This window comes from Bradyrhizobium tropiciagri (assembly GCF_001189845.1).
Taxonomy (GTDB): domain Bacteria; phylum Pseudomonadota; class Alphaproteobacteria; order Rhizobiales; family Xanthobacteraceae; genus Bradyrhizobium; species Bradyrhizobium tropiciagri.
Window position 1 is genome coordinate 1 of sequence record NZ_LFLZ01000042.1, and the last position, 56086, is coordinate 56086.

At 65.4% G+C, this 56086-nt stretch carries 50 protein-coding genes and 2 pseudogenes (1 of these 52 cut by a window edge); 20 read left to right on the plus strand and 32 right to left on the minus strand.

Features of this window, described 5'->3' with window-relative positions:
* Positions 1-136: 136 nt before the first annotated feature.
* On the minus strand, positions 137-3142 hold the full coding sequence (putA, locus tag AKN84_RS27960) for a bifunctional proline dehydrogenase/L-glutamate gamma-semialdehyde dehydrogenase PutA (RefSeq protein ID WP_050423773.1): 3006 nt from the start codon (positions 3140-3142) through the stop codon (positions 137-139).
* Positions 3143-3269: 127 nt separating this feature from the next.
* Between putA and AKN84_RS27965 the strand changes: the two genes are divergently transcribed.
* From AKN84_RS27965 to AKN84_RS27975, 3 genes are all read left to right on the plus strand, one after another.
* Positions 3270-3734: an Lrp/AsnC ligand binding domain-containing protein gene (locus AKN84_RS27965; protein ID WP_050423774.1), complete on the plus strand. Its 465-nt coding sequence runs from the start codon at positions 3270-3272 to the stop codon at positions 3732-3734.
* Positions 3735-3814: 80 nt separating this feature from the next.
* The gene (locus AKN84_RS27970) at positions 3815-4462 is read left to right on the plus strand and encodes a hypothetical protein (RefSeq protein WP_050423775.1); all 648 of its coding nucleotides are present in this window, start codon (positions 3815-3817) and stop codon (positions 4460-4462) included.
* Between the two features lie 187 nt (positions 4463-4649).
* Complete coding sequence (locus AKN84_RS27975) at positions 4650-6707, plus strand: tetratricopeptide repeat protein (protein WP_050423776.1); 2058 nt, start codon at positions 4650-4652, stop codon at positions 6705-6707.
* A gap of 198 nt (positions 6708-6905) precedes the next feature.
* Here AKN84_RS27975 and AKN84_RS27980 read toward each other — a convergent pair whose 3' ends face one another.
* The 5 genes from AKN84_RS27980 to AKN84_RS28000 form a co-directional block, all read right to left on the minus strand.
* Positions 6906-7106: a cold-shock protein gene (locus AKN84_RS27980; RefSeq protein WP_021079749.1), complete on the minus strand. Its 201-nt coding sequence runs from the start codon at positions 7104-7106 to the stop codon at positions 6906-6908.
* 283 nt (positions 7107-7389) lie between these two features.
* Positions 7390-7701: a SorB family sulfite dehydrogenase c-type cytochrome subunit gene (gene sorB, locus AKN84_RS27985; RefSeq protein WP_050423777.1), complete on the minus strand. Its 312-nt coding sequence runs from the start codon at positions 7699-7701 to the stop codon at positions 7390-7392.
* 11 nt (positions 7702-7712) lie between these two features.
* A complete protein-coding gene (sorA, locus tag AKN84_RS27990) occupies positions 7713-8912 on the minus strand; it encodes a SorA family sulfite dehydrogenase catalytic subunit (RefSeq protein WP_050423778.1) in 1200 nt (399 codons plus the stop codon).
* 209 nt (positions 8913-9121) lie between these two features.
* Positions 9122-9349 (minus strand): hypothetical protein, encoded by a 228-nt coding sequence (locus tag AKN84_RS27995; protein ID WP_021079752.1) that lies wholly within the window; start codon positions 9347-9349, stop codon positions 9122-9124.
* 161 nt (positions 9350-9510) lie between these two features.
* Positions 9511-11256 carry an adenylate/guanylate cyclase domain-containing protein gene (locus AKN84_RS28000; protein WP_430649938.1) on the minus strand — a complete coding sequence of 582 codons (1746 nt, stop codon included), beginning with the start codon at positions 11254-11256 and terminating at the stop codon, positions 9511-9513.
* 207 nt (positions 11257-11463) lie between these two features.
* On the opposite strand from AKN84_RS28000, the gene AKN84_RS28005 reads away from it, so the two are divergent.
* Positions 11464-12999, plus strand: a complete 1536-nt coding sequence (locus tag AKN84_RS28005; protein WP_050423779.1) for a glycosyltransferase family 39 protein — start codon at positions 11464-11466, stop codon at positions 12997-12999.
* 138 nt (positions 13000-13137) lie between these two features.
* Here AKN84_RS28005 and AKN84_RS28010 read toward each other — a convergent pair whose 3' ends face one another.
* Both AKN84_RS28010 and AKN84_RS28015 read right to left on the minus strand, forming a co-directional pair.
* A complete protein-coding gene (locus tag AKN84_RS28010; protein WP_050423780.1) occupies positions 13138-14169 on the minus strand; it encodes a YcjF family protein in 1032 nt (343 codons plus the stop codon).
* The gene (locus tag AKN84_RS28015) at positions 14166-15629 is read right to left on the minus strand and encodes a YcjX family GTP-binding protein (RefSeq protein WP_050423781.1); all 1464 of its coding nucleotides are present in this window, start codon (positions 15627-15629) and stop codon (positions 14166-14168) included. Before AKN84_RS28015 ends, AKN84_RS28010 begins: the two co-directional genes overlap by 4 nt.
* 185 nt (positions 15630-15814) lie before the next feature.
* On the opposite strand from AKN84_RS28015, the gene trhA reads away from it, so the two are divergent.
* On the plus strand, positions 15815-16510 hold the full coding sequence (trhA, locus tag AKN84_RS28020; protein ID WP_050423782.1) for a PAQR family membrane homeostasis protein TrhA: 696 nt from the start codon (positions 15815-15817) through the stop codon (positions 16508-16510).
* Between the two features lie 227 nt (positions 16511-16737).
* Complete coding sequence (locus tag AKN84_RS28025; RefSeq protein ID WP_050423783.1) at positions 16738-17532, plus strand: SDR family oxidoreductase; 795 nt, start codon at positions 16738-16740, stop codon at positions 17530-17532.
* A 270-nt stretch (positions 17533-17802) separates the two neighbouring features.
* Here the strand turns inward: AKN84_RS28025 and AKN84_RS28030 are convergent.
* Both AKN84_RS28030 and AKN84_RS28035 read right to left on the minus strand, forming a co-directional pair.
* Positions 17803-18336, minus strand: a pseudogene (locus AKN84_RS28030) (isochorismatase family protein).
* 4 nt (positions 18337-18340) lie between these two features.
* Entirely contained in the window at positions 18341-18955 is a 615-nt protein-coding gene (locus tag AKN84_RS28035; RefSeq protein WP_244485532.1) for a TetR/AcrR family transcriptional regulator, read from the minus strand.
* A 93-nt stretch (positions 18956-19048) separates the two neighbouring features.
* Here AKN84_RS28035 and AKN84_RS28040 point away from each other — a divergent pair, with 93 nt between their 5' ends.
* Positions 19049-20596, plus strand: a complete 1548-nt coding sequence (locus tag AKN84_RS28040) for a 4-hydroxyphenylacetate 3-hydroxylase family protein (protein ID WP_050423785.1) — start codon at positions 19049-19051, stop codon at positions 20594-20596.
* A 208-nt stretch (positions 20597-20804) separates the two neighbouring features.
* On the opposite strand, the pseudogene mdlC reads toward AKN84_RS28040, so the two are convergent.
* The 4 genes and pseudogenes from mdlC to AKN84_RS28060 all read right to left on the minus strand — a co-directional run bounded on the left by mdlC (position 20805) and on the right by AKN84_RS28060 (position 24745).
* Positions 20805-22432: pseudogene (mdlC, locus tag AKN84_RS28045) on the minus strand (benzoylformate decarboxylase).
* 296 nt (positions 22433-22728) lie between these two features.
* Complete coding sequence (gene blaBJP / locus AKN84_RS28050) at positions 22729-23613, minus strand: BJP family subclass B3 metallo-beta-lactamase (protein WP_050423786.1); 885 nt, start codon at positions 23611-23613, stop codon at positions 22729-22731.
* A gap of 129 nt (positions 23614-23742) precedes the next feature.
* A complete protein-coding gene (locus AKN84_RS28055; protein WP_050423787.1) occupies positions 23743-24126 on the minus strand; it encodes a tautomerase family protein in 384 nt (127 codons plus the stop codon).
* Between the two features lie 112 nt (positions 24127-24238).
* Positions 24239-24745, minus strand: coding sequence for a winged helix-turn-helix transcriptional regulator (locus AKN84_RS28060; RefSeq protein WP_050423788.1), 507 nt, complete (start codon positions 24743-24745; stop codon positions 24239-24241).
* Between the two features lie 113 nt (positions 24746-24858).
* Between AKN84_RS28060 and AKN84_RS28065 the strand changes: the two genes are divergently transcribed.
* From AKN84_RS28065 to AKN84_RS28075, 3 genes are all read left to right on the plus strand, one after another.
* On the plus strand, positions 24859-25464 hold the full coding sequence (locus AKN84_RS28065; RefSeq protein WP_050423789.1) for a VOC family protein: 606 nt from the start codon (positions 24859-24861) through the stop codon (positions 25462-25464).
* 107 nt (positions 25465-25571) lie between these two features.
* On the plus strand, positions 25572-26945 hold the full coding sequence (locus AKN84_RS28070) for an epoxide hydrolase family protein (protein WP_050423826.1): 1374 nt from the start codon (positions 25572-25574) through the stop codon (positions 26943-26945).
* Positions 26946-26967: 22 nt separating this feature from the next.
* Entirely contained in the window at positions 26968-27261 is a 294-nt protein-coding gene (locus AKN84_RS28075; RefSeq protein WP_050423790.1) for a putative quinol monooxygenase, read from the plus strand.
* A 17-nt stretch (positions 27262-27278) separates the two neighbouring features.
* On the opposite strand, the gene AKN84_RS28080 is transcribed toward AKN84_RS28075, so the two are convergent.
* Positions 27279-27470, minus strand: a complete 192-nt coding sequence (locus AKN84_RS28080) for a hypothetical protein (RefSeq protein ID WP_050423827.1) — start codon at positions 27468-27470, stop codon at positions 27279-27281.
* Positions 27471-27536: 66 nt separating this feature from the next.
* Complete coding sequence (hisC, locus tag AKN84_RS28085) at positions 27537-28589, minus strand: histidinol-phosphate transaminase (RefSeq protein ID WP_050423791.1); 1053 nt, start codon at positions 28587-28589, stop codon at positions 27537-27539.
* Positions 28590-29237: 648 nt separating this feature from the next.
* Between hisC and AKN84_RS28095 the strand changes: the two genes are divergently transcribed.
* Positions 29238-30791, plus strand: a complete 1554-nt coding sequence (locus AKN84_RS28095; protein ID WP_128971229.1) for an amidase — start codon at positions 29238-29240, stop codon at positions 30789-30791.
* Positions 30772-31593 carry a sulfite exporter TauE/SafE family protein gene (locus AKN84_RS28100; RefSeq protein ID WP_050423793.1) on the plus strand — a complete coding sequence of 274 codons (822 nt, stop codon included), beginning with the start codon at positions 30772-30774 and terminating at the stop codon, positions 31591-31593. Before AKN84_RS28095 ends, AKN84_RS28100 begins: the two co-directional genes overlap by 20 nt.
* Before the next feature lie 10 nt (positions 31594-31603).
* On the opposite strand, the gene AKN84_RS28105 is transcribed toward AKN84_RS28100, so the two are convergent.
* The 3 genes from AKN84_RS28105 to AKN84_RS28115 are packed head-to-tail and all read right to left on the minus strand — an operon-like array spanning position 31604 to position 34764.
* On the minus strand, positions 31604-32455 hold the full coding sequence (locus AKN84_RS28105; RefSeq protein ID WP_050423794.1) for an HTD2 family dehydratase: 852 nt from the start codon (positions 32453-32455) through the stop codon (positions 31604-31606).
* Positions 32456-32482: 27 nt separating this feature from the next.
* Positions 32483-33583 (minus strand): CaiB/BaiF CoA transferase family protein, encoded by a 1101-nt coding sequence (locus tag AKN84_RS28110; RefSeq protein ID WP_050423795.1) that lies wholly within the window; start codon positions 33581-33583, stop codon positions 32483-32485.
* 11 nt (positions 33584-33594) lie between these two features.
* Positions 33595-34764, minus strand: coding sequence for an acyl-CoA dehydrogenase family protein (locus tag AKN84_RS28115; protein ID WP_050423796.1), 1170 nt, complete (start codon positions 34762-34764; stop codon positions 33595-33597).
* A gap of 199 nt (positions 34765-34963) precedes the next feature.
* Here AKN84_RS28115 and AKN84_RS28120 point away from each other — a divergent pair, with 199 nt between their 5' ends.
* Positions 34964-35887: a LysR family transcriptional regulator gene (locus AKN84_RS28120; RefSeq protein WP_050423797.1), complete on the plus strand. Its 924-nt coding sequence runs from the start codon at positions 34964-34966 to the stop codon at positions 35885-35887.
* 128 nt (positions 35888-36015) lie between these two features.
* On the opposite strand, the gene AKN84_RS28125 is transcribed toward AKN84_RS28120, so the two are convergent.
* The 4 genes from AKN84_RS28125 to AKN84_RS28140 form a co-directional block, all read right to left on the minus strand.
* Positions 36016-36609 carry a thiamine pyrophosphate-dependent enzyme gene (locus AKN84_RS28125; RefSeq protein WP_050423798.1) on the minus strand — a complete coding sequence of 198 codons (594 nt, stop codon included), beginning with the start codon at positions 36607-36609 and terminating at the stop codon, positions 36016-36018.
* Entirely contained in the window at positions 36609-37169 is a 561-nt protein-coding gene (locus AKN84_RS28130) for a thiamine pyrophosphate-binding protein (protein ID WP_128971230.1), read from the minus strand. Before AKN84_RS28130 ends, AKN84_RS28125 begins: the two co-directional genes overlap by 1 nt.
* Positions 37170-37437: 268 nt before the next feature.
* Positions 37438-38241, minus strand: coding sequence for an isocitrate lyase/PEP mutase family protein (locus AKN84_RS28135; RefSeq protein WP_050423800.1), 804 nt, complete (start codon positions 38239-38241; stop codon positions 37438-37440).
* A gap of 66 nt (positions 38242-38307) precedes the next feature.
* Positions 38308-39207, minus strand: coding sequence for an alpha/beta fold hydrolase (locus tag AKN84_RS28140; protein WP_050423801.1), 900 nt, complete (start codon positions 39205-39207; stop codon positions 38308-38310).
* A gap of 107 nt (positions 39208-39314) precedes the next feature.
* On the opposite strand from AKN84_RS28140, the gene AKN84_RS28145 reads away from it, so the two are divergent.
* On the plus strand, positions 39315-39824 hold the full coding sequence (locus AKN84_RS28145; RefSeq protein ID WP_050423802.1) for a MarR family winged helix-turn-helix transcriptional regulator: 510 nt from the start codon (positions 39315-39317) through the stop codon (positions 39822-39824).
* Positions 39825-39955: 131 nt separating this feature from the next.
* Here AKN84_RS28145 and AKN84_RS28150 read toward each other — a convergent pair whose 3' ends face one another.
* The 4 genes from AKN84_RS28150 to AKN84_RS28165 form a co-directional block, all read right to left on the minus strand.
* Positions 39956-41797 carry a class I SAM-dependent methyltransferase gene (locus AKN84_RS28150; RefSeq protein WP_244485534.1) on the minus strand — a complete coding sequence of 614 codons (1842 nt, stop codon included), beginning with the start codon at positions 41795-41797 and terminating at the stop codon, positions 39956-39958.
* Between the two features lie 72 nt (positions 41798-41869).
* Positions 41870-43144: a cytochrome P450 gene (locus AKN84_RS28155; RefSeq protein ID WP_050423830.1), complete on the minus strand. Its 1275-nt coding sequence runs from the start codon at positions 43142-43144 to the stop codon at positions 41870-41872.
* A gap of 197 nt (positions 43145-43341) precedes the next feature.
* Positions 43342-44613, minus strand: a complete 1272-nt coding sequence (locus tag AKN84_RS28160) for a cytochrome P450 (protein ID WP_050423803.1) — start codon at positions 44611-44613, stop codon at positions 43342-43344.
* A gap of 237 nt (positions 44614-44850) precedes the next feature.
* Positions 44851-45225, minus strand: coding sequence for a hypothetical protein (locus AKN84_RS28165; protein ID WP_050423804.1), 375 nt, complete (start codon positions 45223-45225; stop codon positions 44851-44853).
* A 306-nt stretch (positions 45226-45531) separates the two neighbouring features.
* Here AKN84_RS28165 and AKN84_RS28170 point away from each other — a divergent pair, with 306 nt between their 5' ends.
* The 3 genes from AKN84_RS28170 to AKN84_RS28180 are packed head-to-tail and all read left to right on the plus strand — an operon-like array spanning position 45532 to position 48079.
* Entirely contained in the window at positions 45532-46680 is a 1149-nt protein-coding gene (locus AKN84_RS28170) for a DUF898 family protein (RefSeq protein WP_128971245.1), read from the plus strand.
* 57 nt (positions 46681-46737) lie between these two features.
* Entirely contained in the window at positions 46738-47802 is a 1065-nt protein-coding gene (locus AKN84_RS28175; RefSeq protein WP_244485536.1) for a M48 family metallopeptidase, read from the plus strand.
* Between the two features lie 31 nt (positions 47803-47833).
* A complete protein-coding gene (locus AKN84_RS28180) occupies positions 47834-48079 on the plus strand; it encodes a hypothetical protein (protein ID WP_050423807.1) in 246 nt (81 codons plus the stop codon).
* Positions 48080-48093: 14 nt separating this feature from the next.
* On the opposite strand, the gene AKN84_RS28185 is transcribed toward AKN84_RS28180, so the two are convergent.
* The gene (locus tag AKN84_RS28185) at positions 48094-49155 is read right to left on the minus strand and encodes an ABC transporter substrate-binding protein (RefSeq protein ID WP_430649939.1); all 1062 of its coding nucleotides are present in this window, start codon (positions 49153-49155) and stop codon (positions 48094-48096) included.
* Positions 49156-49640: 485 nt separating this feature from the next.
* Between AKN84_RS28185 and AKN84_RS28190 the strand changes: the two genes are divergently transcribed.
* Positions 49641-49853 (plus strand): hypothetical protein, encoded by a 213-nt coding sequence (locus tag AKN84_RS28190; RefSeq protein ID WP_050423831.1) that lies wholly within the window; start codon positions 49641-49643, stop codon positions 49851-49853.
* A 115-nt stretch (positions 49854-49968) separates the two neighbouring features.
* Positions 49969-50478 carry a lipocalin-like domain-containing protein gene (locus tag AKN84_RS28195; RefSeq protein WP_128971232.1) on the plus strand — a complete coding sequence of 170 codons (510 nt, stop codon included), beginning with the start codon at positions 49969-49971 and terminating at the stop codon, positions 50476-50478.
* Positions 50479-50574: 96 nt separating this feature from the next.
* On the opposite strand, the gene AKN84_RS28200 is transcribed toward AKN84_RS28195, so the two are convergent.
* The 4 genes from AKN84_RS28200 to AKN84_RS28215 all read right to left on the minus strand — a co-directional run bounded on the left by AKN84_RS28200 (position 50575) and on the right by AKN84_RS28215 (position 54581).
* Complete coding sequence (locus AKN84_RS28200; RefSeq protein ID WP_050423809.1) at positions 50575-51570, minus strand: LysR family transcriptional regulator; 996 nt, start codon at positions 51568-51570, stop codon at positions 50575-50577.
* 87 nt (positions 51571-51657) lie between these two features.
* Positions 51658-52689, minus strand: a complete 1032-nt coding sequence (locus AKN84_RS28205; protein ID WP_050423810.1) for a MerR family transcriptional regulator — start codon at positions 52687-52689, stop codon at positions 51658-51660.
* A gap of 428 nt (positions 52690-53117) precedes the next feature.
* Entirely contained in the window at positions 53118-53915 is a 798-nt protein-coding gene (locus AKN84_RS28210) for a DUF2927 domain-containing protein (RefSeq protein ID WP_050423811.1), read from the minus strand.
* Positions 53916-54008: 93 nt separating this feature from the next.
* Positions 54009-54581, minus strand: a complete 573-nt coding sequence (locus AKN84_RS28215) for a L,D-transpeptidase (protein WP_050423812.1) — start codon at positions 54579-54581, stop codon at positions 54009-54011.
* A gap of 225 nt (positions 54582-54806) precedes the next feature.
* Between AKN84_RS28215 and AKN84_RS28220 the strand changes: the two genes are divergently transcribed.
* On the plus strand, positions 54807-56086 hold the 5' portion of the coding sequence (locus tag AKN84_RS28220) for an acetolactate synthase large subunit (RefSeq protein WP_050423813.1). The gene runs 268 nt beyond the window's last position; the window shows 1280 of its 1548 coding nt (coding positions 1-1280); its start codon is at positions 54807-54809; the stop codon falls past the right edge of the window.

Consider the following 56086-nt stretch of genomic DNA (forward strand, 5'->3'; position numbering starts at 1 on the left):
TCACAATGAGCGAAGCGAATGTGAGACGGGGTGGGGTGATCTCTCAACACGGGCAGTGCTCGCATGGAGAGATCACCCCACCCCGCCGCTCATTTCATTCGCGTCGACCCTCCCCCTCCAGGGGAGGGTGAAGTGACTACTCCACTCCCGCCATCAGTGCGGCATTGCCGCCGGCGGCGGCGGTGTTGATCGTGATCGTCTGCTCGGTGGCGAATCGCGCAAGGTAATGCGGGCCGCCGGCCTTGGGGCCGGTGCCGGAGAGGCCGCTGCCGCCGAACGGCTGCACGCCGACGACCGCGCCGATCATGTTGCGGTTGACGTAGATGTTGCCGACCTGAAGGCGCTCGATCACGTGTTCGATCGTATCGTCGATGCGGGAATGGACGCCGAGCGTCAGTCCGAAGCCGGTCGCCTCGATCGCGGCCAGCACGTCACCGAGCCGCTCGGCGCGATAGCGCACGACATGCAGGATCGGGCCGAACACTTCTTCCGTGAGCTGGCTTGCCGACGACAGCTCGAAGATATGCGGCGCGACGAACGTGCCGGCCGGCGCCTCGCCGGCGAGATGCACCCGCGCCTCCTTTTTCATCCGCGCGATATGCGCGTCAAGCCGCTGCTTGGCCTCCGCATCGATCACAGGTCCGATATGCGTCGATGGCTGCGAGGGATCGCCGATCTTCAGTTCGCGCGCGGCGCCCGCGATCATCTCGATCATGCGGTCGGCGACATCGTCCTGCACGAACAGCAGCCGCAGCGCCGAGCAGCGCTGGCCGGCGGAGCGGAACGCCGAGGTGACGACGTCGTCGGCGACCTGCTCGGGCAGCGCGGTGGCGTCGACGATCATCGCGTTGATGCCGCCGGTCTCGGCGATCAGCGGCACGATCGGACCGTCCTTGGCGGCGAGCGTCCGGTTGATCGCGCGCGCGACCTCGGTCGAGCCGGTGAAGACCACGCCGGCAATGGCGGGATGGCCGACCAGCGCAGCGCCGATAGCACCGTCGCCCTGGACCAGCTGCAGCGCCGATGCCGGCACGCCGGCCTTGTGCAGAAGAGCGACGGCCTCCGCTGCGATCCGCGGCGTCTGCTCGGCCGGCTTTGCGATCACCGCATTGCCGGCCATCAGCGCCGCCGTCACCTGGCCGAGGAAGATCGCGAGCGGGAAATTCCACGGCGAGATCGCGACGAAGGCGCCGCGGCCGTGGAGCTCCAGCACGTTGCTCTCGCCGGTCGGGCCCGGCATCGTCTCACCTTCGCCGAACAGTTTTTTGCCGAGCGCCGCATAGTAGCGGCAGAAATCGATCGCCTCGCGCACCTCGGAAAGTGCGTCGTCGAGCGTCTTGCCGCCTTCGTTCTGCAGCAGGGCGAGGAAGTGGGCACGGCGCTGCTCGAGCAGATCGGCAGCCTTGTCCAGCATGGCCGCGCGTTGTGTGGCCGGCGTCGCGGTCCAGGCCTTGAAGCCAGCGCGCGCAGCGGCGACGGCGGCATTCGCCTGTTCGATTGTCGACGTCGCGATCGCACCAGACGCCGCCTTGGTTTCGACTGTTATCGCCGATGTCAGCGCATCGAGCGCCTTTCGCTCGCCGAACTCGATGCCGTGCGAATTCTGGCGCTGTGGCCGATAGAGGTCTGCTGGCAGCGGAATTCCGGAATGCGCCGCATTGTTGTCGGCGCTGATGATGTCGGCCGGGCGGCGCAACAGGTCCACGATGGAGACGCGATTGTCCGCCGCCAGCGCCACGAAGGACGAGTTGGCGCCGTTCTCGAGCAGCCGCCGCACCAGATAGGCGAGCAGATCGCGGTGGCTGCCAACCGGCGCATAGGTGCGGTGGGCGATGTCAGGGCGATCCTGGCCGAGCTGGGCGTAGAGCGCCTCGCCCATGCCATGCAGCCGCTGGAATTCGAAGCTATTGGGATCGTCTGACAGTTCGAGGATGGTCGCGACCGTCAGTGCGTTGTGGGTGGCGAATTGCGGGAACAGCCGCGGCCGCAGCGCCAGCAGCTTGCGCGCGCAGGCGACGTAGTTCAGGTCGGTCATCGCCTTGCGAGTGAACACCGGGTAGCCGTCGAGGCCGCGCTCCTGCGCACGCTTGATCTCGGTGTCCCAATAGGCGCCCTTGACGAGGCGCACCATCATCCTGCGGTCGAGGGTGCGCGTGAGCGCATCGATGTAGTCGATCACGTCGGTGGCACGCTTCTGATAGGCCTGGATCGCAAGCCCAAAGCCGCTCCAGCCGGCGAGCGACGGGTCGGCGAAGGCGGCCGCGATGACGTCGAGCGACAGCTCCAGCCGGTCGGCCTCCTCGGCATCGACGGTGAAATTGAGGTCGTAGGCCTTGGCGCGTCGGGCCAGATCAATCAGTTGCGGCACCAGCTCGCTCATCACCCGCGCGTGGCTGACCGCCTCGAAGCGCGGATGCAGCGCGGAGAGCTTGACCGAGATGCCGGGCCGGTCGGGCAGGGGCTGGTCACCGGCCGCCTTGCCGATCGCCTCGATCGCGCGGGCGTAGGATTCGAAATAGCGGCGGGCATCGTCGGCGGTGCGCGCACCCTCGCCGAGCATGTCGAACGAATAGCGCGAGCCGCGCGCCGTGTGCGATTGGGCCCGAGAAAGCGCCGCCTCGATGGTTTCGCCGAGCACGAAATGGCTGCCCATCAGCCGCATCGCCTGCCGTGTCGCGGCGCGCACCGCCGGCGCGCCGAGCCGCTTGGTCAGCCGGCCTATCGTTCCCTGCGGCGTTTCACCGGGCTGGATCACGCGCGCCGACATGCCGAGCGCCCAGGCCGAGGCGTTGACCAGGAACGCGCTGGATTTGGTCTCGTGATTGACGAAGTCGCCCTGGCCGAGCTTGTCCTCGATGAACTGGTCGGCGGTGCGCGCGTCGGGCACCCGCAGCAGCGCCTCCGCCAGCACCATCAGCGCCAGCCCCTCCTTGGTCGACAGCGCGAACTCCCGCAGCATGTCCTCGACCCCGCCGAGCGGATCGTCATTGGCCCGGATCGCCTCGATCAGGCGCGTCGCGGTGCGGTCGACCCTGGCCTCCTGGTCCGCGCCCAGCCTGGCGTCCTGGCGCAGGCGGCCGGCGATCGCCGTGTCATCGGGAGCGTAGGGCGCGCTGAACGGGGGCGGGAGCGGGTCTGGCATGGCGGTTCCTCGGGCAGTTCCTGGGGGTTACACGGGAACACCTACGCGCCCGTGGACCGTAGTTCGATAGACAAATTAGCAGATTTGCCTTAGAAAATCTTGAGTATCTCAGTTTTTGGCCGTAGATATGACAGAGATTGACAAGACAGACCGCAAAATCCTCTCGATCCTGCAAGGAGATGGCCGGATTGCCAATGTGGAGCTGGCCGAGCGGATCGGCCTGTCGCCGACCTCGGTCGGCGAACGGCTGAAGCGGCTGCAGCGCGACGGCTTCGTCGAAGGTTATGGCGCGCGGCTCAATCCGCACCGGCTCGGCCTTGGCCTCTTGGTGTTCGTCGAGGTGCTGCTCGACAAGACCACGCCCGATGTGTTCGAGCGCTTCGCCAAGGCGGTCCAGACCGCGCCTGAGGTGCTGGAATGTCACATGGTGGCCGGCGGCTTCGACTATCTGGTCAAGGCGCGCGTCGCCAACATGACTGCCTATCGCCGGTTTCTCGGCGAAACGCTGCTGGCGCTGCCGGGCGTGCGCGAGACGCGAACTTACGCAGTGATGGAGGAAGTCAAGCGCGACGCGCCGCTGCCGGTCGGCTGATCTGATCCACAGCCATGCGCTGGATGTCTTGGCATCGCGGCGCACCCGCGATAATTCTCCCTCCAGTTGGGGGCCGCGACATGGACGATGCCAATAAGCCGATACGTGCGAAGCGAACCGGGGTTGCCGGCGCGTTATGCGCAGCGTTGTCCCTGTTCGCGATGACGCCGGCCCCAGCGGCCGAGCTCAGCGCCGGCGTCATGCAGCTTTATTCGTCGGTCTCGATCTATCCGCCGACGGCGTCGACGATGACGGTCTGCTACGGCTTCGTCTGCCGACGCCGCGAGATGCTCGACTTCAGCGCGGCCGACAGAGCCGCCCTGACCCGGATCATGGCCACCGGCCGTGCCAATGCCGCCGCCGAACGCGCGGCTGTGCAAAAGGCCGTGATCTGGTTCGACCGCCGGATGGGGCCGATCCTCGGCACCAACAAGCGCGTCGCGAAAGCCGACTTCCGCGCCAACGACGACCAGCACAATTACGACTGCTGGGACACGACCCGCAACACGACCAGCCTGATGCTGGTGATGCAGACCTGGAACCTGTTCAAGTTCCACGACGTTGGGAATCCGCACTACCGCGGATTTTCGCTGGTGCAGACGCCGCACAACACCGCCGTTCTGCTCGAACGCGCCACCAAGGTGGAATGGGCCGTCGATCTCTGGCCACGCGGCTATCTGCAACCGCCTGATGTCATGACCGTTGCGCAGTGGGTGACGGAAGATTGAACGGCTGATCATTTCTGTCGCGCGCGTTCCGTGGTGTTCCATCCGCATTGATTGTAGGGATGGCGATCCGCGTCATTGACGCTGGAACCGAACTCGAAGGGTTCGAATCAACGTTCCGCGGCGCATCACCATAAGAACCAACTGACGCATTAAGACGGGCAGCATTCGGTCAACCCGAGGCTACGACATGCGTTCACGTTCGAACTGCATCGATGCCGCGATCAGCGGTGTTCGTTTCCCATTATTGCCCGCGCTTGCGCTGCTGTTGTGGCCTGCGCTCACCGCCCCGGCCCGCGCGGGGGATGTCGAGGATTGCGGCGGCCCACCGACGGAAAAGGCCGAGGCTGCGTGTTCGGGCATCATCAATGATGCCGCACGCTCCACGGAGGATCGGACCAAGGCGTTTACCGGCCGCTCGCGGTTCTACATCGCTCGCAACAAGATCGATCAGGCCTTGAGCGATACCGATGCGGCGTTGCAGCTGAACCCGCAATTCGTGCCCGCGCTGATCGCGCGCGGCTATCTTCGGCAGCGCAAAGGCAACCTCGATCAGGCGCGCGTCGATTTCGATCGCGCGATCGAGCTCGAGCCGAAGAATCCGTTCGGCTTCCTGGCGCGCGGCAATCTGCGCGCCGACCAGCACGCCTGGACCGATGCGATTTCCGATTACAGCGAGGCGATCACGCTGCGGCAGGATCTTCCCGCCGCCCATGTCGGGCGCTCGCGGGCCTATGTCGAATCCGGACAGCCCGATGCGGCGCTGGCCGACGCCAATACCGCGATCGCCGTCAATGCAAGCGCGCCGAACGCGTTCTACTGGCGCGGTCAGGCCTATCGTCGCAAGGGCGACATCGATCACGCGATCGAGGATTTCTCGCGCGCGATCGCGCAGGCGCCGCAGATCGAACGCAATGCCTATTTCGCCCGCGCCCAGCTCTACAGCGCCAAGGGCGACTACGTTAGGGCCATCGGCGATTTCGACCGGCTGTTGACGTTACTTCCCGACAACAAGGAGGTCCAGCAGCAGCGCCAGCAGGCGCTCGCGATGCAGGCCGAGCTGGCCAAGGCTGGTGCGGCCCCGCAATCGCCGGCGACGCCGGCTCCAGCCGCGCCGACGGCAGCCGCGGCCAACCAGCAGGTCGAGCAGGCCAAGCAATTCGTCACACAGGGCAACTACACAGGTGCGATCGCCAATCTCAGCCGGCTGCTGAGCGGCGATCCCCGCAACGAGGCTGCGCTGCGGGTGCGCGCGCTGGCCTATTCACGGCTCGGCCGGATGGCGGACGCGCGCAACGATCTCACCGAATTGCTCAAGCTCAAGCCGAACGATCCCCAACTGCTGGCTTTCCGCGCGCTCAATGCCGCCGGCATGCGGCAGTTCGGCGAGGCCATGACTGATGCCGGTCGCGCCATCACCCTCGATCCGAACAGTTCGCTGGCTTACCTGGCGCGCGGCCTCGTCAAGGCCGGCACCGGCAAGGTGCAGGACGCGCTTTCCGACTACGACCACTCGATCTCGCTCAATGCCAAGGAGACGCTCGCCTTCACCGAACGCGGGCTCGCCTATTTCGGCCTCAACCAGCTCGACAAGGCGCTGCTGGATTTCGATCAGGCGCTGGCGCTGGTGCCGACCAATCTGATCGCCAGATCGTGGCGCGGCCTTGCGCTGATGCTCAAGGGCCGTGCCGATGAAGGACTGGTCGATATCAACAACGTGCTGGAGCGAAGCCCCAACAATCCGACCGCCCAGCTCGGCCGCGGGCTCGCAGTGCTGACGTCATCCCAGTACGACCGCGCCATCGCCGCCTTCGACCAGATCATCACGCGGGCGCCCAACGATGCCTTCCCGCATGTGCTGCGCGCGCGGGCCTATCTCGGGCTGAAGCAGCCGGATGACGCGATGAAGGATCTCAATTTCGTCCTCGCCGCGCGGCCCGATTATCAGCCGGCGCTGACATTGCGCGGCATCACCTGGTCGGCACTGCGCAATTACGACAAGGCGGTCGAGGATCTCGACCGGGCGATTGCGCAGAAGGAGACGGTGGAGGGGCTGTTCGCCCGCGCCAAGGCGCATGAGGCGCTCAATCACACCGACAAGGCGACCGAGGACTTCCGCAAGGCGACGCAGCTCGCACCGTCGAGCGTGTTCGACGTGCTGGCGCAAGCGGAGTCGAAGCGCAAGATCGAGGAATTGTCGAAGCGGGTGCCATGCGGCACCGGGCAGGGCGGCGGCACCTGTCTGTGACGCGCCAACGCAGCAGCCGCGCGTCGTCCCGGCGCAAAGGATAAGCGTCGGCACGCGATCGAAGGCGGCCGGAAAAAGTACAATACCGTGGCGCGCGGGCATCGTGCCCGCTCCGCCGAACGTCACGCATGTGATGTTGGATCGGCTCTCACTCCCGGATGGTGTCCGAGAGTGCGCCGCTGGATCTCGCGCGGAGCGCTAGACCTTGAGGTTCTCGGCTGACGTCTTGCCGCGATTCGCGATCTCTTCGTATTCAACCGACTGGCCTTCGTTGAGGCTTTGAAGACCAGCCTTCTGAACTGCTGAAATATGCACGAAAATGTCCTTGCCGCCCGTTGCGGGCTGGATGAATCCATAACCCTTGGTCGGGTTGAACCACTTCACTGTACCTTTGGGCATTCCAGTCGTCTCCGCGGAATCAATCGAAAACAGACCTGCCGGTCCCCGCACAAACCGGCTTGTCCGCGCCGCACAGGATAGCAGTTTGAAAAAAGCTGGGTAGATCAAACCACGGTGTGTTTTTGCCCGGAAACAACCCGCTTTGCAGGGTTTTGGCGCCGGATTGCCTGTTTCGTGGTCAATTGATGCAGTGCGAAAGACCGGCTTCCGCTGACCTGAATTGGATCAATGGCCCCCGCGCGCTGCCTTGTGGCGGGCGCGCGGGAATCGATCGGCCCGCATCTCAATAGGTCGCGGAGAGATACTCGACGATCTTGCCGACGTCGGCCTGGTCGATCGGTGCGCCGTAGACCTTGATCATCTTGGTCACCTCGGCTTGCCAGAAGTCCTTCTTGAACTTCTCGCCCTGCGGCTGGGTCTTGATGTAGTCGGCCGAGTGGCAGCCGGAGCAATTGTTCTGCACCACATCGAGGTTGGGACCCGGCTTGAACGCCGCAGTCTCCTCGGGAAGGGTGTAGTTGACGGGCGCTGCGATCGCAGCGCCGATCGAGAGTGCCGCGATCGCAGCGAGGGAGGCAAGCAGCTTGCTGGTCATGATGCTTCTCCTCACGCCGCGGTGACGCGCACGGTTTCGACGACGTTGCGAAGATAGCCCGCCGGGTTCCACAGCGGATCCATCGGCTGGGTGTCGCCGGCATTGTTGGTGGCGCGCACCTTCAGCTCCGAAGGGCCGGCCGGGAGCGCGACCTTCAGCTTCCATTCGCGGAAGGCGTATTTGCCGAGATCCTTGCCGAGCTTGGCCGGTGTCCAGCTCTTGCCGCCGTCGGTCGAGACCACAACCTCCTTGATGCCCTTGCCGCCGTCGAAGGCGATGCCGCGCAGTGTGGTGCGGCCGGCCTTCAGCCTGGCGCCGTCGGCAACGCTGGTGATGAACGAGCGCACCGTGAAGCGGTTGATCGGGATCGTCGCCTTCGGTGCGGTGCCGGGCTCGATCGCGTTGTTCGGCGTATCCGGAATCCGGTAGGCGGACTTCATCCAGAAGCCGTCGAACACGCTGTCGATCACGGTGATCTCGTTGAGGTGCTTCACCCAATAGGTGCCGTAATAGCCGGGCACCACGAGGCGGAGCGGGAAGCCGTTGAGGAACGGCAGGTCCTCGCCGTTCATGCCCCAGGCCAGCATCACCTCGCCGTCGCGAGCATGGTCGATGTCGAGCGCCTTGACGAAGTCGGGCGTCGTCTCCATAACCGGGCCGTCCATGCCGTTGAAGGTGACCTGCTTGGCGCCGGCCTGCACGCCGGCCATGTCGAGCACGGTCTTCAGCGGCACGCCGTGCCAGCGCGCGCAGCCCATCGCGCCGTTGGCGAGCTGGCCGCCGGCGACGCGCGGATTGAAGAAGCCGCGGCTGTTGCCGGAGCACTGGTTGACGGCGACGAGCTCGGTCGCCTTCAGCTTCCGGATGTCCTTCAGCGACAGCTTCAGCGGCTTGTCGACCTTGCCCTTGATCTCGAGCGTGAACTTGTCCGGATCGAGGTCGTAGGGGATGCCGGCGAGGTGATAGCGGACGAAGAATGCGTTGTTCGGGGTCAGTGGGCCGTCGTTGAAGATCGCAAACGGGGTTTCGAGCTGCGGCGGCCGGCTGGTCAGGCCGATCATCGGGCGCTTCTGCGGGTAGCGCACCAGCGGCCGTTCGCCGTTGTCGAAGGGCAGTGTCACGGTGTCGAGGGCGAACGCGCCCCTTGATCCCAGCCCCGTCACCAAAGCGGCCAGCCCGGCGCGCTTCATCAAGTCTCGTCGATCGAGCATTCCGCTTCCTCCGAAGCTGTTCTGTCGTGAGCTGGTCATCACCAGGCTCAGATTGTCTTGCGCGCCTTCGCATCATGGAATGCGTGCGGCGACAAATGTCGCATCAGGGAACCGCAAGTCAATTGAGCTTTCGGAGCGTTGCGTCGCAACAACGAGAAGCCCCGGTCGCGCGGACGACCGGGGCATTTCCAGCGAAGTCGAAGGTTCGATCAGTAGCAGACGTTCACGGTGCGATAGCGATAGCCGTAGGGCGTCATCACCAGGCGGGTGACGTAGCAGCCGGAGTCGACGAAGCCGACGGAGATGCCCGGGCCACCCCAGAAGTGATGGTGGTACGGATGCCAGAAGAACGGCTTGGCGGACGCGGAGGTCGGCGCCAGCGCGGCGGCGCCGAGGGTTGCGGCAGTAGCGAGAGCAAGCGTGACTTTGCGAAGCATGGTCGTCTCCTTCAGATGCGCGTTGAGCTCTGTCGCGGCGCGGTTGCAGTGTTACCCATCGCCAGTCAGTCGCATCCGGCACGGGACGCGTTCGAGCATCGCGGCTGAACGCTCCGCTGGACGTGCGCCAGGTCACATTGGATGAGGGGGAGATGAACCGGTCAGGCGGCGACGGCACGTCGGTCGTCGACCAGCGCGGACAGCACCCGCGTCGCCTCGACGGTGCGCACGGTCATCGGCTCGTTGCGGCCGCGGATCGCAACCTCCTGTGCCGGCAGGGCATCGACGGCAAGCCCCGCGGTGACGCGCACCTCGTCGGAAATGACGGCCTCGCAGGCCAGCGCTTTCGTCATGTCCTGCAGCCGCGCCGCGACGTTGACGGCGTCGCCGAGCGCCGTAAACACCATGTGGTCGCGATAGCCGATATCGCCGACAATGACCTCGCCGCCATGGATGCCGATGCCGAAGCGGATCGGCTCGCGCAAATCGTGGCTCAGAAACTGGTTCAGCTCGTCGATATTGGCTGCGATCATTGCCGCGGCGCGCAGCGCCTGGCGGCAGGCCTCGTGCCGGTCGGTCGAGAGCCCGAACAGCGCCAGCATGCCGTCGCCGATGAACTGGTTCGGCCGCCCGCCGGCTTCCAGGACCGCCTGCGACACCGCGCCCAGGAAGCGGTTGACGATGAACACGGTGTCGAACGGCAGCCGCTTCTCGGCCAGCTGCGTCGAACCGCGCATGTCGACGAACATGCTGACCAGATAACGCTCCTGGCCGACCCGCGTCGGATTGCCGGCATGCGCGTTCGCCGACGTCGTGCTCGGCAGGAACAGCTGGAAGAAGGTCAGGTCGCCGGTCGGTCGCAACTGGCAGGCCAGCCGGATCGACGGATCGTCGGTGCCGACCCGGTGCAGCACGAAGGCCTCGCGCGGCGACGGCTCAGGCAGCGCGGCGTGATCGCCGATGATGCGGATACGGCAGGTCGAGCAGCGCGCGCGGCCGCCGCAGACGCTGGCATGCGGCACGTTGTAGCGCAGGCTGGCTTCCAGCACGCTCAGTCCCTTCGGCACCCGCAGCGTGCGGCCGTTGCCATAGGACAGCGCGATCATGCCGCCGCGGCGTTCCAGCAGGGTCCGCGCCCCGCGTGCCAGCAGCACGAGGCCGAGCAGGCCGAGATAGCCGATCGTCAGGTCATCGGTGATCTTCTCGAGCATGGCCCCCTGCGCCGCCGTGCCGAGCTTCTGCACCGACAACTCCTCGCGCCGCCAGTCGGGATCCTGATAGTCGGCCATCGTGGCGCGGCCGGCCTGATAGATGCCGAGCATCGCCAGCGTCGGGATCAGTACGGCTGTCGCGAGCAGGAAGGGCGCCGCGCGCTTGAAGAACGCGCGCATTCGCAACCAGAAATACAGGCCGATGCAGCCATGTACCCAGGCGATCACCAGCACCGCCAGCATCGTCCACAGCCGGTTCGGCGACGCGATGAAGAACGTGTAGAGCTCCTGCGGATAGAGCTTCTCGTGCCCGTACAGGGTCTGGCCGAGCCGGACGCCGACGACGTGCGCGACGATCAGCATCGGGACGCTGAGGCCGAGCGTGAGCTGTAGCGGCTCGATCGCCTTCCAGCGGAACTCGCGTCGCTCAAACAGCGCCCAGATACCGAGCGCGGCATGCACCAGGCAGGCGGAGTAGAACACGATGGCGACCGGCAGGAACTGCCAGAACTTGGTGTGGTAGTGCACCCCGATCGCCAGCGCCTCGGTCGAGATATTGCCCAGCGCATGGTTCAGGAAATGGCTGATCAGGTAGGCGAACATGATCGCCCCCGTGACCAGGCGGACCTGCCGCTGGCCGATGCCGCGGGCCATGTCCTGCAGGTGCTCGCGCGAGGGGGAGGCCATGTGATTCATGATCGGCAAGTCTAATGTTTAATTCCCGCGCTGAACACCACCACGGGCCCGGCCGCGCCGGGATGGCGGCCGTGCGGAACGTTGACACTCCGTTAAGAGTCGAACAAAAAGCGCGCCGTGACGATAGCCCCTTCCAATAACATCGGTGTTAAACCGGCCCGTTCGCGCGCGCCGGATTGGCGCGGCGTCATCGCCGTGATCGTTGCCATGACCGCGATGCGGCTGGTCTACGCCCGTGCGCTCGATCTGCGCACCGACGAGGCCTATTACTGGACCTGGTCGAAGGAAAACGTGCTGTCCTTTCTCGACCATCCGCCGATGGTCGCCTGGTTCATCCGCTTTGGTACGGCGATCCTCGGCGATACCAATCTCGGTGTCCGGATCAGTGGCATCGTGGCGATGCTGGCCACCCAGCTCCTGCTCGCCGACATCGTCCGCCGCGTCACGTCGAACAATGTTCGCGCCGTGATGCTGGCGCTGCTGCTGCCGGAGGCGGCGCTCTATTACGGGCTGTTGATGGCCAAGGTCGCGCCGGATACGGCGCTGATCCCGTTTTCGGTGGCGATGCTGTGGTCGCTGGTGCGGCTTGCGCAAAGCAATGACGGACGCTGGTGGCTCGCCGCGGGACTGTTCGCCGGGCTGTCGCTGCTGTCGAAATTCACCGCGGTCATGTTCGCGCCGGCGGTGCTCGCCTTCGCGCTGGTGCCGGACTGGCGCTGGCGCTGGCTGCGCAGCCCGTACCCTTACCTCGCCGCGCTGATCGCGATCGTCGTGTTCTCGCCGGTGCTGATCTGGAATGCGGAGCACGACTGGGCCTCGTTTCGTTTCCAGGCGGTGCGCGCCACGGTCGAACGCGATCTGACATTCCGCACCCTCGGCGAATTCGTCGGCATGCAGTTCGGCCTGGTCGGCTTCGTGCTCCTGCCGGTGACGCTGTTCGCAACGGGGCTGACGGCATGGCGCGGCTATCTCAGGCGCGAGCCGGTCGCGATCCTGCTGGCGACCGCGGTGCTGGTGCCGTTCATCTACTTCCTCTGGAAGTCGCTGACCTTGCGGGTCGGTGACACCTGGCCGATGTTCCTGTGGCCGGCCGGCTTTGCGGCGGTTGCCATCAACGTGACGCGGATGCCGTTCGAGGGGTGGTCGGTCGCGCTGGTCAAGTCGACGGTGCATTGGGCGCGGACTGCGATTTCCACCGGCATCGTCTTCGTCGTCTGCGTCTTCCTCTATTACATGTTCGCGCCGTGGAATCTGATCGGCCGTACCGATCCGATCGGCACCGAGGCGGGCTACGATGTGGTGGCTGCGCATGCTCTGGCGCAGGTCGAGGCGACCGGCGCGACTTGGGTCGCGACCACGGACTACCGCACCTATGCGATGCTGCGTTGGATGCTGCGCGGGCGGGTGCCGGTGATCGAGATCAATGAGCGCGGCCGCTTCCAGGGCTTCGCCGATCCCGGCATGAGCAACATCCGCGATCACGTCGGGGTCTATGTCGGGCGCGAGCCCGAGAACAATCTGCCGCTGTGGAAGGAAACATCAGCGGTGCGGCAGCCGCTGGAGCGCGTGACGCGAAGCTGGCGCGGCATGGTGATGGACACCTATGCGCTGGAGAAGATCTCAGGCTGGACGCCCGATCTCTCGCCGCCGCCGAACACGACCTTCTTCCGCTGGCGCGTGCTGGCGATGCTTCTTCCTTCTCCCCTTGTGGGAGAAGGTGGCGCGCATTTGCGCGCCGGATGAGGGGTCTCGCTCCGCGGGTGAGGTGCGCGTGGATGGATACCCCTCACCCAAGCGAGTTGATGGTGAACAGCTGAGCTGCCCTCTCCCACAAGGGGAGAGGGCGCAGCAATGCGCACTGCTATGCGCTCAAGGGAAGAGCTATTCCTCTTCGTCGCGCTTGCGGATCAGGTCCTTCGCCAGATCGGTCAGTGCGGGGCGCGGCAGGGCGTTGAAGGGGAGCGGGCGGGTGACGTCGATCGCGGCGAGGCCGAGGCGGGCGGTCAGCAGGCCGTTGAGCATGCCTTCGCCGAGGCGCTGCGAGAGTTTTGCCGCGATGCCGTGGCCGAGCATCTGCTGGATCAAGCTGTCGCTCGCGGCCATGCCGCCGGTGATCGCGAGATGCGCGATCACATGACGCAGCAGGCGGATCATGCCGAGCGCGCCGGGCCGCCCGCCATAGAGCCGCGCCAGCTGCCGGATCATCCGCAATGACGCCACGAACACGAACAGCACGTCGAACAGCGCGCGCGGGCTGACCGCGGTGACGACCGAGACGCGCTGCGCGGCCGAAGACACCAGCCGCCGCGCCTCCTCGTCGAGCGGCGTCATCAATTCGCGCTCGGCAAGGCGGATCATGTCGGCGCCGTCGATGATGTCGTCGGTGTGGCTCTGCAGCGCGCTGCGGGCGCGGGCGAGCTGCGGGGTGTGGTGCGCGAGCTTGAGCAAATCGGCGACAACGGCGCGGCTCGCGGCGCGGTCATCGCTGATCAGCACCTCGGCGGCGCGCAGATGCAGCTTCTCGATGGTTGCAAGCCGCGTGAGGCCGACGAGCTCGCGCATGGTGACGACCGCGAGCGCCACCGCGGCGATGACGGCGAGCGCGAGCCCGAGGAAGCCGAGGCCTTCGTTGCGCGCGAACAGGTCCTCGACCAAATTGAGGACGCCAAGCCCGGTGCCGAGCACCACGAGGCCCGCGACCGCGCTCCAGAACAGCGTGCCCCAGCGGAAGCCGCGGCGCGCCGGCAGCAGCGGCGTATCGACCGGCACCGGCAGCTGGGCGGGCTCGGCCTCGGGCACGATCTGGATCGTGCCGCGCATGAGGCGGCCGCTGTCGTCCGGATCCATCACGACCACGCCGGGATCGTCGAGCTTGAACGTCGCCGGCCGCCGCGGAGGCGTCTTCTCGTTCATTGCAGTTTGTCTCCGATCAGGAACTGGAGGACGCGGTCAAGGCGGATGTGAGGCAGCGCCGGCTCCGCATCGCCGCCTCGTTCCAGCTTCGGCGGGCGGAAGCGCAGGAAACGATAATCGGCGGCCTCGGCGCCCGAGCTGGAAAGGCCGCGGAAGCCGCCGTTGAACATCTCCTCGGGATTGTCGGGCAGGTCGCCCGGAAAGGTCGCGACCTCCGTCTTGCCATCCAGCGTCTCGCCATTGGCGACTTCGCCCGGTGCCGGCGTGCCGAGGATCGACGGCAGCTTGTCCCGTCCGCGCTGAACCTGCGCCTCGCGCGTGGCGCGCACCGCGGCGAGCGCCACCACGTCGATCTCGGCGCCGGCATATTCGGCGCGCCCGGCGGCCCTCGCCACGATCCGCCGCAGCACGGCTTCGAGGCGGTCGTGGCTCTGGTGATGCAGGTGGTCGGCCTTGGTTGCCGCGAACAGGATGCGGTCGATGCGCGGCCGGAACAGCGCGCTCAGGATCGTGCTGCGGCCGATCCTGAAGCAGTCGAGGATGCCGGCGAGCGCAGCCTCGAGGTCGTGCAAGGCTTCGGGGCCGGCATTGAACGCGGCGAGCGCATCGGCCAGCACGATCTGGCGATCGAGCCGCGCGAAATGATCGCGGAAGAACGGCCGCACCACGACGTCCTTGTAGGCCTCGTAGCGTCGCCGCATCATCGCCCATAGCGAGTGATCGGGCGCGCTGCCGTCCACGGGCACGTCGAGCGGTGCGAAGGTCAGCGCCGGCGTGTCGGCGAGATTGCCCGGCATCAGGAAGCGGCCGGGCGGCAGCAGGCTCATCGCGAAACGCTCGTCGCGGCAGGCGCGCAGATAGTCGGTGAACAGGCGTGCTTCGGTGAGCGCAGCCTGCTCGTCCTCTCTCGCCTCGCCCTTCAGCGTTGCGAGATGAGCGTGCCACGGCGCTGCGAGCTTTGCGCGTAGCGGCTCGCGCGACAATGCAAGGCTTTCCGCCGACCATTGCTCGTAGCTCTTGCTCAGCAGCGGTAGGTCGAGCAGCCACTCGCCGGGATAGTCGACGATGTCGAGCGTCAGCCGCCGGTCCGCGCCATTTTGCCGCTGATACTCGATCACCAGGCGAAGCTCGGAGATGTCGGTGGTCGAGCTCGGCCAGGTCAGCTCCTCGACCAATGTCCGGACATGGTTCTCGTAGGCGAAGCGCGGCACCGCATCGTCGGGCTGCGGCGCGAGATAGGCGCGCGCGATCCGCCCCGAGGCATAGGCCTCGAACACCGGGAAGCGGCCGCCGCGGGTCAGGCCGTGCACCAGCGCGGTGATGAACACGGTCTTGCCGGCGCGCGACAGGCCGGTGACGCCGAGCCGCACCGTCGGGTTGAAGAAACCCTCGCCATAGTCGAGCAGTGCCCGCGCCGAGAGACGGGCTTCCTCGACGATATCAGAGAAACTGGGGGGCATGGAGGGTTAACGACAAACCCGGCAGGAGGGACCAAAAGGGCGGGCGATCACCCGCAAGTTGGCGATTATCGGGCCAAAATCAAGCTTCACATTTCCGGCGCCTTTGCAGGCGAGGGATGGTGAGGGGATTGAACGCGTCACGCCACCCGCGCTACCCATAGTCAAACGGCCACAGGAAAGCCTGCATGACGGTCTTCCGCCTGAAGCAACTTGCCTCGACCTCGATCCACGCGGCCGGCGCCGCGCTTTGGAACTACGACCGCGCCGAGCTGATCGCCGACGGCGTCGTTCATCTCGTCGGCGTCGCTTTCGGGCTGGTTGCCGCCACCGCGCTGATCGTGCTGACCGCGGTCTATGCGGGCCCGTTCGATGTCGCCGTGGTGTCGGTCTATGTCGCAGGACTGCTCGGGATGCTGACGCTGTCGGCAACCTATAATCTCTGGCCGGTGTCGCGCGCAAAATGGGTGCTGCGGCGCTTCGATCATTCCGCGATCTATCTGTTGATCGCCGCGACCTACACGCCGTTCATCGTGGAACTGAAGGACAGCTATTTTGCGATCGCGCTGCTTGTCGGCGTGTGGTGCGTGGCGATCGTCGGCATCTGGCTGAAGCTGCGTTACCCCGGCCGCTTCGACCGCCTCTCGGTCGGGCTTTACCTCGCGATGGGCTGGAGCGGCATCATGCTCTACGACCGCGTCGTCAAGGCGCTGCCCACGATGGCGCTCGGCTTCGTGCTGGCGGGCGGTATCCTCTACAGTCTCGGGGTGATCTTCCACTCCTGGCGGCGGCTGCGCTTCCAGAACGCGATCTGGCACTGCTTCGTGCTGCTCGGGGCCGCCTGCCACTATACGGCTGTGTTCGACGTCGTGCTGGCGAGCTGAAGTTCTCGCCATCAGCCGAAGATGGGCTATCATGCTCTCGATAGGCCCATTCAGCCCTCTCACCGTCACCCTGAGGAGCCGCGTAGCGGCGTCTCGAAGGGTCGACGGCCACCAGCCGGGCCGTGCATCCTTCGAGACGCGCTATCGCGCTCCTCAGGATGACGGGAGGCGCGCAGGGTTGGCGGGCAAAGCGATAGTGCGCAAGCAAAGATAGCGGGAGGATGGCCATGCAGGTGGCAGGGAAAGTGGTGGTGGTCACCGGCGGTGGCAATGGCATCGGCAAGGCGCTGTGCGAGGCGTTCCACGCCGCGGGTGCAGCGAAGGTCGTGGTGGTCGATCTCGACCATGCCGCAGCCGAGAAGGTCGCGGCCTCGGTCGGCGGCGCCGCCTTCAAATGCGACGTCGGGCAGGAGAAGAACGTCCTGCACGTGATCGAGGAGACCGAGCGCATGTTCGGCCCGATCGCGCTGTTCTGCTCCAATGCCGGCATCGGCGGCGGTTTCGATCCGCTGTCGAAGAATGCCGGCGGCACCTCGGACGAGCCGTGGTCGCGGAGCTGGGCGATCCATGTGATGGCGCATGTCTACGCGGCGCGGCATCTGGTGCCGCGCATGAAGGCGCGCGGCGAGGGCTACTTTCTCAACACGATCTCGGCGGCGGGCCTGCTGTCGCAGGTCGGCAGCCCGGCCTATTCCACCACCAAGCACGCCGCAGTCGGCTTTGCCGAAAACCTCGCGATCTCGCACCGCGCCGACAACATCAAGGTCTCGATCCTCTGCCCGCAGGGCGTCGACACCAACATGCTGCGCTCGATCCCGAAGGGCCCGCAATCCGGCGACGGCGATCTCACCGCGGAGCAGGTCGCGCAGGACGCGCTCAAAGGCATCGAGCAGGAGACCTTCCTGATCCTGCCGCACCCGCAGGTGCTCGGCTACATGCGCAAGAAGACCGAGAACTACGACCGCTGGATCGGCGGCATGGCCAAGATCCAGGCCAAGATGCGGGAAGCGCACGGGAAGTGACGCGTGGCGTCTTTGCGAAGAGCGAAGCCGGTCACACGCGTTAGGTGAGCACCCTGGTCAGGCTCCCTCTCCCCTTGTGGGAGAGGGTGGGGTGAGGGGTGGCCCCGGGCGAGATGATTGATCGAAGCGTCGCTATCGCAATCTCGCCCGCGTCTCGTTGAGACAATCGAAAGAGCACCCGTGGGGTGCCCCTCTCCCCAACCCTCCTCCACAAAGGGGGGAGAGAGCCCAACCGCTGGTGGCCTCCTCACTTGTGCGTGCGGAGGTTCGTCACTTGATCAGCGCAATCGCCTCGCGAAACCGGGGATGCTCGGCGGTTTCCAGCCATTCGAACACCACCATCTCGGTGGTGACGATCTCGGCGCCGTGCCGCTCCATGCGGCGGATCGCGGTTTCCTTGTCTTCGGCGCGGCGCGAGCCCAGCGCATCGCGCACGACATAGACCTTGCGGCCGGCGTCGATGAGGCCGAGCACGGTCTGCTGCACGCAGACATGGGCCTCGCAGCCGGCAACGACGAGGTGCCTGTCGGGTGGGACCGTGCCGAGGAATTCGCGCTCGCGGACGGCGTCGAAGGTCATCTTGTGGATCAGTCGCGTCTCGGTGGTCGCAAGCTCGGCGACGGTCGCGCCGAGGCCCTTGGCATTCTGCTCGGTGACGACCGTGGGAATATCGACAAGCTCAGCCATGTCGATCAATCACCGCGCATTCCTCACCGCTGTCGTGCCCTGATCGATCGCGGGCATCAGGCGGGACTGGAAGTCGACGATCAGCAGCAGCGATTTTCTCGGATCGATCGTCAGCATGGCCTCACTCCTTGCCGAGTTGCGCGATCTTGTCGCGGAGATAGGCATCCATCAGATCAGGCGCGGAGGCGCCGAACATTCGGATGCGGCCGGTGTGCAGCAACAGCAGCAAGCCGGTCGCGTGCGCGAAGCAGTCCACCATGACCGTGTTCGCCTTCTGCCTGGACGCGCCGAGCGCCTCGGACGCTTCCGCAATCGGATGCAGCGCCGCCTCCAGCGCGGCGTTGAGCTCGTGGTCGCGGTCGTGGCCGAGCCCGGCCGGCTTCATCCCGCCGCGGAACAGATAGAAGCCGAGATCGAGGTCGCGCGGATGGTCCGCGTAATAGCGGAAGAAGGCCATGCCGGCGGCGTGCAGTCTCTGCCTGGCGCTTCGGGTCGTCGCGACGTCCGCACTGACGGCGTCGCCGAGCGAGGCCAGCGATTGCCGCAGCACCTCGGCATAGATCGCTTCCTTGGACTCGAAATGGAAATACAGCGCCGCCGGGGTGTAGCCGGCCCGCGTCGCGATCGCCCGCAGGCTCGCGCCCTCGAGGCCTTCTTCGGCGAACACGCTGCGCGCCGCATCGAGGATCAGCTCGCGCTTGTGGCGGCTGACCGCTTCCTTCCTGCTCTCGCGCATCTGCATGTTTGGGGCCGAACCCGTCCTTGACTCAATTCTAACAGCGTTAGATAATTTAACAATGTTCAAATAAATGAGCAAGGGAGAAGCGCCATGCTGATGACGGCCGCGGACTACCGGGAATCCCTGCGCCGTTACAAGCCGCGGGTGTTCGTCAACGGCGAGGCCGTGGCGAGCGTCGCGGACGAGCCGCTGCTGGCGCCGGGCGTGGCGGGTGTCGGCGTGACCTACGATTTCGCGCACCTCGCCGAGCACGCGCCGATCATGACGGCGTGGCAGGCGACCTCCGGCAAAACCGTCAACCGCATGCTCCACATCAATGAGAGCTCGCAGGATCTGCTCTACAAGCTCGAAGCGGTGCGGCTGGTGTGCCGGACGTCGGGTTGCGCGCAGCGCTATCTCACCCATGATGCGCTCAACGGGCTCTACCAGGCGACTAGGCTGACCGACGATCGCCACGGCACCGATTACAGCCAGCGCTTCCTCAATTATCTGCACGAGGTGCAGGACCAGGACCTGACACTCGGCGTCGCGATGACCGACGCCAAGGGCGACCGCTCCAAGCGGCCGGGCCTGCAGGCCAATCCGGACGTCTACGTTCATATCAGGGAGCGCCGCCCCGACGGCATCGTGATCCGCGGCACCAAGGCGATCGTGACCGGCGCGCCCTACATGCACGAATTCCTGGTCATGCCATGCCGTACCCACGTGCCCGACGACAAGGATTTTGCGGTCTGTTGCGCCGTGCCGGTCGATGCGCCCGGCGTCACCATCGTTGCGCGCCCGGCCGGCCGGCCCGGCGACGCCAGCGCAAAATTCTCGGCGAAGTACGGCCAGTCGGTCGGCGTCGTGATGTTCGACGATGTGTTCGTGCCGCACGACCGTGTCTTCCTGGCCGGTGAGACCGAGGAGGGCGGCTTCCTCACCACCTCCTATGCCACGCATCACCGCCACTCCTGCATCGGCGCGCGCGCCGGCTTCGGCGATCTCCTGATCGGCGCCGGCGCGTTGATGATCGAGGCCAACGGGCTCGATGCCGAGAAGCACGCCCATATCCGCGAGGCGATGGTCGAGCTGATCACCATCACCGAGAGCTTCTATGCATGCGGGGTCGCGTCGTCGGTTTACTGCACGAAGGACCCAGCGGGCTCGGTGATGCCGGACGCGGTGTTCTCGAACATCGGCAAGCTGCTGCTGGCGACCAAGATCTACGACATGCACCGCGTCGCGCATTACGTCTCCGGCGGCTTGATCGTGGCGCTGCCGGGTCCCGACGAGGACCACAATCCCGAGACGCGCGCCTCGCTCGCCGCCGTGATGGGCGGACGTCCGGATATTCCGGCCGAGCAGCGCGCCGAGGTGGCGCGGCTGATCGAGGACCTCACGGTCTCGCACGAAGCCGGCTGGTATTCGGTGATCTCGCTGCACGGCGGCGGCTCGCCGGAGGCGATGAAGCGCGAGATCTGGCGCAATTATCCGGTCATGGAGAAGGCCGAGCTGGTCGAAAATCTGCTCGGCCGCGGGCTGGTCGACGAGGGCCAGCGCGTGTCGAAGCAGCCCGGCCGCTGCTGCGCCACCGGCTGCGAGGTGCCGGCGCCGTCGGCGGCGGCACTAGAGCCGCAACATGCACTCTCGTCGTAGTCTCGTAGGATGGGTAGAGCGAAGCGAAACCCATCAATTTGTATCTGCGGCGCCAATGATGGGTATCGCTTCGCTCCACCCATCCTACGGACTGTGAAGGTATCCAATCGTCATTGCGAGGAGCGATAGCGACGAAGCAATCCATATCTCCGCTTGCCGGGAGATGGATTGCTTCGCTTCGCTCGCAATGACGTGGCGAGACCTCCGCTCACCCCTTCTGCGTGTAGAGCAGCGGCACCGCGGAATCGACAATCACCTCGATCAGGCTGGCGCCTGATACGACAAAGCACGCTTGTACGCGCCGGGAAGCTCTGCCGATTTCGTCGCTCGCACCGCGTCGCAGCCCATGCCTTCGGCGAGCTTGACGAAATCGATGCCGGGCAAATCGAGGCCCGGCACATTGCGCACCTGCATCACCTGGCTGAACGAGCGCATCGCGCCGTAGCCGGAATTGTTCATCACGACGACCGTCAGCGGCAGCTTGCGCTGTGCGGCGGTCCATAGCGCCTGGATCGAATACATCGCCGAGCCGTCGCCGATCAGGCAGACTGTGCGGCCCTCGCTGCGGCCGAGCGCCATGCCGACCGCGGCCGGCAGGCTGTAGCCGAGGCCGCCACTCGCCATGGTGTAGAAACTGTCCTGGCCGCGCATCGGCATCGCCTTCTGCATCAGCGGGCGATGCGACGGCACTTCCTCGACCAGTGCATCGTGCGGACCCATCGCGGCCGAGAGCGCGTGCAGCGCGTATTCGGCGGGGATCGGGTCGCTGGCTGCAGGCGCCGGCGGCAGGATGCGGCCGGCGGGTGCGGCGCGTTTGGTCTCGGGCAGCATCTCGAGCAGCGTCGTCAGCGCCGGCTTCATGGTCGCGACGATGCTGTGGCCGGTCGGTGTCATCGCGGCGGCGTCGGGATCGTCGGTGATCTGGAAGATCGGAGTCGCGCCGTCGAAGATCGCGGCGTGGCCCTCGACATGGAAGGTGAACACCGGTGCGCCGACGACGACGACAAGGTCGTGCTCGCGCAGCGCGTCGGAAAGCTGGCCCGGCGCGGCGTGCAGGAAGCCGGCAAATTGCGGATGCCGTTCGGGGAACGAGCAGCGCGCCGAGAACGGGCTCGCCCACACCGCGGCCTTGGTCTTCTCGGCGACCTTGACCATGAGATCGACGGCTTGCGCGCGATCGACGGCGGGGCCGACGACGAGGGCAGGGCGCTTGGCCTCGCCGAGCGCGGCCACCAGCGCCTGCATCGCGGCCGCATCGGGGCCGATTTCGCGGCTGACCTGGCGCGCCTCGAGCGGCTGCGTTGCGTGCGCCCAGTCGTCGATCGGCACCGAGACGAAGGTCGGCCCGCAGGGCGGCTGCATCGCGACATAATAGGCGCGCGCGATCGCGGCCGGCACGTCCTCGGCGCGCGCCGGCTCGACCGCGAATTTCACGTAAGGCCGCGGGAATTCGGAGGCGCGCTCGGCGTAGAGGAAGGCCTGCAGCGGCATGATCGAGCGCGCCTGCTGGCCGGCGGTGATCACCATCGGGGTCTGGTTGCGGTAGGCGTTGTAGATGTTGCCGAGCGCGTTGCCGACGCCGGCCGCCGAATGCAGATTGACGAAGCCGGCATTGCGCGTCGCCAGCGCATAGCCGTCGGCCATGCCGACGACGGAGGCCTCCTGCAGGCCGAGCACGTAATCGATGTCGTCGGGCCAGTCGCTCAGGAACGGCAGCTCGGTGGAGCCGGGATTACCGAAGACCTTCTTGATGCCCCACGCGCGCAAGAGACCGAACGTGGCGTCCTTGACGGTGACGGTCTTGCCTTTGCTGGCGGCGGGTTTGCGCGACGACATCGGGCGGCTCCCATTTCTGTCTTGTTTGGTTCCGTCATTGCGCGCGGCAAAAGCGGAAAGGCAATCCACCTGTCGATGGATTGCCTGACGATGTCAAGCCGCGGCGCCTTGGTTGCCGCGGCAACGGCTGAAATTGAGTGGGCGATCCACGTCACCCCCGCGCAACGGCTTCGCCGTTGTCGCTGGAGGTGCGAGCGGAGCGAGCCTCGAAGGGGGCCGTGGCCACCAGCCGGGCCGTTCATCCTTCGAGACGCGCTGCGCGCTCCTCAGGATGACGGATGTGATTTGGCTGTACCCTAATTGGCCTTCAGCGCGGCGGTCTGCTTGGCGAGCTGCTTGTCGAAATCCTGCTCCAGCCCGGCCACATAGGTCGCGTTTTCGCCCGGCTTGACGAACGGGTTCGGCGCGCCGTCCTTCATCTGGGCACGCTTGGCCTGCATGTCGTAAACCTCCGGATGCGGCCCGAGCAGCACGTCGACCTTCATCGCCTTGACCTTGGCGAAGGTCGAACGGTAATCGTCGACGATGCCGGGATAGGTCGGACGGCCGACCAGCCGGTTCAGCGCGACCGTTCCGCTGCAGAAGAACAGCACGTTGCGCTGCTGATTGCCGTCCTTCACCGTCATCTCCCAGCTGGTGCAGCCGGGCGAATGGCCGGGTGTCGTGTGCGCAGTCAGCGTCACGTCGCCGAGCGTCACCTTGTCGCCCTCCTTGACGGTGCGGTCGACCTTGACCGGCGTAAAGGCCAGATCGGCGTTGCTCTCGTCGCCCGGATAGTAGCCGCCCTCGAGCAGGGGCTTGTCGCGCTCGCCGGCGATCATTTGCGCGCCGGTCTCCTGCTTGATCTCGGCAAAGCCGCCGGTGTGATCGAGATGGGCGTGGGTGTTGAGGATGATCTTGATGTCGCCTTCCTTGAACCCGAGCTTGGCGATGTTGTCCTTGATCATGCCGGTCGACTGCTGCATCGCTGTGTCGATCAGGATTAGCCCTTGCGAGGTCTTGATGATGTAGACCGCGATCCCGTCGGTGCCGACATAGTAGATGTTGTCGATCAGCTGGTACGGTTCGAACGGCGCGGTCCATTTCTTCATGACCGTGGCCATGAAGTCCTTCAGCGTCTGTGCCTGCGCACCGGTTGCGATCAGCGCGAGCGCACACAGCGCGGCTGCGATCGTCCTCATGGTTGCCTCCCTGCCTGTTATTGTTCGTGCACGGGCCGCACTATGCGTGCTGGCAACGCCGGCCGCAAGCTGCGGACGGTAAGCCGCCGGTCAGGGCGACCCGCCGTCCGGCGCATGCCTGTGCCGCAATCAGCTGGCGTATTGCGCGATGCCGTTGCCGAACGACCAGTTCTCCTTGACGACCTCGACCAGGTTGATGACGACATCGTCGGGCCGTCCCTGCAACTGGCTCTGATAGTCGTCAACGATCCGCTTGTAGAACGCCTTCTTCATCTCGACCGTGCGCCCGGCATTCATGGTGATCTGGATGAAGACGAGATCGTCGCTGTAGCTGTTGCCGAGATAGTTTTCGGCGTAGTTCAGGTCGCCGCGGTCATGCTCGGTGATGACCTGAAACTTGTCATTCTCCGGCACGTTGATGGTCTCGCGCATCGCCTTGTAGACGATCTCGCCCAGGGTCTTGCGATATTCGGCGGACTTGCCGCGCTTCAGGTCGATACGAACGAATGGCATGGTGGTCTCCTGTGTTGTGGGGGGCTCGGCCGGATCGGCCCCGTGTGATCGAGACGCTGCGACGGTGCGAGAGCTTTCGCGTCGTCCGCCTGCGCCGGCGGCGTCGGAAAATTCAGCGGGTTGCCTTGAAGGCTTCCCATCGCGCATCGCGCTCTTTCTGGTATTTGGGCAGTCGCTCCCCGACCATGTCGGCGCGACGCACCGGCTCACCGCAGGACTCGCAGACCGGGCCGAGCCCGGCGGGCTTGCCGCAGACGACGTGCGTGTAGGTCATCGCCCGCCCCTCCTTTGGTGATTTGCACCAGGCCTCGCCCCAGGCGCGCAGCGCCATCAGAACAGGAAAGAACGCTTCGCCCTTCTCGGTGAGGTGATACTCGTGGCGCAGCGGGTGCTTGTTGTAGATGCGCCGCGTCACCAGGCCGTCCGCTTCCAGCTTTTTCAGCCGTGCGGTGATCATCTGCGGCGTGCCGCCGGTCTGCGCCTGGATTTCCTCGAAGCGATGACTGCGCGCGAATAGTTCGCGCAAAACCAGTACAGTCCAGCGGTCGCCGACGACGGTTTCGGCGCGGGCGACCGGACACAGCGTTTGGTCAGTCTTGTTGTCCTTGATTTTCGCCATCACGATTTCTTCATCGGGCTTGTTACTATGAATTTCATAGCAATATGGCCCGGCATCGTTCCAAATGCAATGGGCCGCATTTGGCCCGGTCTTTCATCACCAAGGAGTGAGCCATGTCCACCGAACCGGCGCCGGCAGCGGCCAAAGTCGATTTGAAGCTCGAGGTCGTCGTTATTCCCGTCGCTGACGTCGATCGCGCTAAGCGCTTTTACCAGGACCTCGGCTGGCGGCTTGATGCCGACTTCGTCAGGCCCGACGGCTCGCGCGCCGTGCAGCTTACGCCGCCGGGTTCGCCGACCTCGATCCATCTCGGCTCGGGAGCCGGGCTGCCGCGCTTCCTGATCGTCAACGACATCGAGGCGGCGCGCGCCGAGCTGATCGCGCGTGGCGCCGATGTCAGCGAGTTGTTTCATCGCGGCGCCGAAGGCCGCATCAAGGGGCCGGACCCGGAACGCCCGAGTTACGGCTCGCTTGCCACCTTCAACGATCCCGACGGCAATGTCTGGCTGCTGCAGCAGGTCACGCAGCGGCTACCGGGCCGCGTCGACGGCAACAGCACGAACTTCAATTCATCTGCGGATCTCGCCGCCGCGCTCCGCCGGGCGGCGGCAGCCCATGGCGAGCACGAGAAGCGGACCGGCGGGCACGATGCGAACTGGCCGGACTGGTACGCCGAGTACATCGTTCGCGAGCAGGCCGGCAAGCCGCTGCCGGAATAGTCGAACTGCAACGCGTGCAACTGGCCGCGTCGCGGCCGATCCACTCTGACGACAACCGAGGTGTGCGCGGCTTTGCCGGCGGCCTCTCATTCCAGGGCGACAGTGCAATGACCAAGGCATCTAAGACATCAGTTGGAATTGCCGTAACCGAATTGAATCAGGAAGCCATCGACCAGGACAGACGCAGGCTGCTCACCGGCGCGGCGCTGGGCCTGGCCGCTGCCGGTGCCGCCAGCCTGTTTCCCGCGCGCCCCGTTGCGGCGGCCGCCGATGATGCGATCCGCCCGTTCCACATCAACATTCCCGAGGAAGATCTGGTCGACCTCCGCCGCCGTCTGGCGGCAACCCGGTGGTCCGACAAGGAGACCGTCAACGACGACTCGCAGGGCGTTCCGCAGGCGATGCTGCGCGATCTCGTCCGCTATTGGCAAACCGATTACGACTGGCGCAAGGTCGAGGCGCGGCTCAACGCCCTGCCGCAGTTCATCACCGAAATCGACGGGCTCGACATTCACTTCATTCACGTTCGCTCGAAGCACGACAACGCACTGCCGCTGATCGTCACGCATGGCTGGCCGGGTTCGGTGATCGAGCAGATGAAGATCATCGATCCCCTGACCAATCCCACCGCGCATGGCGGCAGCGTGGCGGACGCGTTCCACCTCGTGATCCCGTCGATGCCGGGCTACGGCTTTTCCGGCAAGCCGACCACGGTCGGCTGGGATCCGCAGCGCATCGCGCGCGCCTGGGTCCAGTTGATGAAGCGGCTCGGCTACAGCAAGTTCGTGGCGCAGGGCGGCGACTGGGGGGCGCCGGTCTCCAATGAGATGGCCAAGCTCGGTGCGCCGGAACTGCTCGGCATCCACGTCAATCTGCCCGGCGTCGTTCCGCCCGAGGTCTTCAAGGCGGTCTCCACCGGCGGTCCCGCGCCGGACAATCTGTCGGCGGAGGAGCAGCACGCCTTCGAGCAGATCAAGCTCCAATTCGCCAAGCGGCGTGCCTATGCGCAGATCATGGGCACCCGCCCGCAGTCCCTTGCGGCGTTCGCGGATTCGCCGGCCGGCCTCGCAGCCTGGCTGCTCGATCACGGCGACGGCTACGCGCAGCCGGCTTCCGCGATGCAATCAGCCGTGCTCGGACATGCCGTCAACGGCCATTCCGCGGGCGCGCTGACCCGCGACGACGTGCTCGACAACATCACGCTGTACTGGCTCACCAACAGCGCGATCTCCTCGGGCCGTCTGTACTGGGAAAACAAGACCAACCTTTATCTGCCCGCCAACGTCACGATCCCGGCCGCCGTTACCGCGTTTCCCGGTGAGAGTTTTGTGGCGCCGCGGAGCTGGGCGGAAAAGGCTTATCACAAGCTGATCTACTTCCATCAGGCCGAGGCCGGCGGGCATTTCGCGGCGTGGGAGCAGCCCGACATCTTCAGCAGGGAAGTGCGGGACGCGTTTCGGCCGCTCCGCAAGCTGATCTGAGAATAGAGGAGGAACATCCGTCATGCCGAAACTTGCACTCATCGCCACTGTCGAGGTCGCGCCGGAGAGGCGGGACCAGGTCTTGTCGCTGCTATCGGCGCACGGCGCGCGCTCGCTCAGGGATGAGCCGGGCACGCTGCACTTCGACATCCTGGTGCCGCGCGAGGACGCGTCGAAGCTCTTGATCTACGAGGTCTATCAGGATGACGCGGCGTTCGAGGCGCATCGCAATGCACGATCGATCGCGCAGTTCCGCGAGGAGAGCGCCGGGCTCGGCATCAAGATCACCGCGACGCGGTGCACGCCCGCCGTCTAGTGTCGTTGCGAGCGGCGTCACGCCCGGTTGAGGCTGGCGCCGCGCTCGGACAAAACCTTCTCGGCCTTGGGCGTCAGCTCGTAGAGATCGCCGTCCTTGGCGACGTATCCCTCCTTGATGAGCCGGTCGACCTCGCCCTGCACGTCGTCGGCAAAGGCGATGGATTGGGCGATGTCGCAGAGAACCGCGACCTGTTCGTCTCTAAGCATGGCGTCCTCCGTCAGGGCGGGGAACGCGCAGGCCGTCATTCGGTTCCAGCGACGGCCGAAACGGGCTCAGACCATCTGACGCAGCAGCTCGATCAGGCGGCCGCATTCATCGTCCGTTCCGACCGTGATGCGCAGGAAATCCTCGATCCGCGGCTTCTGGAAATGCCGCACCAGGACGCCGCGTTCGCGCAGCTTCGCGGCGAGATCCGCGCCGCGATGGCCGCCATGGCGCGCGAACACGAAGTTCGCAAGCGACGGCAGCACCTCGAAGCCGAGCGCGGTGAGGCCGCGGACCAGCGCCTCGCGACTGCTGATGATGCGTTGCCGGGTCTCGTCAAACCATCCGTCGTCCTCGATCGCGGCGACCGCACCTGCGATCGCAAAGCAGTCCAGCGGATAGGAGTTGAAGCTGTCCTTGACGCGCTCCAGCGCCTCGATCAGCGGGCGCTGGCCGATGGCGAAGCCGACCCGCAATCCCGCCAGCGCGCGCGACTTGGACAGCGTCTGGATCACCAGAAGATTGTCGTGATGGGCGACCAGCGGCACCGCGCTCTCGGCGCCGAAGTCGACATAGGCCTCGTCGACCACCACGAGACGGTCGGGATGCGCGGTGACCAGCGCCTCGATCGCGGCGCGCGGCAGCGCGATGCCGGTCGGCGCGTTCGGATTGCACAGCAGGATGGCGCTGCCCGGGCGCCGGTAGTCGGCGAGATCAATCCGCATCGCGGCGTCGAGCGGCACCTGTTCGTATCGCGCGCCATAGAGGCGGCAATAGACCGGATAGAAGCTGTAGGTGATGTCGGGGAACAGCAGCGGCGCATCGTGCTTCAGCAGCGCCGGGAAGCTGTGGGCCAGCACCTCGTCCGAGCCGTTGCCGACGAACACCTCGTCTGATGTGACGCCGTAGCGCGTCGCGATCGCCTCGCGCAGGGCGGTTGCGCGCGGATCCGGATAGAGCCGCAGGCGATCAGCGGTCGCCGCGATCGCGGCCAGCGCGCGCGGCGACGGCGGGTAGGGATTCTCGTTGGTATTGAGCTTGATGAGGCCGTCGATCTTGGGCTGCTCGCCGGGCACATATGGCGACAGATTGTGGACGACCGAACTCCAGAAGCGACTCATGATCTGTGACTCAAAAGGGGGATGCATCACATTAGGGGATGGCTGGACTTGGCGAAAGCCCGCATTTGCCTAAGCAAGATGCACTATTGAGCAATTGTGATTTCCAGTTTCAAGTTGACGCGAAGGACGTGTCCGCATTGTTTGCTGCGTGTGGCGTGGTTCATAAAACCTGCAGCGCTTCCTGGATTATGTGATAGGCTGCGCGGACGTCCACACGCCGTCGCTGCTGTGCCGGTCGCGGATTTGTTGCTGCGTAGCTTTTGGAATGCGTAGCTTTTGGAATGTGAATTTTTAGCTCACGAAAAGCCAATTCCTGACTGCGATCCCGGGGCCTCGATCTCCGATCTGTGGAATGTGTCGAACTGACTTGCGTCGAACCGGTGTGCCCGCCGGCGTTCGCGCTCGTGTGATTTTTGCAGACCATTTTTCTGTCCAAAGGTGTTCCGGTCATGCGCAAGGACGAGAGCCCGGCAGATTCCGACGTTTGCTTCAGCGATATCTGGTCCGCCGCGCAGCACGCGCGCAGCGATGCCTTTCGGGCGATCATCACGCAAATGTGGCGGAGGATGTTGCCCCCGACCGCCCGCCCGCGGCCGAAGCGCACCCGCAATTTGTTACCCGACCCGCGCGGGAAGGTTGGGGCGTAGGATGTCCAGCGACCACCTGAACCTGGTACGTCCAGCCGCGAAATTGAAACCGGCCGTGCGCGGCCACGACTTCGCATCCGCTCAGCAGCGCGGGGTCATCGAGCTCGGCGTCTGCGCGTTGTCGGACCTGATCGCCTCGCACGAAATCTCCGTCGTCGAGATAGCAACGCTCTATCTCGACCGCATCGAGCTGATCAATCCCGGCCATAACGCGCTCGTCTCGCTGCGCGATCGCGACGCGATCCTGGCGGACGCACGCGAAAAGGATGTCCTGCTGGCGCGCGGCGTCCGTGAGGGCTGGTTGCACGGCATCCCGCAGGCGATCAAGGATCTGGCGTCGACCAGGGGATTGCGGACGACGCTGGGTTCGCCGCTGCACACGAACTCGGTCCCGTCGCGTGACGCGCTGTTTGTACAGCGGATGAAGCAGTCCGGCGCGATCCTGGTCGGCAAGACCAACACCGCCGAGTTCGGGCTGGGATCGCAGACCTACAACCCGGTGTTCGGCACCACGCTGAATGCCTATGACCGCACGCGCACTTCGGGGGGCAGCAGCGGCGGCGCTGCCGTCGCGGTCGCCACACGCATGTTGCCGGTCGCGGACGGCAGCGACAACGCCGGCTCGATCCGCAACCCGGCCGCCTACAACAACCTGTTCTCGTTGCGGCCTTCGCAGGGCTTGATGCCTCACGAGGGACGCGATCCGCATCTGCCGTCGTTCGGCACTGTCGGACCGATCGGGCGCTCGGCGGAAGATCTTGCGATGCTGTTTGCCGTGCAGGCCGACGATGCGGTGTGGGCCCGGCCGGCGGCGGAGCAGACCTCCGCCTGGTTTCGCGAACGCCTGGCGTTTGACTGGCGCGGGGCGCGTATCGGCTGGCTCGGCGATCTCGGCGGATACCTGCCTTTCGAACCCGGCGTGATCGAGCTTTGTCTGCGGGCCCTGCGGGCGTTCGCCGAGATCGGCTGCGAGGTCGATGCGGCGCAGATCGACTACCCGCTCGACGAGCTCTGGCGCGACTGGGTCGTGCTGCGGGCCTGGCTCACGGGTGGGCCGCTCGCCGGCCGCTACGCCGATCCGGCCAAGCGCGCCCTGATGAAGGACGAGGCGTGCTGGGAGGTCGAGCAGGCGATGCGCCTCTCGGCTCTCGATGTGTTCGAGGCGTCCGGACGACGCGCCGATTGGTGCCGGAAGATCGCGCAAATGTTCAAGTCATACGACTTCCTGGTGCTGCCGACGGCGCAGTGTTTTCCGTTCGATGCGAGGTTGACGTGGCCGAGGGAGATCGGCGGACGCGCGATGGATAGCTACTCCCGCTGGATGGAAGTCGTCATCTACGCCACGCTCGCAGGCTGTCCCGTGGTCAATGTGCCGGCCGGATTTTCGCCGGAAGGCCTGCCGATGGGACTGCAGATCCTGGCACCCTGTCACGGCGATCTGGCCTGTCTCCGCCTGGCGCGCGCCTACGAACAGGCGGCGCCGTGGTGTTCGATCCGGCCCATCGACGCGATTGCCACGACCGAGGAGCAGACCGATGGGTGCATTTGCGCTTAGTCATACGGCGTGGCTTGCGGCAGCGCTCGCCGCGGCCGGTGCCTGCACCGGAATTTTGGCGGGACTGTTCGGAGTTGGCGGCGGTACGGTCATCGTGCCCGTGCTTTACGAGGTCTTCCTGCTCTATGGCGTTCCCGATGATGTCATCATGCCGCTGTGTGTCGGGACCTCGCTCGCCGTGATCGTGCCGACGTCGATCTCATCGTTCCTCGGTCACTACCGGAAGGGCGCGGTGGATATCGGCGTGCTGAAGACATGGGCGCTCCCGATCGTCGTCGGCGCGCTGATCGGCATCGCTGCCGCTTCGGTGGCGAAACCTGTCGTATTCAAGAGCGTCTTCATCGTCGTCTGCCTGTTCCTTGCGATCAGGCTGCTCGCCGGCAAGGATACGTGGCGGCTGGGCGACGGCTTGCCCGGCTTCGCCGCAATGACGGGCTATGGCCTCGGCATCGGCTCGTCCGCCGCGCTGATGGGCATCGGCGGCGGGCTTGTCGCCAACGTCGTGCTGTCGCTCTACCGCTTCCCGATCCATGCGGCGATTGCGACGGCATCGGGCGTCGGACTGTTCGTCTCGATTCCGAGCACGCTCGGATATGTCGTCGCAGGCTGGAATCATCCGGACCTGCCGCCGTTGTCGCTCGGCTTCGTGTCGGTGATCGGATTTGCGCTGCTGACACCGCTCAGTCTGGTGACCGTGCGCTACGGTGTCGCCCTCGCGCATCAAATGCCGAAGCGCCAGATGGAGATCGCGTTGTCGCTGTATCTGATCCTGATCAGCTTGCGCTTCGTCGCGACGCTCTGATCAGGAACCGCTACCAGTTCGCCGTGCCCTTCATGGTCGGCTGGCCCTCGGCATTGGCGGTCCACAGCTCCATGCCGCCGTCCTTGTCGTTGGCATTGATCGAGAACTCGCTGCCCTCGAACAGCGGCTGCACGCCGCGATAGGACAGCTTCTTCGGCGGCCTGCCGCCGCGGAGTTTCGCGGCGAGCTCGACGATGAAGGAGGCCTGCAGCGGGCCGTGGAAGATCAGGCCCGGATAGCCCTCGACCTTGGTGACGTAGTCACGGTCGTAATGGATGCGGTGGCCGTTGAAGGTCAGCGCCGAATAACGGAACAGCAGCACGGGATCGGAGACGTGGCTCTCGCGATGCTGGGCGACCGGGGGCGGCGGTGCCTTGGCCGGCGCTGCGGACGGCGTCGTCGTCATCTCGCGATAGACGATGTCCTGCCGCTCGCGGACCGCAAGCCCGCGCGAGGTCGTCACCTCATGGTTGACCGAGACGAAGCACAGCGTGCCGGTCGAGCCCGATTTCACCGTGACGTCGGCAATCCTGGAGGTGCGCTTGGCTTCATCGCCGATGCGCAGGGCATCGAAAAATTCAAGCTCGCCGCCGGCCCACATCCGGCGCGGCAGCGGCACCGGCGGCAGGAAGCCGCCGCGGGTCGGGTGGCCGTCGGGGCCAAGCTGCGACATCGGAAACACCGGCTGCGCCAGGCACCAATGCGTGGTCCACGGCGCGGCATCGCCTGCCTTCGGCTCGCCGATCTCCTGGAACAGCGTCGCGCGCAGCCCCATGACAAGATATTTGGTGACGACGTCGGAGGCCTCGGTGGTCTTGCCGATCCACTGGCGGAGATGGTCGAGATCGAGTTTGTCGGTCATGACTGTGTTGCCCGGGCAGGAGAGATTTCAGGAACGTTGGATGCGCTCGCCGATCGCCGGCACCTTGCCGTAGTGCCGCTCCTCGCCGACCACAATCGCACCCGGCGCCGGATAGCTGACCTTGCCGTTCGGCGTGTCGACCTCGATGCGGCGCAGATGCGGATGCCTGGCGAGATCGTCCATGCTGTTGACCTCGGCAAAGGCGATGTCGGCCTCGGTGAGCTTGGCCAGCAAATCCTCGCGCGTCAGTCTGCCAAAACTGTCGCTGACGATCTGGTCGGTCACGACGCGGTTACGCACGCGCTCGACCATGTTGGCAAAGCGCGGATCGTCGGGGAGAGTGGGCTGGCCCAGCACCTTGGCGCACAGCGCCTTCCATTCGCGCTCGCTCTGGACCGAGATCAGGATCTCCTTGCCGTCCTTCGAGCGGAATACGCCGTAGGGCGCGATCGAGGGATGGGCGAGGCCGATGCGTTTGGGCGACTTGCCGTCTTCGGCATTGAGCAGCGGCACGGTGAGCCAGTCGGCCATCACGTCGAACATCGAAATGCGGATGTCGGCACCCTCGCCGGTGCGGCCGCGCCCGATCAGCGCCTCGAGGATCGACGCATGCGCGGTGGCGCCGGTCGCGACATCGACGATCGACATGCCGACGCGCGAGGCGCCCTCGGGTCCGCCGGTGATCGAGGCAAGGCCGCTGTCGGCCTGGATCAGGAGGTCATAGGCCTTGCGGTCGGCATAGGGGCCGGTGTCGCCATAGCCGGTAATCGTGCACATGACCAGCTTCGGATAGTCCTTGCGCAGCCGCTCGCGCGAGAAGCCGAGCTTGTCCATCGAGCCCGGCTTCAAATTCTGCAACAGCACATCGGCGCCCGCGATCAGCCGCTCCAGTTCTGCGCGGCCTTCCTTGGTGGCGAGGTCGACCACCGCGGAATCCTTGCCGCGGTTGAGCCAGACGAAATAGCTGCTCTGGCCCTTCGCCGCGGCGTCGTAGCCGCGGGCGAAGTCGCCCTCGGGCCGCTCGATCTTGATGACATGGGCGCCGGCATCGGCGAGGCGTGACGAGCAGAACGGCGCGGCAACCGCCTGTTCGACGGCAATGACGGTCAATCCCTCAAGCGGCAGCATGATCTGAGAACTCAGTAGGAGCGGGGCATGCCGAGCACGTGCTCGGCGACGAAGGAGAGGATCAGATTGGTCGAGATCGGCGCCACCTGGTAGAGCCGGGTCTCGCGGAACTTGCGCTCGACGTCGTATTCCTCGGCGAAGCCAAAGCCGCCATGGGTCTGCACGCAGGCGTTCGCCGCTTCCCAGGAGGCATCCGCCGCCAGCATCTTGGCCATGTTGGCCTCGGCTCCGCAATCGAGCCCGGCCTCATATTTGCGGGTGGCTTCCTTCACCATCAATTCAGCGGCGCGCATCGAGGCGTAGGCCTTGGCAATCGGGAATTGGATGCCCTGGTTCTGGCCGATCGGCCGGCCGAATACGCTGCGCTCCTTGGCGTAGTTGGTTGCCTTGGCGATGAACCACTTGGCATCGCCGACGCATTCGGCGGCGATCAGGATGCGTTCGGCATTCATGCCGGAGAGGATGTAGCGGAAACCCTTGCCTTCCTCGCCGATCAAATTCTCCGCCGGCACCTTCATGTCGGTGAAGAACACTTCCGTCGTGGCGTGGTTCATCATGGTGCGGATCGGGCGGATCTCCAGCCCCTTGCCCTTCACCTCGCGCATGTCGACGATGAACACCGAGAGCCCATCGGTGCGCTTCCTGGACTGCTCCTTCGGCGTGGTACGCGCGAGCAGGATCATCAGGTCGGAATATTCCGCGCGGCTGGTCCAGATCTTCTGGCCGTTGACGACGTAATGGTCGCCCTCGCGGCGCGCGAAGGTTTTTAGCGACGAGGTGTCGGTGCCGCTGGTCGGCTCGGTGACGCCGAACGCCTGCAACCGCAATTCGCCGGTCGCGACCTTCGGCAGATACTTCGCCTTCTGCGCGTCGTTGCCATGCCGCAGCACGGTGCCCATCGTGTACATCTGGGCGTGGCAGCCGCCGCCGTTGCAGCCGGCGCGCTGGATCTCTTCCAGGATCGCCGCCGCTGCCGACAGCTTCAGGCCCGCGCCGCCATATTCCTCAGGGATCAGCACCGAGAGATAGCCGGCTTCCGTCAGCGCATCGACGAACTCCTTCGGATAGGCCATCTGGCGATCGAGCTTGCGCCAGTATTCGCCGGGAAACTGTGCGCAGAGTTTTGCGACGGCGTCGCGGATGTCGGAGTGGTCGTCGGTGTGTTGTTCGTGTGCGGTCATTGTTTCGTCTTGCCGAGAGGTTGCGTCCAAAGCGTGATGCGCTTTAGCCCTTTGTTTGAGCATGATCTCTTCGGAAAACCGCTTCGCACTTTTCCGGATCAAGCTCGTACGGGCAATGCGCCCGCTGTTGTGGGGCCCCGGTAAACTCCCTATGCTGTTTTGTTATAGCGTATGAACCTGCCTTCCAGGATTGGCAAGTATGGATTTCCGCCAGCTTAGGACCTTTGCGTGCGTCGCGGAACTCGGGAGTCTGAGCAAGGCATCCGATACCTTGCGGGTCGCGCAGCCGGCGCTGAGCCGGCAGATCAAGCTCTTGGAGCACGAGCTGCGCACCGAATTGTTCACGCGCAACGGCCGCGGCATGGTGCTGACCGATGCCGGCCGGCTGTTGCTGGCGCGCACCGGCGGTATCGTGCGGCAGATCGACCAGATCCGCGACGACATCCAGTCCGCCGGCGGGGCGCCGTCCGGGCGCGTCGTGCTCGGGCTGGTGCCGACGGTGAGCTGCGTGATCTCGGCGCGGCTGGCGCGGCGCACGGTGGAACGTTATCCCGGCATCTCGCTCTGCATCGTCGAAAGCTACAGCGGCCATCTGATCGAGTGGCTGCATCGCGGCGAGATGGATCTTGCGGTGATCTATGGGCCGTCGGTCGACCTGCATCTGGCGGTGCAGAGCCTCGGCCGCGACTCGATCGTCGCGGTCGGTCCGCGCGGCAGCGGGCTGAAGCAGAAGAAGCAGGTCGATATCGGCTGGCTGCTGCGCCAGCGCCTGGTGCTGCCCAGTCATTCGCACGGGCTCCGTGCCATGATCGAGCACGCGGCGGCCAAGAAGAAGGTCACGCTCGACGTCAAGCTCGAGGCGGATTCGTTCCGCGTGCTGACGAGCCTGGTCGAGGAGGGGCTCGGATACACCATGCTGCCGCCGTCCTCGGTGCGCGGCGAGGTCGCAGAGGGCCGGCTCGAAACCGCGCCGATCGCACGTCCCGCGCCGCGGCGCGAGCTGACCTTGGCCTCGCCGGTCGAGCATCCCGGCTCCAATGCGATCACGCTGATCGCAAGATTGCTGCGCGACGAGGTCGCCGCGTGCCGCGCCGAGGGGCTCTGGGATATCCAGCTCGCCTGAGCGCGGTTGCACTGACGTCCGTCATTGCGAGCCAAGCGAAGCAATCCACCCCTCCGCACGCGCGGAGAGATGGATTGCTTCGTCGCTGTCGCTCCTCGCAATGACGGCGGTGCGTGCATTATGTGATCTCAGCTGACCTTGAAGCCGAGATGGCCGCGGAAGCGGTTCTTCAGATAAGCGCCGTCGCGCGGCGGCAGCGCGCGCTCGACTTCGCCGGCCGCGATCCGAATGCGCGCCAGCCGCGGCCCGCCACCGAGATCGCGCAGGCTGGCGCGGAAGCGCTCGATGCCGGCCATGTCGGCGATATCCGAGACATTGCCGATGCCCGCGCCGCTCGCGATCACCTCGAGCTTCGCCCCTAAGCCGGAATGGCTGGGCTGCATCCCGGTCTCGCCGAAATGGCCGTTGTCGAGCACCGCGATCGAGAGATTGCCGGGCTGCTTGGTTGCAATGGTCAAGAGGCTGCCGATCCCCATCAGCTGCTCGCCGTCGCCGGTGACGACCAGCACCGGCCGCTTCGGCTGCGCCAGCGCAAGGCCGAGCCCGACCATCGCGGCGCCGCCCATCGCGCCCCAGAGATAGAAGTTGCCAGAGTGCTCGCCGGCATCGAACACGTCGTAAGAGGAAGAGCCGAGCCCGGAGATCACGAGCAGATCGCCGCGGTCGGCAAGCAGTGCCTTCACGGCGGCGCGGCGATCGAGGGTGCCTGTTGCTGCTGACATCAGTGCGTCTCCTTGGTCCACTTCTTGCGGCCGATCATCCGCTGCGAGATCAAGACCGCGACCTGCTGGTCGCCGTCATAGGCGAGCGAGGCGGCGGCCGAGATCACCTCCTCGGCGTCGTCGGGGTTCTCCAGGCGCAGCACTGTCGTGCCCATGATCTCGAGGGCCTGCGGCGTCGCCCGGCCCATCGGGATCTGCCAGGGATTGAATTCGGCCCATTCGCCGCGCATCGTCACCAGGGTCAGCAGCGGGAAGCGGCAGCTCGCCATCAGCGACAGCATGTTGACGCAATTGCCGACGCCGCTCGATTGCATCAACAGCACCGCGCGGTCGCCACCGAGCCAGGCGCCGGCCACCATCGCCACGCCTTCCTCCTCGGTGGTCAGCACCGTGGTCTTGATGCCGGCATCGGCGTGCGACAGCTTGATCAGCTTGGAATGTCCCGCGTCGGGAACGTAGGACACCTGCGCCACGCCAAAGCTCTTCAGCGTGCGGTAGATCGCAACCGGCCAGTCGGTGCTGGTCGCGCTGTCCTGGTGAGCGGCAATCTGGTCCATCATGGCCTCGGCTAGGGGACGCGCAGTGGCGCGGTCCTCACATCGATAGCCTTTAGCGCGCGGGGAGGTTTAGCTCCCGTCGCATCTGTTTTGCGCAGCTATGCCGGAATTGTATATCCCCGTCATTGCGAGCCAACGGGTCGCGCGAATGCGCGCCCGATGACAGGCTCGGCGAAGCAATCCATCTCTCAATACGCGCGGAGGGATGGATTGCTTCGTCGCTTCGCTCCTCGCAATGACGGGGAAGCAGCGCGGCCAGCGACCTGCCAATTCAGGAATTCGGCTGCAGGAACGTGCCGTATTGCTTGCTGGCCGCGACCGCGGCGGCGGCCTGTCCGATGACGCGCATCGCCGCCAGCATCGGCCAGGGCCCGAGGCTGATCCGGCGCACGCCGGCCCGGGCGAGATCGCCGATTTCGGGAACGCCCTGGGTCACCATGATGTTGACGGGTAGCGGCGTGTGCTGGACGAACCGCTCGATCAGCGCGAGGTCGGTGAGTCCAGGCACAAAGATTCCATCGGCGCCGGCATCGGCATAGACCCTCGCGCGCCGTGCCGCTTCATCGAGGCATTGCTCCGGCGAGCCGAACTTCAGCAGAAACGGGTCGGTGCGCGCATTGATGAAGAGATCAATGCCGAGCTTTTGCGCGCTGGCCCGCACCGCCTTGATCTTCGCGGCATGCTGCACGGGATCGACGAGTTGCCGCTTTCCGCCGACAAGCCCGTCCTCGATGTTGATCCCGATCGCGCCGGCCTTCAGGATCCTCGCCACCGAATGCGCGGCCGCCTCCGCCGTGTCGCCATAACCCGCCTCCAGATCGATCGATACCGGAACTGGCACCGAAGCGGTCATCCGCGCGACCAGACCTTCCACCATGTCGAGCGGGGCGTTCTCTCCGTCGGCATAGCCGAGCGCGGATGCGACCGCGCCGCTGCTGGTCGCGACCGCCGGCGAGCTCTTCGCGATCGCCTTGGCGGTGGCGACGTCCCAGGCGTTGAACAGGACGAGCGGATCGCCCTGCTTGTGCAGACCGCGAAACGTTTCGGCGTGGTGTTGCTGTGTCGTGGCGTCCATTGCGCGCACTCCTTTTCAAATGTGAAAAACGCATTGGTTGGCACGGCCGCTGGTTGCGGCGCCTGCTCAGGCGGCGGCGTGCGTCGTAAACCAGTTCATGATCAGACCGGTGACCTCGGCCTCACGCTCGAGGTGCGGGAAGTGCCCGACATCGGGCAAGACAACGCGCTGATGTGGTCCCTTGAAGAGCGGCTCTTCCTTCATTGAATACCGCGCTGTCGGATCATTGCCGCCATAGATCGTCAGCGTCGGCGTATGCATGTCCTTGATCGGCAGCCGGCCCGCAACTCCCGCATCGATCAAGCCGTTGTAGTATTTCAGCGCCGCCTTCATCCTGCCGGGAGAGCTGAGCGTCTCCTTGACCGAGCGGAGATGCTCGTCGTTCGCCAGGGTTGGCGACCACAGCTTCCAAAGGTAGTCGACGAAGGGAAGTCCCTCGATGTCGACCGCCGAGTGAGCGCCAGGCACGGTAAAGAAATAGACGTGGAAGACCGATCGAACGGCATCGGGATCGCTCCTGAGGCTCGGGATTGTGATGGGGTGCGCGGTGTTCATGACCACCGCCGCCTTGATCGCCGACGGCGCCGTGGCCAGCGCCTGGAAGGTCGACGTGCCGCCCCAATCCATGCCGACGACGCGCGCCTGTCCGTCGTCGCTCAGCGCCGCGATCAGCGCTTCGAGATCCTGGCCCAGTGCGATCGGATCGAAGATGCCGTCGGCCGGAATCTCAGTTGGCGCATAGCCGCGCAGGAACGGCGCGACCGCGCGATACCCGGCATCCGCGAACGCCTGCAGCTGCTTTCGATATGACCAGGCGTTGTCGGGAAAGCCGTGCATGAACATGACCAGCGGTCCGCTGCCCTGTTCGAGATAGCCAAACCGTACGCCGTTGGCCTGCACGTATTTCAGGGTGGGTTCGCTGCCTGCGGTCTCAAGCGTTGCCGGTGCGCTGCTTCGGGTCGTCATCGCCGCTCTCCATTTCTGGTCGTTGTCGCTCTCCGGGGTAAATATGTGCGTAGCGCACATATCTGGTCAAGTTGTTTTTTGTGCGCAGCGCACATATTGTTGACGGCATGGAACACGGAATCGCCAACCTGCTGGGCGCGCTGTCGCTCGCCGTCGTGGATCGGATCGAGCAAGGCGCGCGTGAGGTCGTCGGCCGCGGCGGCGAGACGCCCGCGGCGCTCATCGTCATCGGCTATGGCCAGGGCATGACCAACGACAAGCTGCGGCGGATCCTCGGCCTGTCGCACTCCGGAACGGTCCGGCTGGTCGATCGCCTGGTGTCGGATCGGCTGGTCGAGCGCCGGGCCGGCAAGGACGGCCGCGAGGTCGCCCTGCACCTGACGGCGTCGGGTGCGGCGTCCCGGAACGAACTCTTGGCGTCGCGGATATCGGCCGTCACGTCGCTGCTGGACGTGCTGTCGGCGGCTGAACGGAAGCAGCTCGCACGGCTGATCCGCGAATTGCTGGCCAGGCAGGATACGTCAGAGATGGATCGCTTCACGATCTGCCGGATGTGCGATGACCGGGTCTGTACCAATTGCCCGCTGCCGACCAGCAAGGGCCAGCACGGCCACTAGCAAGACGACTTTAATCTGAACCGAGCAGCGCACGCTGTGCATCACCTCGCCCCGCGTGCGGGGCGAGGGAGCGCACCGCCCATCGCGGTCGCTATTCGACCTCATCTCATCATGCGCTAGCGGCCTTGCCGTCAGTGCGCGCGTTTTTGCGCCGTGAAGACGTACATGTCCCAGAACGTCTCGGGGTGATCGACCTCGAAGCGGTGCCACTGCTCCAGATTGGTCTCGTCGGCTGCGGCCGCAAACTGCTTGCGGAATTTTTCCATTACCGCCGGTTCGTCGAACGGCTCGAACCCCCCGAACGACAGGCCATGCTCGTTGAGGAACGCCGCGATCTCCGGAATGGTGAGGCGGTGCTCCATGACGTTGAACAGCAGGTCGCGGCAGCCGCTCATGCTGTAGAAATCCTTGGCGCCGATCAGCGGTCTCCATTGCTCGGCCTCGCGGAATATCTCCTGCCGGCACCGCCTGATGTCGTCGGCGGTGGCGCGATAGTTGCGCGCTGCGATCCGGGCACGCGCTTCCACAATGACCCGGCGCGCCACCTCGCTGTACAGGCCGATGCGCATCGTGCCGCCCGGCCGCAGCAGCGAGACCAGCACGCGCCAGCCGGCAAAAGGCTCGGCGAGATGATGCAGCACGCCGACCGACTCGATGCTGTCGAAGGTGCGATCGATCGAGCCCAATTCCAGGATGTCAGCCTGTGCATAGTCGATGTTGCGCAAGCCCAGCTCGCGCGTCTTGCGGCGCGCATAGGCGAGGCTGGTCATGCTGATGTCGACCGCGAGCAGGCGTGCATTCGGATAGACTTGCGCGATCTGGATCGCGTGCGAGCCGGTGCCGCAACCGGCTATCAGGATATCTCGTTCGGCCTGCTGTTCCGCGGTCGCGACCGTCTTTCCCCGCGCCCGATCGGCGACGAATGCCGTCAGCGGGTTCACGGTCCAGCGCGGATAGGGGTTTTCCTCGTACTGGCGCATCACCTCGACCGACACGTCGTTCTTGATCGGGGTGAGCGTCGCAATGGCGCGGCGCTCTTCCATCTCTTCGCGCGGCTCGCGAAGCTGCACCCGCAACAGGCCGGTTGTGGCCGCAGGCCAATCCCGGCGCAGCAGCGCATCCGCCGCCGGCAAGGCATGAAGCGGGAAGTAAGCCGCAACGACAGCGAGCGTGAGCGGCGTGATCGTGGCGCCAGACGCCAGGTCCTGCAGCAATCGTTCGCGCAGTGCACCCGCACGCTCGGCTTCCGCCCCGGTCTGTGCATGGACATATTCGTTGATGAAGCATTGCCGGGCCAGCGCGCATGCAAAGCCAACGATATCATCGTCGGCTTCATGCTGCTCTTGGTCACTCGCGAGTCGCAGCAGTTCTGCCCTTGCATGTCCGAGCAGCACTTCGAGCTGCATGCTCGCCAAGGTGGTCGCTTCCATCGCGCAGCGCAGGAACAGGTCGCCGGCAAGCGGGGCCAGGCTTTCGGTGCCGAACAATTCGGCGTTCGTCACAGCTAGCGGCCACTTGCCGGCAATCCGCTCCACATAGCGGGTGACGGTTGGGCTCTGCAGGATGAAGCCGACGGCCTTCGCGTCCATGCCGAGCGCGAGTGCCTTGCTGAAATGCGCGGCGGCTTTGCCGCGATTGCCCAGCGCCTGGTATGAATTGCCGGCATTGTAGTGGCAGGCGGCATTCACGTCGTCTGCGGCAATCGCTTTCGCGAAGGTCTTCACGGCGGCCCGGTGGTCGCCGGCCGCCTGCGCCATCAGGCCGAGCAGGTTCAGGCTCTGCACGTGGGCAGGCTCGCGCGCAAGAATGTCCCGGCAGATCTGCTGCGCTTCATTGAAGCGGCGCATCCCGTAGAAGCGGCTTGCCTCGGCGGCGAGGCCGGCGATGCCAACGCCCGCCGAGCCGAAGCCAGGTGCGCTCTTGCCGGACGCGTCCCGCTGCTTACCGGCCGCGCGCCGTTCTTTTCGGTTCATGGTTCGTCAACTGGCCCAAGCTGCAAGACGCGGCAAGACATAGGGCCGATCGCAATTGCAGCCAAGGATTATTCAGCCCGGGATCCGAACCGGCAGGTTCTCGATGCCGCGGACGAAGCTGGAATAGACCCGCTTCGGCTCGCCGACCACCTCGATGCGGTCGAAGCGCTTCAGCATCTCCTGCCAGACGATCTTGAGCTGCAGTTCGGCGAGCCGCATGCCGACGCAGCGGTGGATGCCGAAGCCGAACGACAGGTGGATGCGCGGCCGGGCGCGGTCGATGATGAACTCGTCGGGACGGTCGATCACCTCGTCGTCGCGGTTGCCGGAGACGTACCACATCACGACGCGGTCGCCCTTCCTGATCGTCTTGCCGCCGATCTCGGTGTCGACAAGCGCGGTGCGCCGCATATGCGCCAGCGGCGTCTGCCAGCGGATCACCTCCGGCACCATGGTGTCGATCAGCTCAGGGTTTTCTTTCAGTTTCTGGAACTGGTCCGGATGCTCGTGCAGCGCCAGCACCGAGCCGCTCATGGTGTTGCGCGTGGTGTCGTTGCCGCCGACGATCAGCAGGATGATGTTGCCCATCAGATTGTCGGGATCCATGTGCCGCGTGGCATCGCTATGCGCCATCATCGACAGCAGATCGTTGCGCGGGGCCGAGTTGACGCGCTCGTTCCAGAGCTTCGAGAAATAGGCGTAGCACTCGTCCATCTCCTGCCGGCGCTGTTCCGGCGAGTCGACGATGCCGCTCTTCGGCAGCGCGGTGGAGACGTCGGACCAGCGCGTCAGCTTGCGCCGCTCCTCCCAGGGGAAGTCAAACAGCGTCGCCAGCATCTGGGTGGTCAATTCGATCGAGACGCGTTCGACGAAATTGAAGGTCTCGTTGCGCGGCAGATTGTCGAGCACGCTGGCCGAGCGCTGGCGGATCAGCTTCGCCAGCTCGTCGAGATGATTGGGAGTGAACATCGGCGACACGGTCTTGCGCTGATGGGCGTGCTTCGGCTGGTCCATCGCGATGAAGCTCGGATAGTCGTAGCCGGGCGGCACGTCGCGGATCGAAATGCCGCCGAGCGTGGAATCCGAGGAGAAGATGCCGTGGCTGGTGTCGACATGCATGATGTCGTTGTACTTCACCACAGACCAGTACGGCTCGATCGGCGCATTGGTGCAGTAATGCACCGGCGCTTCCTTGCGCAGCCGCTCGAACCACGGCCACAGCGTGTCGTTCTGGAATAGTCTTGGCGCGCCGGGATGGAAATCCTTCAATGGCGTCGCATAGGCTTCCTCGCGCGACTGGCGCAGCAGCTCGGCCCGGTCGGCACGGATGGCAGTCTGGACGTTCATCTTCATTGGCTCCGGCGGCGGTTCTTACCTCTCCCGCTTGCGGGGGAGGTCGCTGCGCTCGAAGAGCGCGGCGGGTGGGGGCTTTCTCCACTCAGAGACTGTTTCTGCGGTGGCACCGCCACCCCAGCCCTCCCCCGCAAGCGGGAGAGGGAGCACAGTCCCGTCGTGGTCGTACTTCAATTTCATTTCGCCTTGCGTCAGGCGGCGATGCGCACGGGGAGCGTCTCGTAGCCCTTGATGAAGCTGGAATACACCCGCTGCGGCTCTTCCACCACCTCGATCGTGTCGAAGCGCTTGAGGATCTCCTCCCAGATAATCTTGAGCTGCAGCTCGGCGAGGCGCAGGCCGACGCAGCGGTGGATGCCGAAGCCGAACGAGATGTGGGTGCGCGGCCGGGCGCGGTCGATCAGGAACTCGTAGGGCTTCTCGATCGCTTCCTCGTCGCGGTTACCCGAGACGTACCACATCACGACCTTGTCGCCCTTCTTGATCTGGCGGCCGCGGAATTCGAAGTCGGCGAGCGCGGTCCGCCGCATATGCGCGAGCGGCGTCTGCCAGCGGATCACCTCGGGCACGAAACTGTCGATCAGCGCGGGATTCTCCTTGAGCTTGCGGTACTGCTCCGGATGCTTGGCGAGCGCGTAGATGCTGCCGGACAGCGTGTTGCGCGTGGTGTCGTTGCCGCCGACGATCAAGAGGATCAGATTGCCGAGGAAATTCTTCGGATCCATGTTCCGCGTGGCGTCGCTGTGCGCCATCATCGAGAGCAGATCGCTCTTCGGCGGTTGGCCGGAGCGCTCCTTCCAGAGCCGCGCGAAATAACCGGCGCATTCCATCAGTTCGGCCTGCCGTTCGTCCTCGGTGGCGACCAAGCCGCCGGCGCCGGGCAGGGTGGTCGCGACGTCGGACCAGCGCGTCAGCTTGCGGCGGTCCTCCCAGGGGAAGTCGAACAGCACCGCGAGCATCTGCGTGGTCAGCTCGATCGAGACCTTGTCGACCCAGTCGAACACCTCGCCGCGCGGCAGATTGTCGAGGCACTCGGTCGAGCGCTTGCGGATGTTGATGGCGAGCTCGTCGAGATGCGTCGGCGTGAACATCGGCGCCACGGTCTTGCGCTGCGCCGAGTGGCGCGGCTGGTCCATCGCGATGAAGCTCTCGCGGCGCAGATCCGGCGGCACGTCGCGGATGGTGATGCCGCCGAGCGAGGCGGCCGAGGAGAACACCGAATGGTTGGTCTCGATGTCCATGATGTCGTTGTAGCGGGTGATCGACCAGTACGGACCGAACATCGAGTCCTTGCAATAATGCACCGGATCCTCGCGGCGCAGCCGGTCGAAATACGGCCAGAAGGTATCGCTCTTGAACAGCTCGGGATGGCCGGGATCGTAATCCGACAGCGCCAGCGTGTTGGCGCGTTCGCGTGCGGCGTCCAGATCGGTGGTGTCGACGAGATCGATGGTCCCGTGCATGAGCGGCTCCTCAACCGTTGCAGCAGCCGGGGCATCGCCGGCGCGCCATGTTTTACCGAATTACATTCTCATTCCGCGGTTTGCGCAAGGGGCCTCAACGCGCATTTGGCCGCATTGGTAGCCGGCCAAAGCGGCCGAATCCGGGCCTTTCGCGGTGGCGGAGGGCATGGCGGCGACCGCGCCCGTTTGAAACGCCGTTTGATTTGGTCGGGCGGCGTGCGAACAGTGCCGGAGCGGCTACTGGCTGGCGGGCTTTTCGCTGGCGGGTTTTTCGCAGGGGTAGGTGTCCTGCATGCCCCACAGCAGCAGCGAAGCGATCGCCACATCGCCCTTCGCTGCCCGCTTCTCGGCTGACTTGAGCATGATCTCTTCGGTCTGCTCGGTGGTCAATGCGAGGTCGCCGGGCATGCAGAACAGCATTTGGCCGCCATGGCGTTTGAGCCAGGCATTGGACGCCATCATGCCGCCCCGTGCGCCGTCCAGGTACATATAATTGAAGATGCGATAGTTCTCGCCCTTCGGATTGCGGTAGGAGTCGAGGCGTATATCGGCGGCCGCAGCGGGAGCTGCCGTGAGCGCCAACATCCATGCCGACAAGATCCACTTGTTCATCGCCAACTTCCCTCGCGTGCGGCGGCGTGTTCATCGCCTGATTCGTAAGTCATGCAATTCCCTCCCTGGGTTCGAAGCTCGCGCTCGACCGGCAAAGGGGCGCGGCCATCCTGCTCCGACGGGGCGATATAAGCAGGAACGACTGCGCCGTTTCCGGCGGTCCCGTTAAGGCGTAGCCAACCGCGCCCGGCCAAAAACCGCCCCCGGCTCTCGACCCCGTGTGAAACCTGGATCACACTCGCAGCGACAAACCTGTGGTTTTGATACGCAGAGATTGTCCCGTCCTGGAGCTGTTCCGTGAACGACATGAGCTGGACCCCGCCGGGGCCACCGCCGCCGCTGCCGCAACCGGTTCCGCCGCCGATGCCGGTGGCGTTTTCAGGGAGCCGGAAGGAGTTCTTCCGCCTGGTCGCGCGCGGCGCCGGGCTCGAGCTCGTCACGGTCGGCTTCTACCGGTTCTGGCTCACCACCGACATCCGCCGTCACCTGTGGTCGAACACCCTGATCGACGGCGACGGGGCGGAATATACCGGCCGCGGCAAGGAGCTCCTGATCGGCTTTTTGGTCGCGCTCGCGATCCTCGTGCCGGTCTATCTCGGCTACGCCCTGCTCGTCATCGAGGCCGAGCACGGCCAGACCTTCTCCTCGTTTCCGTTGGTCGCCTTCTTCTATGTGTTCGGTCAGTTCGCGATCTACCGCGCGCGGCGCTACCGGCTGACCCGCACGGTGTGGCGCGGCGTCCGTTTCTGGATGAGCGGCTCGGGCTGGATCTATGCGCTGAAGGCCTCGCTATGGGGCTTCCTGGTCGTGATCACGCTTGGCTTTGCGCTGCCCTGGCGCGAGGCCGCGCTCGAACGCTACAAGATGCGGCATTCCTATTACGGCGATCTGCAGGGCTCATTCGAGGGCCGCGGCTGGGATTTCTTCAAGCGCGGCTGGTGGCTCTGGCTGTTGATGCCGTTCGCGATGGTGACGATCTTCGGCCCGTTCGCTTATGCCGCGTTCAAGGCGATCGAGTGGCGCTGGTGGCTGTCGGGCATCCGTTTCGGCGAGGTCAGGCTGGAATCCACCATGCGGCGCAGCGCGCTGATCGGGCTGTACTGGAAGGTGATCGGCTGGGCCATGCTGCTCGGCACCGTGTTCCTGGCCTATCTCGTCCTCTGCATCTTCCTGGCGGCCAGCATCGACGGCTCCTCGATCGAGACCTTCTTCAAGACCGAGGCGTTCGCCAAGAGCATTCCGCTGATGGTCATGCTCGGCATCGGCTATCTCGCCCTTGCGCTCGCGATGAACGTCGTGATGCGGGTCTATCTGATGCGCGATCTCTGGGTCCGGGTGCTGTCGACGACCATCGTGCACAACATCGGCGCCGCCGCCAACGTCACCGCGCGCGGCGATCTCGCCAATGCGCTCGGCGAAGGCTTTGCCGACGGCCTCGACGTCGCGGGATTCTAGCCTCATGGAATCCGATCTCGACCAGGCCAATTCCGCGGCGGCGCGGTCCCGGGCACGGTGTTCTTCGACGGCGCATCGAGCCGCCGGCGCGTCGTCGCGCTCAGACTGTCCGATGCGCTGGAGATCAGGGAAGGCGGCGAACTGCTCGCGCGCTGGGCGTTTGCCGACATCCGCCGTGCCGACAGCCCGTCCGGCCTGCTGCGGCTGAGCTGCCTGACGGCGCCGGCGTTGGCGCGGCTCGAGGTCCGCGACGCGCAGCTGATCGCCGCGCTGGTCGCGCGCTGCGACAAGCTCGAGCAGGACCGGCCGAACCGCAGGGGCGTCGCCGGCATCGTCGGCTGGTCGCTCGCGGCCGCGGTGTCGATCGTGCTGGTGGTGCTGTTCGGCGTGCCGCTCGCCGCCGAGCGGCTGACGCCGCTGGTGCCTGATTCCTTCGAGCGCCGCCTCGGCGATGTCGCGGAGGCGCAGGTCAAGGTGGTGTTCGACGGCAAGCCGTGCAGCAAGGCGGCGGGACAAGCGGCTTTCGAGAAGCTGATCGGCAAGCTGCGGGAAACCGCGGGCCTCGACAATTCGGTGCAGTCGGGCGTGATGGCGACGCCGGTGCCGAACGCCTTCGCGCTGCCCGGCGGCAAGGTCTACCTGTTCGAGGGGCTGCTGGAGAAGGCCGAGAATCCCGACGAGATTGCCGGCGTCCTGGCGCATGAGCTCGGCCATCTCCGCCACCGCGACAGCATGCGCGAGCTGATCCACAATGGCGGCACCTCGTTCCTGATCGGCTTGTTGTTCGGCGACATCACCGGCTCCGGCGCGCTGATCTTCGCCTCGCGCCAACTGGTGACGTCGTCCTATTCGCGCGACGCCGAGACCAACGCCGATACGTTCGCGATCGAGACCATGCACAAGCTCGGCCGCCCGGCGAAGCCGATGGGCGAACTGATGTTCCGCGTCACCGGCAAGGAAGGCGGCAAGGGACTCTCGCTCGTCGCAAGCCATCCGCTGACCGAGGATCGCCTCGAACGCATGGAGAGAGCGGACTCAGACACTCTGACGATCGGCAAGCCACTGCTGTCGGCCGCCGAATGGCAGGCGCTGAAGGGCGTGTGCGCATCGGGCAAGACGTGAGGCGAGGGAATTTCGACGCTGGAGCGATCCCATGCCGCGTGACGACAGATACTGGTTTCCCGCCAAGCGCTACGGCTGGGGCTGGGGGCCGCCGAACAACTGGCAGGGCTGGGCGGTCCTCGCCGGCTTTGTGGCGCTGGTCGCCGTCGCCGCCGCGCTGGTCCTCCCGCACGCGCCGGTCCGCTTCATCGCCTACGTTGTCGTGCTGAGCGCCTTGCTCACCACCATCTGCTGGTGGAAGGGCGAGCCGCCGCGCTGGCGATGGGGCGGCGACTAGCCCATCCCGGGCGCTTATTTGACCAGTCGAAACTTGCCGCCTTCGACCTTGATCAGGAACGCGGAGCGCTCGTCATAGCCGTTGTGGTCGCTCGGGCTCATGGTCGAGAGGCCGTTGTTCAGATAGACGTCCTTGCCGCGCTCGAGCTCGTCGCGCAGCGCGGCGCGGAATTCCGGCGTGCCGGGCTTTGCGGACTTCAGCGCATTCGCCGCCGCCCGCTTGAACAGCGTGACCGCGTCCCACAGATGCGCGCCGAAGATGTTCGGCTTTTGCCCGTTGGCCTTCTCATAGGCCGACACGAACTCGTCGCGCGCCTGGCGGAACGGATCGCTCGCCGGCAGATCGTCGGCGATGGTGAAGGCCTCGCCGGTGAAGACAGCACCCTCGACATTGGCCCCGCCGAGCTTGATGAATTCCTCCGACGCGACGCCGTGGGTCTGGAAGATCTTGCCGGCATAACCTCTGCTGCGTAGCGCCTCCTGCGGCAGCACGGCCGGCGTGCCGGCGGAGACGATGAACACCGCCTCCGGGTTGGTCGCGATCACCTTCAGCGCCTGGCCCATCGCGCTGGTGTCCGAACGCGCATAGACCTCATGCGTCGTGACGGTGAGGCCGAGCGTCGGCGCCAGCCGCGACACCTCCTTGTAGTAGCCTTCGCCATAGCCGTCGGAGACGCCGATATAGCCGAGCGTCTTGATGCCGGATTTGGCGATGTATTTCAGGATCGCCGCCGCCATCAGGTCGTCGTTGGGCACCACCTTGAACGCCCAGCGGCGGCGCTCGTCCATCGGCTGCACGATCGCGGTCGCCGCCGCGAGCGAGATGATCGGCGTCTTGGCTTCGAAGGCGACGTCGAGCATCGGCATGGTCACGGGGGTGAGCGAGGAGCCGATCAGGATGTCGACGCCGTCCTGGATCACGAGGCGCCGCGCATTCTGCGTGCCCTTGGTGGGATCGGACTCGTCGTCGAGCGCGATATAGGTGACCTTCTCGCCGCCGATCTCCTTCGGCAGCGCAGCGATGGTGCGCATCTGCGGCTGGCCGAGCGCCGAGCCCGGTCCGGATCCCGACACCACGACGCCGACCTTGATGTCGCGCGGGCGTCCGGCGCGACCAGCATCGCGCCTGCCAGTACCCAGAGTCCGGCCATGGCCAGCTTCATTGCAAATCCTCCCAGCATGCTCTTTTTTGTATAACGCGGCCGATGATAGCCGACCGGCGTCCGGTTGCGCATCATATCGATTCCGCCGGATGCGTCTGTCCCCCTGATTGGGGACACTCGATTGGGACGCCGGATCGATCGCCGGAATTGCCGCGTTGCAAACCCGTCCTGAAACTTCGCGTTTACCACTTCCCTAAAGGCCGTGAGAACCAGTTTCCCTAATCGGGCGGCAACGACCTCCTGCTATTGATGGACGGGAAAAGGGAGTACGAACCATGTTCAGCATCGTTCGGATCCTGGTCTTGATCGCATGTGCGCATGCGGGATCCGCGTACGCGGAAATGCCGTCTGACGGCTCGCGGCCTTTGCAAGCAGTCCACGTCCACGCAGTCGATGCCGATGCGTGAACCTCATCCGATCGCGCCCGAGCACGCGCGCGCCATCTGCGACGAGATTGGCGAGAGACTGCGCTATGCCCTGCGCGGCGATTACGCCGATCTGCCGCCGAGGCTGCGCGAGCTCATGGACGAACTGTTCCTGCAGGATTGCGAGGCGCCGTCGCTGGTGCCTACCATGGCGGAGATGGCGCGGCCTCTGGTCGTTGCCGCCTAGAGCATGATGAATCTGGATCGAATCGCCTTGGCCGCCTGTGCACTTCACCTCTCCCCAATCGGGTAAGGGGACGAAATCGGCCCGGCCGGCTTCAATCCTCGCATAGGAGACGCCAATGACTCTGCGCACGATTTTCGCAGCATGTTCGATCGCAGCTCTTGGAGTTCTGACGATGGCATCCGACGTGCTGGGCCAGAAGCAATCTTTCAAAGAGCAACTGGTGGGGACCTGGACCCTGGTCTCCTGGGAGCAGAAGAGGGCCGACGGTGCCAGGCTGGAGCATTACGGAAAAGCTCCGAAGGGCATCGCCTTCTTCGATGCGGATGGACGGTACATCATCACGGTCATGAAGTCGGACCGCGCCAGGTACGCAAGCAATGCCCTCAGGCAGGGCACCTCTGAAGAATACAAGGAAACTGCCGAGGGCACGATAACCTACTTCGGGACCTATTCGGCGAACGAGGCCGACAGCAGCATCTCGATTCACGTCGAGGGCAGCTCCTTTCCGAACTGGAATGGTTCAGATCAAAAGCGCTTTGTCGCGATTATGGGAAATCAACTGACGCTGACTGTTCGTCCCCCGGGTGGTGATGTCGTTGAAGTGATTTGGACACGGGCAAAGTGATCGAGCCGGGTGGATCCGCTTCTGAACCCAAAGCGGACTTGCCGTCGGTCGTCTCCGGTCCGCCATCGAGACCAAGGCCGGAGAGTTTCTGCCGCGTCACACGTTCTTCGCGACCTTCCGCGTCCGTGTCGGTCCGGCGCCGGCGATTGCCGGCTTGATATTCCACACCGCGCGCACGGCGGCGAAGGCGTGGGCGATCACCGGCTCCTGGCGGCGGGCGGCGAGGCTGACGAAGGAGAGATCGCAGGTCAGCTTCACCTTGTCGGCAACCACGAACTGATGCGGGCGCGCCATCCGCGGCGCCAGCACGCTGTCGCGCGCGAGGCTGAGGCAGAGACCGGATTCGACGAAGTCGATCATCGCCTCTTCCTGGTCGGTGTAGCCGACGCGCTTCGGCAAGGCGCCGAGCGGCCGGAAAATGTCATCGAGCAGCCGCCGGTGACCGGAATGCGGCGGTGTTGCGAGCCAGGGCAGCTCGGCGAGCTCCGCCCAGCCCTTGCCGATGACGCGGTCCCGCCAGCCGATCGGCGCGATCACGCGGTAGTCGTAGCAGAGCAGCGGCGCCAGCTGGTAGCGGCCGTCGGCAATGGTTCGTTCGGCGAAGCTGTGATGGATGAGCTGCTCCTGCGGCGTGGCGTCGACATAATAGCCGACGTCGAGTTCGCCCCTGCCGATCTGCGCCAGCACGTCGTCGCTGACGCCATGGCGCAGGAAAACCTCGGTGCGCTGCGAGGACATCGCAAGGCTGCGCACGAACGGTCCGAGCCGGGTGAATTCGGGATCGAGGATGGTGCCGACGCGCAGCGTGCCGCGCTGGGCCTCGTTCAGCGAATCCGCCATTGCCTTGAAGTCGGATGCCGCCGCCACCGCCCGGTGCGCCAGCGGCAGCAACGCGGCGCCGGCCTCGGTCAGCGTGAAGCCGCTGGGTGTGCGGTTGAACAGCTGCAGTCCGGTGCTTTCCTCGAGCGCCTTGAGTTGCAGGCTGACCGCCGGCTGGGTCAGTTTCAGCATCGCTGCAGCGCGCGATACAGTGCCCTCACGGGCAACCGTGATGAAGCAACGCAAGGCCTGGGTACGGGGAAGCTCGGTCATCGCGTGTGCTTATAGCACACTTTTTCGAACTGCATCCGACTTGCGTCGTGCATTGTCATATAATGATAATGCAACCAATACGAGAAGTCAGGATGGCAGCCAGGCCACCATGCCTTCGGTGCGCGCGCGCACCTCCGGAGAGGCGAGGCAGGTCGCAACCGCTTCATAGCCCACCGCGCCGGGAATAGGCCTGACGCAGATCGGCAGGCTGTGATTGGCGGGGCACAGGATGATCGCTTCATCGTCGCCGACGGCGTCGAGGTCCAGGATCGCGCTGGAGCGCGTCAGGAAGAACAGCGGCCGCGCCTGCGGTCCACGACGGCGCAGATGCGCGATCACCGCCTCCTGGCTGGCCGCATCGAGCCCCTGCTCGAGCATGTCGATCACTGGGATAGCGCCGTCGCCGGCCTCGAGCCATGCGAGCAGGGTGGTGAGCGCGGCAGAGTCCACGGCGCCATCTGCCAGCAGGACGGCAAGGCTCGCTTCGACCCTTGCCTTGTGCGCCGGGTAGGCATCGAGGCGCGCACGAACGGCCGCGCCGCCATCGGCTGCACGGTCCAGTCCCACGAAGGTCGCGCCGGGCAGCGCTTCGGCGAGCCGCTGCGCGAGGCGCGTCTTGCCGCTGCCGAGCGGGCCGACGATGTAGTTCAGCAATTTGATATCGCGCAGCTCGAAGCGCTCGCCGCCCCACGGCCATGGCAGATCGAATGCGACGCCGATCGCCGGCCGCGCCCTGACCGCACCGATCAGCTCGTGCGTCGCGGGCATTTTGCCGCAGCCGAGGTCGGTGCGCAGCCGGCGCACCCGGGCGATGCTGTCGCCGCATTGGCGGATGCGTGCTTCGAGCGTGGCCTCGTGCGCGGCCAGCACCCGGCCGAGGATGGCGGCGTCGCCGCTCAGGATTCGCGCCACTTCACCGACACCGAGGCCGAGCGCGCGCAGCTCGACGATCTCGGCGCAGCGGGCCATCTCGGCCGGACCATAGGCACGCCATCCCGCCGGCGTGCGGCCGGGCGCGATCAGGCCGCGCTCCTCGTAGAGGCGCAGCGCTTTGGCCGAGATGCCGAGCTGCCTTGCAGCTTCGGACGGGCTGAGGAAACGGGCAGCAGGAGCATTCATCGAATCACCTCGCGTCGTCTGACCGCACCTCTATGGAGGCGGCCGCAGGGGCCAGGTCAAGCGGGGAGGGGGACGATTCCGCATCCTGCTCAGTAAGGTGAGCACGCTGCACAGGCTCCCTCTCCCCTTGCAAGGGGGGAGGGAGCCCTGCCGCCGGCGCTCACCTCACGTGCCAATCACTGAGTTGCCTGAGCGAGGCCCTGTATGCGAATGTTTGATCCATCAACCGTGCAACATTCTCGGTGTCGTCCCTGCCTAGTGCGCAATTGCGCACGGGAGCAGGGACCCATAACCACGAATGGCTGTTGGTGAACGATGCTGGTACGACGAGTCCCTCCCACAACATCCGCCCTGGAGTATGGGTCCCTGCTTTCGCCAGGACGACGGCGGTGTTTCTGGCGAGCGCCATGCACCGATTCCAGCCACCCTCACTCCAGATGGTTCACCTTCGCCACCCAGGCGCGGACGTCGGTGAGCACGTCGGGCAGCGCGGCCTTGACCTCCTGCACGGTCATGCCGGGCTTGATGCGGGGGTCGTAGAGCAGATTGAGCAGATATTGGTCGTAGACGTCGAAGAAGCCCATCGAGACGCTGTCGTTGAACATGGTCCACGGCACGGTTGCGGTGTCGTTGATCGGGCCGAGCGACTGCAGCAGCTCCTCATAGGCGCAGTCGAGGAAGACGAAATCGCCATTGTCGACGGTGAGGATGACGTCGGAATGCTCGATCTCGTAGTTCTCGTTCTTGCGGAAGCCGGACAGGCATTGCGGGTCGAGCGAGGCGCGGATCTCCTTGGCGCGCTCCTGCCCGTAGTAGGTTGCGATCGTCCGGTAGAGCTCGCGGTCGCGCACCATCTTGACCACGACATTGGCCGCGTCGTGGCTGTCGGTCATCGCGATGTCGAGATGCTGCACCTTGCTGCGGATGTCGGCGACGACCTTGGCGAGCTGGGCCTTGCGGTCGGCGCGGTTGCCGTCGGCAAACACGCGCACCGCCCTGTCGTATTTGCGGATGCGGTCGACCCGTCCGGCGAGATGATATTCCGCGCCGAACGCGGTCTTCAGGAAACCCTCGACGATCTCGGCGTCGGTGAACTCCTTCTTCTCGTTGCGCTGGCGCGCGACGATGGCCGGCACCTCGGCGGCGGCAGGCACGGGGATCTCAGTGAGGCAAGCGGCGAGCGTTGCGGCGAGAAGGAGCAGGATCGAAGGGCGGTGCTGGGACATTACGACAACGCTGCCGCAAGGTGTGCGGCAGCGCAAGGCGAGATCGGCGAACTTGCCGGATGGCGGCGCCTGATTCCGTTGAAATCGTCGCGATCAGTTCTTCACAACGACGGTGGCGCCGACCGAGACCCGATTATAGAGGTCGGTGACGTCGTCATTGGTCATGCGGAAGCAGCCCGACGAGACCGCCTGGCCGATCGTCTCCGGCTCGTTCGAGCCGTGGATGCGGTACAGCGTGGAGCCGAGATACATCGCGCGCGCACCGAGCGGGTTCTCGACACCGCCGTTCATGTGGCGCGGCAAATCGGGGCGGCGGCGCAGCATCTGCGACGGCGGCGTCCACGACGGCCATTCCTTCTTGGCGGAGATGCGGTGGACGCCGCTCCAGCGGAAGCCGTCGCGGCCGACGCCGATGCCGTAGCGCAGCGCCTGGCCATTCGCCATGACCAGATAGAGCCTCCGCTCGGCGGTGCTTATCACGATGGTGCCGGGGGCGTAGTTGGTCGGGAAGCTGACGGTGGTGCGCGGGATCGGGCTCGAGCCGCCGCCGCCGAAGAAGCTCGGGAAGTCGGACTGGTAGCCCCGGGAATCGAAGAACTGGGCCTGGGCCTGGCCGGCACCTGCCAGGATCGTGAGCGCGGCAAACATCAAGGCAATCGGGCGCATGGTCGTCCCCCTCGCGAACAATCAAATATGTGCTCAGACAGGCCACAATTGCCGGCGTTTCGCAAGCGACGAAGCCGTGACTTTATGCACTTTCGGACGACACGGTTTAAAAAGGCAACAGACCGCAGGCGATACCTGCATTGTCCGGTCAAACCTTTGACGAAGCGGATGAAGAATGGTTGATCTGGTTCAATCTAAAGAAACGTCTTTGGCGGGAGCGAGAGCATGAACGGTGCGGAAAGTCTGGTACGGACATTGGTCGCGGGCGGCGTGGATGTCTGTTTTACCAATCCGGGCACCTCGGAGATGCATTTCGTCGCGGCGCTGGACAAGGTGCCGGGCATGCGCTGCGTGCTCGGCCTGTTCGAAGGCGTGGTGACCGGCGCGGCCGACGGCTATTTCCGCATGAAGGGAACACCGGCTTCGACGCTGCTGCATCTCGGGCCCGGCCTCGCCAACGGCCTTGCCAATCTGCACAACGCCAAGAAGGCGCATTCCGGCATCGTCAACATCGTCGGCCAGCACGCGACTTACCACATCGGCTACAACGCGCCGCTGACATCAGATATCGAGGGCCTGGCGCGGCCGATGTCGTCCTGGGTGCGCACGTCGCCGGATGCCAAGTCGGTCGCGGCCGACGGCGCGGCGGCGATCGCCGCAGCCAAGAGCGCGCCGCCCCAGATCGCAACGCTGATCCTGCCGGCCGACACCGCCTGGAACGAGGCCGACGGCGTCGCTGAAGTGCCTGTCGACACCCAGCGTCCGAGCTACTCGCCGCAGGCGGTCGACACCGCGGCGAGGATCCTGCACGGCGATGCCGCGCACACGCTGCTGCTGGTCACCGGCAGCGCGCTGACCGAGCACGGGCTGGCGCTCGCCGAGCGCATCGCCGGCAAGACCGGCTGCACCGTGATGGGCCAGACCTATCACCCGCGGATGGCGCGCGGCCGCGGCCGTTTCTCGATCAACCGCATCCCCTATGTGATCGAGCAGGCGCTGCCGATCCTGAAGAATTTCCGTCACATTGTCCTGGTCGAGGCCAACGATCCCGTGGCGTTCTTCGCCTATCCGAACAAGCCGAGCATGCTGAAGGCGGAAGGCTGCGAGGTGCATCGCATGACCGCCTGGGGCGAGAATTCGGTCGCTGCCCTCGAGGCGCTTGCCAATGCGCTGCATGCGACGGCGCACGACGTCAAGCCGCAGCAGCATCCGGAACTGGTCAAGCCGACCGGCGCGCTCAACCACTCGACGATCGCGCAGGCGATCGCCTGCGCGATCCCCGACAACGCCATCATGGTCGATGAATCCGTCACCACCGGCCGCGGTTTCTTTCCGCCGACGGCGGGGGCTGCGCCGCACGACTGGTTGCAGAACATGGGCGGCTCGATCGGCTTCTCGACGCCGGTGGCGACCGGCGCCGCGGTTGCCTGCCCGGACCGCAAGGTGATCTGCATGGTCGGCGACGGCAGCGCGATGTACACGATCCAGTCGCTGTGGACGCAGGC

Coding starts and splice junctions, on each gene's coding strand:
- AKN84_RS28100 (WP_050423793.1), top strand. CDS start 30,772: ATGGGTGCATTTGCGCTTAGTCATACGGCGTGGCTTGCGGCAGCGCTC.
- AKN84_RS28115 (WP_050423796.1), bottom strand. CDS start 34,764: ATGACCGCACACGAACAACACACCGACGACCACTCCGACATCCGCGAC.
- AKN84_RS28195 (WP_128971232.1), top strand. CDS start 49,969: ATGACTCTGCGCACGATTTTCGCAGCATGTTCGATCGCAGCTCTTGGA.
- AKN84_RS28160 (WP_050423803.1), bottom strand. CDS start 44,613: ATGCACGGGACCATCGATCTCGTCGACACCACCGATCTGGACGCCGCA.
- AKN84_RS28190 (WP_050423831.1), top strand. CDS start 49,641: ATGCGTGAACCTCATCCGATCGCGCCCGAGCACGCGCGCGCCATCTGC.
- AKN84_RS28070 (WP_050423826.1), top strand. CDS start 25,572: ATGACCAAGGCATCTAAGACATCAGTTGGAATTGCCGTAACCGAATTG.
- AKN84_RS28015 (WP_050423781.1), bottom strand. CDS start 15,629: ATGCCCCCCAGTTTCTCTGATATCGTCGAGGAAGCCCGTCTCTCGGCG.
- AKN84_RS28065 (WP_050423789.1), top strand. CDS start 24,859: ATGTCCACCGAACCGGCGCCGGCAGCGGCCAAAGTCGATTTGAAGCTC.
- AKN84_RS28035 (WP_244485532.1), bottom strand. CDS start 18,955: ATGCGCGAGAGCAGGAAGGAAGCGGTCAGCCGCCACAAGCGCGAGCTG.
- AKN84_RS28075 (WP_050423790.1), top strand. CDS start 26,968: ATGCCGAAACTTGCACTCATCGCCACTGTCGAGGTCGCGCCGGAGAGG.
- AKN84_RS28130 (WP_128971230.1), bottom strand. CDS start 37,169: ATGATGGACCAGATTGCCGCTCACCAGGACAGCGCGACCAGCACCGAC.
- AKN84_RS28080 (WP_050423827.1), bottom strand. CDS start 27,470: ATGCTTAGAGACGAACAGGTCGCGGTTCTCTGCGACATCGCCCAATCC.
- AKN84_RS27980 (WP_021079749.1), bottom strand. CDS start 7,106: ATGCCCAAAGGTACAGTGAAGTGGTTCAACCCGACCAAGGGTTATGGA.
- AKN84_RS28165 (WP_050423804.1), bottom strand. CDS start 45,225: ATGAACAAGTGGATCTTGTCGGCATGGATGTTGGCGCTCACGGCAGCT.
- AKN84_RS28200 (WP_050423809.1), bottom strand. CDS start 51,570: ATGACCGAGCTTCCCCGTACCCAGGCCTTGCGTTGCTTCATCACGGTT.
- AKN84_RS28150 (WP_244485534.1), bottom strand. CDS start 41,797: ATGAACCGAAAAGAACGGCGCGCGGCCGGTAAGCAGCGGGACGCGTCC.
- AKN84_RS28170 (WP_128971245.1), top strand. CDS start 45,532: ATGAGCTGGACCCCGCCGGGGCCACCGCCGCCGCTGCCGCAACCGGTT.
- AKN84_RS28135 (WP_050423800.1), bottom strand. CDS start 38,241: ATGGACGCCACGACACAGCAACACCACGCCGAAACGTTTCGCGGTCTG.
- AKN84_RS28055 (WP_050423787.1), bottom strand. CDS start 24,126: ATGCCATTCGTTCGTATCGACCTGAAGCGCGGCAAGTCCGCCGAATAT.
- AKN84_RS28000 (WP_430649938.1), bottom strand. CDS start 11,256: ATGAATCACATGGCCTCCCCCTCGCGCGAGCACCTGCAGGACATGGCC.
- AKN84_RS28110 (WP_050423795.1), bottom strand. CDS start 33,583: ATGCTGCCGCTTGAGGGATTGACCGTCATTGCCGTCGAACAGGCGGTT.
- putA (WP_050423773.1), bottom strand. CDS start 3,142: ATGCCAGACCCGCTCCCGCCCCCGTTCAGCGCGCCCTACGCTCCCGAT.
- AKN84_RS28205 (WP_050423810.1), bottom strand. CDS start 52,689: ATGAATGCTCCTGCTGCCCGTTTCCTCAGCCCGTCCGAAGCTGCAAGG.
- AKN84_RS27970 (WP_050423775.1), top strand. CDS start 3,815: ATGGACGATGCCAATAAGCCGATACGTGCGAAGCGAACCGGGGTTGCC.
- trhA (WP_050423782.1), top strand. CDS start 15,815: ATGACGGTCTTCCGCCTGAAGCAACTTGCCTCGACCTCGATCCACGCG.
- sorA (WP_050423778.1), bottom strand. CDS start 8,912: ATGCTCGATCGACGAGACTTGATGAAGCGCGCCGGGCTGGCCGCTTTG.
- AKN84_RS28105 (WP_050423794.1), bottom strand. CDS start 32,455: ATGACCGACAAACTCGATCTCGACCATCTCCGCCAGTGGATCGGCAAG.
- AKN84_RS28120 (WP_050423797.1), top strand. CDS start 34,964: ATGGATTTCCGCCAGCTTAGGACCTTTGCGTGCGTCGCGGAACTCGGG.
- AKN84_RS28060 (WP_050423788.1), bottom strand. CDS start 24,745: ATGGCGAAAATCAAGGACAACAAGACTGACCAAACGCTGTGTCCGGTC.
- sorB (WP_050423777.1), bottom strand. CDS start 7,701: ATGACCAGCAAGCTGCTTGCCTCCCTCGCTGCGATCGCGGCACTCTCG.
- AKN84_RS27975 (WP_050423776.1), top strand. CDS start 4,650: ATGCGTTCACGTTCGAACTGCATCGATGCCGCGATCAGCGGTGTTCGT.
- blaBJP (WP_050423786.1), bottom strand. CDS start 23,613: ATGAGGACGATCGCAGCCGCGCTGTGTGCGCTCGCGCTGATCGCAACC.
- AKN84_RS28040 (WP_050423785.1), top strand. CDS start 19,049: ATGCTGATGACGGCCGCGGACTACCGGGAATCCCTGCGCCGTTACAAG.
- AKN84_RS28180 (WP_050423807.1), top strand. CDS start 47,834: ATGCCGCGTGACGACAGATACTGGTTTCCCGCCAAGCGCTACGGCTGG.
- hisC (WP_050423791.1), bottom strand. CDS start 28,589: ATGAGTCGCTTCTGGAGTTCGGTCGTCCACAATCTGTCGCCATATGTG.
- AKN84_RS28025 (WP_050423783.1), top strand. CDS start 16,738: ATGCAGGTGGCAGGGAAAGTGGTGGTGGTCACCGGCGGTGGCAATGGC.
- AKN84_RS28010 (WP_050423780.1), bottom strand. CDS start 14,169: ATGAACGAGAAGACGCCTCCGCGGCGGCCGGCGACGTTCAAGCTCGAC.
- AKN84_RS28210 (WP_050423811.1), bottom strand. CDS start 53,915: ATGTCCCAGCACCGCCCTTCGATCCTGCTCCTTCTCGCCGCAACGCTC.
- AKN84_RS28140 (WP_050423801.1), bottom strand. CDS start 39,207: ATGACGACCCGAAGCAGCGCACCGGCAACGCTTGAGACCGCAGGCAGC.
- AKN84_RS28005 (WP_050423779.1), top strand. CDS start 11,464: ATGACCGCGATGCGGCTGGTCTACGCCCGTGCGCTCGATCTGCGCACC.
- AKN84_RS28095 (WP_128971229.1), top strand. CDS start 29,238: ATGTCCAGCGACCACCTGAACCTGGTACGTCCAGCCGCGAAATTGAAA.
- AKN84_RS28125 (WP_050423798.1), bottom strand. CDS start 36,609: ATGTCAGCAGCAACAGGCACCCTCGATCGCCGCGCCGCCGTGAAGGCA.
- AKN84_RS28145 (WP_050423802.1), top strand. CDS start 39,315: ATGGAACACGGAATCGCCAACCTGCTGGGCGCGCTGTCGCTCGCCGTC.
- AKN84_RS28215 (WP_050423812.1), bottom strand. CDS start 54,581: ATGCGCCCGATTGCCTTGATGTTTGCCGCGCTCACGATCCTGGCAGGT.
- AKN84_RS28155 (WP_050423830.1), bottom strand. CDS start 43,144: ATGAACGTCCAGACTGCCATCCGTGCCGACCGGGCCGAGCTGCTGCGC.
- AKN84_RS27965 (WP_050423774.1), top strand. CDS start 3,270: ATGACAGAGATTGACAAGACAGACCGCAAAATCCTCTCGATCCTGCAA.
- AKN84_RS27995 (WP_021079752.1), bottom strand. CDS start 9,349: ATGCTTCGCAAAGTCACGCTTGCTCTCGCTACTGCCGCAACCCTCGGC.